The 55,712-nt window shown below is 71.5% G+C and carries 55 protein-coding genes, 1 tRNA gene and 3 pseudogenes (1 of these 59 running past the window's edge); 19 read left to right on the forward strand and 40 right to left on the reverse strand.

What is annotated here, in order from left to right; all coding sequences use genetic code 11:
- The 8 genes and pseudogenes from ABT288_RS24720 to ABT288_RS24755 all read left to right on the forward strand — a co-directional run.
- Positions 1-453 (forward strand): annotated as a pseudogene (locus ABT288_RS24720) (LysR family transcriptional regulator); the annotation flags it as partial.
- Positions 454-1,326: 873 nt separating this feature from the next.
- The gene (locus ABT288_RS24725) at positions 1,327-2,466 is read left to right on the forward strand and encodes a YbfB/YjiJ family MFS transporter (RefSeq protein ID WP_351611734.1); all 1,140 of its coding nucleotides are present in this window, start codon (positions 1,327-1,329) and stop codon (positions 2,464-2,466) included.
- Positions 2,467-2,497: 31 nt separating this feature from the next.
- Positions 2,498-3,109 carry an NAD(P)H:quinone oxidoreductase type IV gene (gene wrbA / locus ABT288_RS24730; RefSeq protein WP_351611603.1) on the forward strand — a complete coding sequence of 204 codons (612 nt, stop codon included), beginning with the start codon at positions 2,498-2,500 and terminating at the stop codon, positions 3,107-3,109.
- A gap of 298 nt (positions 3,110-3,407) precedes the next feature.
- Complete coding sequence (locus tag ABT288_RS24735) at positions 3,408-3,710, forward strand: muconolactone Delta-isomerase family protein (protein ID WP_351611606.1); 303 nt, start codon at positions 3,408-3,410, stop codon at positions 3,708-3,710.
- A gap of 120 nt (positions 3,711-3,830) precedes the next feature.
- Complete coding sequence (locus ABT288_RS24740) at positions 3,831-4,202, forward strand: YybH family protein (RefSeq protein WP_351611608.1); 372 nt, start codon at positions 3,831-3,833, stop codon at positions 4,200-4,202.
- Between the two features lie 330 nt (positions 4,203-4,532).
- The gene (locus tag ABT288_RS24745; protein ID WP_351611611.1) at positions 4,533-5,246 is read left to right on the forward strand and encodes an SDR family NAD(P)-dependent oxidoreductase; all 714 of its coding nucleotides are present in this window, start codon (positions 4,533-4,535) and stop codon (positions 5,244-5,246) included.
- A gap of 81 nt (positions 5,247-5,327) precedes the next feature.
- Positions 5,328-6,188 carry an oxidoreductase gene (locus tag ABT288_RS24750; protein ID WP_351611614.1) on the forward strand — a complete coding sequence of 287 codons (861 nt, stop codon included), beginning with the start codon at positions 5,328-5,330 and terminating at the stop codon, positions 6,186-6,188.
- A complete protein-coding gene (locus ABT288_RS24755; protein ID WP_351611616.1) occupies positions 6,185-6,829 on the forward strand; it encodes a mycothiol-dependent nitroreductase Rv2466c family protein in 645 nt (214 codons plus the stop codon). The genes ABT288_RS24750 and ABT288_RS24755 overlap by 4 nt, the downstream gene beginning before the upstream one ends.
- 124 nt (positions 6,830-6,953) lie before the next feature.
- Here ABT288_RS24755 and ABT288_RS24760 read toward each other — a convergent pair.
- A tRNA-Pro gene (locus ABT288_RS24760) sits at positions 6,954-7,027 on the reverse strand.
- Between the two features lie 125 nt (positions 7,028-7,152).
- Between ABT288_RS24760 and ABT288_RS24765 the strand changes: the two genes are divergently transcribed.
- Both ABT288_RS24765 and ABT288_RS24770 read left to right on the forward strand, forming a co-directional pair.
- Positions 7,153-7,860, forward strand: a complete 708-nt coding sequence (locus ABT288_RS24765; protein ID WP_351611618.1) for a thiamine pyrophosphate-binding protein — start codon at positions 7,153-7,155, stop codon at positions 7,858-7,860.
- Between the two features lie 32 nt (positions 7,861-7,892).
- Positions 7,893-8,807, forward strand: a complete 915-nt coding sequence (locus ABT288_RS24770) for a transketolase family protein (protein WP_351611619.1) — start codon at positions 7,893-7,895, stop codon at positions 8,805-8,807.
- 148 nt (positions 8,808-8,955) lie between these two features.
- Here ABT288_RS24770 and ABT288_RS24775 read toward each other — a convergent pair whose 3' ends face one another.
- The 16 genes and pseudogenes from ABT288_RS24775 to ABT288_RS24850 form a co-directional block, all read right to left on the reverse strand.
- Entirely contained in the window at positions 8,956-10,245 is a 1,290-nt protein-coding gene (locus tag ABT288_RS24775; RefSeq protein ID WP_351611622.1) for an MFS transporter, read from the reverse strand.
- A 93-nt stretch (positions 10,246-10,338) separates the two neighbouring features.
- Positions 10,339-10,698 (reverse strand): MmcQ/YjbR family DNA-binding protein, encoded by a 360-nt coding sequence (locus tag ABT288_RS24780; protein ID WP_351611624.1) that lies wholly within the window; start codon positions 10,696-10,698, stop codon positions 10,339-10,341.
- 30 nt (positions 10,699-10,728) lie between these two features.
- Positions 10,729-11,182: pseudogene (locus ABT288_RS24785) on the reverse strand (GNAT family N-acetyltransferase).
- Positions 11,179-11,637, reverse strand: a pseudogene (locus ABT288_RS24790) (cupin domain-containing protein); the annotation flags it as partial. The pseudogenes ABT288_RS24790 and ABT288_RS24785, both read right to left, overlap by 4 nt.
- A gap of 13 nt (positions 11,638-11,650) precedes the next feature.
- Positions 11,651-12,553 (reverse strand): LysR family transcriptional regulator, encoded by a 903-nt coding sequence (locus ABT288_RS24795; RefSeq protein ID WP_351611627.1) that lies wholly within the window; start codon positions 12,551-12,553, stop codon positions 11,651-11,653.
- A 31-nt stretch (positions 12,554-12,584) separates the two neighbouring features.
- Positions 12,585-13,778 carry a glycine C-acetyltransferase gene (locus ABT288_RS24800; protein WP_351611630.1) on the reverse strand — a complete coding sequence of 398 codons (1,194 nt, stop codon included), beginning with the start codon at positions 13,776-13,778 and terminating at the stop codon, positions 12,585-12,587.
- A gap of 38 nt (positions 13,779-13,816) precedes the next feature.
- A complete protein-coding gene (gene tdh / locus ABT288_RS24805) occupies positions 13,817-14,845 on the reverse strand; it encodes an L-threonine 3-dehydrogenase (RefSeq protein ID WP_351611633.1) in 1,029 nt (342 codons plus the stop codon).
- A 189-nt stretch (positions 14,846-15,034) separates the two neighbouring features.
- Positions 15,035-15,607: a GAF domain-containing protein gene (locus ABT288_RS24810; protein ID WP_351611636.1), complete on the reverse strand. Its 573-nt coding sequence runs from the start codon at positions 15,605-15,607 to the stop codon at positions 15,035-15,037.
- 85 nt (positions 15,608-15,692) lie between these two features.
- Positions 15,693-16,292 carry a GTP-binding protein gene (locus ABT288_RS24815; RefSeq protein ID WP_228619282.1) on the reverse strand — a complete coding sequence of 200 codons (600 nt, stop codon included), beginning with the start codon at positions 16,290-16,292 and terminating at the stop codon, positions 15,693-15,695.
- Positions 16,270-16,641, reverse strand: a complete 372-nt coding sequence (locus ABT288_RS24820) for a DUF742 domain-containing protein (RefSeq protein WP_228619280.1) — start codon at positions 16,639-16,641, stop codon at positions 16,270-16,272. The genes ABT288_RS24815 and ABT288_RS24820 overlap by 23 nt, the downstream gene beginning before the upstream one ends.
- A 2-nt stretch (positions 16,642-16,643) precedes the next feature.
- A complete protein-coding gene (locus ABT288_RS24825; protein WP_351611639.1) occupies positions 16,644-17,078 on the reverse strand; it encodes a roadblock/LC7 domain-containing protein in 435 nt (144 codons plus the stop codon).
- Between the two features lie 93 nt (positions 17,079-17,171).
- Positions 17,172-19,586, reverse strand: a complete 2,415-nt coding sequence (locus tag ABT288_RS24830) for a sensor histidine kinase (protein ID WP_351611641.1) — start codon at positions 19,584-19,586, stop codon at positions 17,172-17,174.
- Positions 19,587-19,968: 382 nt separating this feature from the next.
- Positions 19,969-21,030: a M14 family metallopeptidase gene (locus ABT288_RS24835; protein WP_351611644.1), complete on the reverse strand. Its 1,062-nt coding sequence runs from the start codon at positions 21,028-21,030 to the stop codon at positions 19,969-19,971.
- Between the two features lie 9 nt (positions 21,031-21,039).
- Positions 21,040-21,357 carry a hypothetical protein gene (locus ABT288_RS24840; RefSeq protein WP_351611646.1) on the reverse strand — a complete coding sequence of 106 codons (318 nt, stop codon included), beginning with the start codon at positions 21,355-21,357 and terminating at the stop codon, positions 21,040-21,042.
- Positions 21,358-21,478: 121 nt separating this feature from the next.
- Positions 21,479-22,222, reverse strand: a complete 744-nt coding sequence (locus ABT288_RS24845) for a TetR/AcrR family transcriptional regulator (RefSeq protein WP_351611649.1) — start codon at positions 22,220-22,222, stop codon at positions 21,479-21,481.
- A gap of 106 nt (positions 22,223-22,328) precedes the next feature.
- On the reverse strand, positions 22,329-23,495 hold the full coding sequence (locus tag ABT288_RS24850) for an MBL fold metallo-hydrolase (protein WP_351611651.1): 1,167 nt from the start codon (positions 23,493-23,495) through the stop codon (positions 22,329-22,331).
- A 219-nt stretch (positions 23,496-23,714) separates the two neighbouring features.
- Here ABT288_RS24850 and ABT288_RS24855 point away from each other — a divergent pair, with 219 nt between their 5' ends.
- The 4 genes from ABT288_RS24855 (at position 23,715) to ABT288_RS24870 (ending at position 26,111) form a co-directional block, all read left to right on the forward strand.
- Positions 23,715-24,005, forward strand: coding sequence for a hypothetical protein (locus tag ABT288_RS24855; RefSeq protein WP_351611653.1), 291 nt, complete (start codon positions 23,715-23,717; stop codon positions 24,003-24,005).
- Positions 24,005-24,232 carry a thiamine pyrophosphate-dependent enzyme gene (locus ABT288_RS24860; RefSeq protein WP_351611737.1) on the forward strand — a complete coding sequence of 76 codons (228 nt, stop codon included), beginning with the start codon at positions 24,005-24,007 and terminating at the stop codon, positions 24,230-24,232. The genes ABT288_RS24855 and ABT288_RS24860 overlap by 1 nt, the downstream gene beginning before the upstream one ends.
- Positions 24,229-25,413 (forward strand): glutamate dehydrogenase, encoded by a 1,185-nt coding sequence (locus tag ABT288_RS24865; RefSeq protein WP_351611655.1) that lies wholly within the window; start codon positions 24,229-24,231, stop codon positions 25,411-25,413. Before ABT288_RS24860 ends, ABT288_RS24865 begins: the two co-directional genes overlap by 4 nt.
- Before the next feature lie 83 nt (positions 25,414-25,496).
- Positions 25,497-26,111, forward strand: a complete 615-nt coding sequence (locus ABT288_RS24870) for a TetR family transcriptional regulator C-terminal domain-containing protein (protein ID WP_351611658.1) — start codon at positions 25,497-25,499, stop codon at positions 26,109-26,111.
- 164 nt (positions 26,112-26,275) lie between these two features.
- On the opposite strand, the gene ABT288_RS24875 is transcribed toward ABT288_RS24870, so the two are convergent.
- A complete protein-coding gene (locus tag ABT288_RS24875; protein ID WP_351611740.1) occupies positions 26,276-27,061 on the reverse strand; it encodes an SGNH/GDSL hydrolase family protein in 786 nt (261 codons plus the stop codon).
- Positions 27,062-27,241: 180 nt separating this feature from the next.
- Positions 27,242-29,314 (reverse strand): alpha-galactosidase, encoded by a 2,073-nt coding sequence (locus tag ABT288_RS24880; RefSeq protein WP_351611741.1) that lies wholly within the window; start codon positions 29,312-29,314, stop codon positions 27,242-27,244.
- A gap of 173 nt (positions 29,315-29,487) precedes the next feature.
- Here ABT288_RS24880 and ABT288_RS24885 point away from each other — a divergent pair, with 173 nt between their 5' ends.
- Complete coding sequence (locus tag ABT288_RS24885; RefSeq protein WP_351611660.1) at positions 29,488-30,285, forward strand: tyrosine-protein phosphatase; 798 nt, start codon at positions 29,488-29,490, stop codon at positions 30,283-30,285.
- 175 nt (positions 30,286-30,460) lie between these two features.
- On the opposite strand, the gene ABT288_RS24890 is transcribed toward ABT288_RS24885, so the two are convergent.
- Together ABT288_RS24890 and ABT288_RS24895 are read right to left on the reverse strand one after the other, a co-directional pair.
- Complete coding sequence (locus ABT288_RS24890) at positions 30,461-30,583, reverse strand: DUF6126 family protein (protein WP_351611662.1); 123 nt, start codon at positions 30,581-30,583, stop codon at positions 30,461-30,463.
- Complete coding sequence (locus ABT288_RS24895; RefSeq protein WP_351611664.1) at positions 30,580-31,206, reverse strand: helix-turn-helix domain-containing protein; 627 nt, start codon at positions 31,204-31,206, stop codon at positions 30,580-30,582. Before ABT288_RS24895 ends, ABT288_RS24890 begins: the two co-directional genes overlap by 4 nt.
- A gap of 139 nt (positions 31,207-31,345) precedes the next feature.
- Here ABT288_RS24895 and ABT288_RS24900 point away from each other — a divergent pair, with 139 nt between their 5' ends.
- The gene (locus tag ABT288_RS24900) at positions 31,346-31,633 is read left to right on the forward strand and encodes a hypothetical protein (RefSeq protein ID WP_351611665.1); all 288 of its coding nucleotides are present in this window, start codon (positions 31,346-31,348) and stop codon (positions 31,631-31,633) included.
- Between the two features lie 7 nt (positions 31,634-31,640).
- Here ABT288_RS24900 and ABT288_RS24905 read toward each other — a convergent pair whose 3' ends face one another.
- The 18 genes from ABT288_RS24905 to ABT288_RS24990 all read right to left on the reverse strand — a co-directional run bounded on the left by ABT288_RS24905 (position 31,641) and on the right by ABT288_RS24990 (position 51,897).
- A complete protein-coding gene (locus ABT288_RS24905) occupies positions 31,641-33,026 on the reverse strand; it encodes an aspartate aminotransferase family protein (protein ID WP_351611667.1) in 1,386 nt (461 codons plus the stop codon).
- A complete protein-coding gene (dxs, locus tag ABT288_RS24910; RefSeq protein ID WP_351611669.1) occupies positions 33,023-34,921 on the reverse strand; it encodes a 1-deoxy-D-xylulose-5-phosphate synthase in 1,899 nt (632 codons plus the stop codon). Before dxs ends, ABT288_RS24905 begins: the two co-directional genes overlap by 4 nt.
- 39 nt (positions 34,922-34,960) lie before the next feature.
- A complete protein-coding gene (ispG, locus tag ABT288_RS24915) occupies positions 34,961-36,088 on the reverse strand; it encodes a flavodoxin-dependent (E)-4-hydroxy-3-methylbut-2-enyl-diphosphate synthase (protein ID WP_351611672.1) in 1,128 nt (375 codons plus the stop codon).
- A 4-nt stretch (positions 36,089-36,092) separates the two neighbouring features.
- On the reverse strand, positions 36,093-37,118 hold the full coding sequence (gene hpnH, locus ABT288_RS24920; RefSeq protein ID WP_351611675.1) for an adenosyl-hopene transferase HpnH: 1,026 nt from the start codon (positions 37,116-37,118) through the stop codon (positions 36,093-36,095).
- A gap of 5 nt (positions 37,119-37,123) precedes the next feature.
- On the reverse strand, positions 37,124-37,765 hold the full coding sequence (locus tag ABT288_RS24925) for a phosphorylase family protein (RefSeq protein ID WP_351611677.1): 642 nt from the start codon (positions 37,763-37,765) through the stop codon (positions 37,124-37,126).
- A gap of 2 nt (positions 37,766-37,767) precedes the next feature.
- Positions 37,768-39,792, reverse strand: a complete 2,025-nt coding sequence (gene shc / locus ABT288_RS24930; protein ID WP_351611679.1) for a squalene--hopene cyclase — start codon at positions 39,790-39,792, stop codon at positions 37,768-37,770.
- 122 nt (positions 39,793-39,914) lie between these two features.
- A complete protein-coding gene (locus tag ABT288_RS24935; RefSeq protein WP_351611681.1) occupies positions 39,915-41,051 on the reverse strand; it encodes a polyprenyl synthetase family protein in 1,137 nt (378 codons plus the stop codon).
- A complete protein-coding gene (gene hpnE / locus ABT288_RS24940; RefSeq protein WP_351611684.1) occupies positions 41,051-42,484 on the reverse strand; it encodes a hydroxysqualene dehydroxylase HpnE in 1,434 nt (477 codons plus the stop codon). The genes ABT288_RS24935 and hpnE overlap by 1 nt, the downstream gene beginning before the upstream one ends.
- Positions 42,481-42,609 (reverse strand): DUF6380 family protein, encoded by a 129-nt coding sequence (locus ABT288_RS24945; protein ID WP_351611687.1) that lies wholly within the window; start codon positions 42,607-42,609, stop codon positions 42,481-42,483. The genes hpnE and ABT288_RS24945 overlap by 4 nt, the downstream gene beginning before the upstream one ends.
- Positions 42,609-43,571: a presqualene diphosphate synthase HpnD gene (gene hpnD / locus ABT288_RS24950; protein WP_351611690.1), complete on the reverse strand. Its 963-nt coding sequence runs from the start codon at positions 43,569-43,571 to the stop codon at positions 42,609-42,611. The genes ABT288_RS24945 and hpnD overlap by 1 nt, the downstream gene beginning before the upstream one ends.
- Complete coding sequence (gene hpnC, locus ABT288_RS24955) at positions 43,568-44,464, reverse strand: squalene synthase HpnC (protein WP_351611693.1); 897 nt, start codon at positions 44,462-44,464, stop codon at positions 43,568-43,570. Before hpnC ends, hpnD begins: the two co-directional genes overlap by 4 nt.
- Before the next feature lie 360 nt (positions 44,465-44,824).
- Positions 44,825-45,640 (reverse strand): ABC transporter ATP-binding protein, encoded by an 816-nt coding sequence (locus tag ABT288_RS24960; protein WP_351611695.1) that lies wholly within the window; start codon positions 45,638-45,640, stop codon positions 44,825-44,827.
- A complete protein-coding gene (locus ABT288_RS24965) occupies positions 45,633-46,562 on the reverse strand; it encodes an ABC transporter permease (RefSeq protein ID WP_351611698.1) in 930 nt (309 codons plus the stop codon). The genes ABT288_RS24960 and ABT288_RS24965 overlap by 8 nt, the downstream gene beginning before the upstream one ends.
- A 93-nt stretch (positions 46,563-46,655) precedes the next feature.
- Entirely contained in the window at positions 46,656-47,528 is an 873-nt protein-coding gene (locus ABT288_RS24970) for a glycosyltransferase family 2 protein (RefSeq protein WP_351611744.1), read from the reverse strand.
- Between the two features lie 8 nt (positions 47,529-47,536).
- Positions 47,537-48,316 carry a CDP-alcohol phosphatidyltransferase family protein gene (locus ABT288_RS24975; RefSeq protein WP_351611701.1) on the reverse strand — a complete coding sequence of 260 codons (780 nt, stop codon included), beginning with the start codon at positions 48,314-48,316 and terminating at the stop codon, positions 47,537-47,539.
- On the reverse strand, positions 48,294-49,355 hold the full coding sequence (locus ABT288_RS24980) for an iron-containing alcohol dehydrogenase family protein (protein ID WP_351611703.1): 1,062 nt from the start codon (positions 49,353-49,355) through the stop codon (positions 48,294-48,296). The genes ABT288_RS24975 and ABT288_RS24980 overlap by 23 nt, the downstream gene beginning before the upstream one ends.
- Positions 49,343-50,095, reverse strand: a complete 753-nt coding sequence (locus tag ABT288_RS24985; protein ID WP_351611706.1) for a phosphocholine cytidylyltransferase family protein — start codon at positions 50,093-50,095, stop codon at positions 49,343-49,345. The genes ABT288_RS24980 and ABT288_RS24985 overlap by 13 nt, the downstream gene beginning before the upstream one ends.
- The gene (locus tag ABT288_RS24990) at positions 50,092-51,897 is read right to left on the reverse strand and encodes a DUF5941 domain-containing protein (protein ID WP_351611709.1); all 1,806 of its coding nucleotides are present in this window, start codon (positions 51,895-51,897) and stop codon (positions 50,092-50,094) included. Before ABT288_RS24990 ends, ABT288_RS24985 begins: the two co-directional genes overlap by 4 nt.
- 355 nt (positions 51,898-52,252) lie before the next feature.
- Here ABT288_RS24990 and galE point away from each other — a divergent pair, with 355 nt between their 5' ends.
- The 3 genes from galE (at position 52,253) to idi (ending at position 55,190) form a co-directional block, all read left to right on the forward strand.
- Entirely contained in the window at positions 52,253-53,224 is a 972-nt protein-coding gene (galE, locus tag ABT288_RS24995) for a UDP-glucose 4-epimerase GalE (protein ID WP_351611711.1), read from the forward strand.
- A gap of 251 nt (positions 53,225-53,475) precedes the next feature.
- Positions 53,476-54,417 (forward strand): cation diffusion facilitator family transporter, encoded by a 942-nt coding sequence (locus ABT288_RS25000; protein WP_351611714.1) that lies wholly within the window; start codon positions 53,476-53,478, stop codon positions 54,415-54,417.
- 179 nt (positions 54,418-54,596) lie between these two features.
- Positions 54,597-55,190 carry an isopentenyl-diphosphate Delta-isomerase gene (gene idi / locus ABT288_RS25005; protein WP_351611717.1) on the forward strand — a complete coding sequence of 198 codons (594 nt, stop codon included), beginning with the start codon at positions 54,597-54,599 and terminating at the stop codon, positions 55,188-55,190.
- Positions 55,191-55,577: 387 nt separating this feature from the next.
- Here idi and ABT288_RS25010 read toward each other — a convergent pair whose 3' ends face one another.
- On the reverse strand, positions 55,578-55,712 hold the end of the coding sequence (locus tag ABT288_RS25010; protein ID WP_351611747.1) for an ATP-binding protein. Its footprint extends 360 nt past the window's final position; 135 of the gene's 495 nt are visible here — the last part of the coding sequence; the start codon falls outside the window, past its right edge — the gene reads right to left on this strand; it ends in the stop codon at positions 55,578-55,580.

A 55,712-nucleotide genomic window follows, 5' to 3' on the forward strand; every position in this document is an offset into this window, starting at 1 on the left:
CTACGGGGCGCCCCGGGCCGTCGGGGGGTGGGCGGGGGCCTTGGCGCCTGTTTGGGCCCCGGGGGGGTTGTCTTCTTCGTTATTCGGCCCCACGCGACTGCATGGCTCTCCTGGAACGCCTTCGCCGAGCAGCTCGCCCGCGACACCGGCGCCCGCGCGGCGCACATTTCCGACGGCGGCATCACAGGGCCGGCGTTCTTCGACCACGTGCGCCGATCGCGCCGACCGATCCTCAACTCTCCGAAGGCCCAGACCACTCCGCTCCCGCCCGAACTGGTCGCGCATCCCGTGGTCGAGCCGAAGGTCTACTGGACCTGGTCCCTGGTGTGGCGGCGCAGCGAGGTGCGCGCGGCCGTGCTGAACACCGTCGACGCCCTGACGGACGGGGTCGGCGACCTCGGCATCCACGCCCCTGACGCCTGGCTTCCCGACGAGGATCCGTACAAGCGGTAGCACTGTCCCCGGATGCCCCGGGCCGCGCCATGGGGCCCAGGGCATGACCTGGGCGGGCGTGCTCGGCAGAAACACGGCCCCTGGGAGGCTGAGGCTCCCAGCAGGGAGGAGGCTGGTCGTGGAGTCCGCCCAGGTGGCGGGCGCAGTGTGAACCCATGGGAATCGGGCGGCACGTCATCTCAAGGGCTCCGGGCAGCAGCCCGCGGTCGGTCACCGTACGGCTGGTGGGCGGGCTGACGGCGCTGCTGGAGATCGACGGCCTGCGACTGCTGACCGACCCGACGTCCGACAGGGTCGGATCCGTCGTCGGCGCGGCCCAGCCCCCCGTGGGCTCCGCGTCCCGGCCGATGCACGGCGTGCTGCTCTCGCAGCACCGGCACGCTGATGGACTCGACGGCCCCGGACGTCTCCTCTTCCCGACTGTGCCGATGACGCTCACGACCGCGGCGGCCGCGGACCGCCTGGGGCGGAACGCCACCGCGCTGTCTGCCTGGTACCCCTCACACTGGACCGGCCTGACGGCGGCTCGGTCAAGGTCACCGGCGTGGCGGAGTGGTTCGCCCCGGTCGGTCTCGCCCTGGCTGCAGCCACGCGCTTCGATGCCCGCCCCCCGACGGGCCACGAGCGACCACCTGACCATCCTTCGAACCGGTGAGCACTGCGTCGTCCGAAGCACCGATTGGCCGCCGCAACCCGGCGAATCCGACCCGGCCGGCAGAGCCGCCCCCTGCCGTTCCAGCTGATCCGTCGAACACCCTCGAGGAACATCGCATGACCGCACCACCGTCGCGAGACCGGGCATCCGCCGCGAAAGGGGCGCTCCCCTCACCCTGGGTCCACGTCGCGCAGGCCGCTGCCGCGCTGGCGACCGGCATGGGTGTGGGCCGCTTCGTCTACACCCCGATCCTCCCACTGATGCACGCACAGGCCGGGCTGTCGGTCGGGGCAGGGGCGAACCTGGCCACCGCCAACTACGTGGGATACCTGGTCGGGGCTCTCGCCGGGACCTTCCAGCCGCGGCTGGTGCGTTCCGCGGCCGCGCTGCGCGGCAGCCTGCTGGCGCTGGTCGTCTCTCTGGCCGCGATGCCGCTGACCCACTCCGCCACCCTGTGGTTGCTGCTCAGGCTGGGCGCGGGAGTCTTCAGCGCGCTGATCTTCGTCATCGCCGTCAGTTCACTGCTCAGCCACCTGCGCGAGCACCCGGCGCACCTGCCCGGCTGGGCGTTCGGCGGCGTCGGCGCCGGCATCGCCCTGTCGGGCCTGCTCGTCCTGGTGCTGCGCACGGTCGGCACCTGGCAGGCCGCGTGGTGGGCTTCCGCAGCCCTGGCCGCGGCGCTCACCCTCGCCGCCTGGGGCCTGCGACCCGAGCCTGCCCCCGGGCCGGCCTCCACCGCCGCGGGAACCGACGTACGGACGTCCGGGCCGCGCACCCATCGCTGGTTCGGCGCCCTGTTCGCGTCCTACACCCTGGAGGGCATCGGCTACATCATCGCCGGTACGTTCCTGGTCGCGGCCATCGAGCAGACCTCGCCCGGTTGGATCGGCAGTGGCGCCTGGGTGCTGGTGGGGCTGGCGGCCGTCCCGTCCTCCGCACTGTGGGCCTGGCTGGGACGCCGGTGGTCCCGTCCCGACCTGCTGCTTGCCGCGCTCGGCGTGCAGGCCGTGGGCATCGCCCTGCCCGCGTTGGTCGGCGGGGTCGCGGCCGCGCTGATCTCCGCGGTGCTCTTCGGGGCGACCTTCATAGGCGTGAGCACGCTGGTCCTCGCGGCGGGCGCGCACCTGCGGTTCCCTCGCGCCGTGGCTCTGCTGACCGCCGGATACTCGGTCGGTCAGATCCTCGGCCCGCTGGTCGCCACCCCCCTGCTCCACCACGGCTACCACCAGGCCCTGATCCTGGCCTCCGTCGTCGTCCTGACCGCGGCGCTCGCCGCCCTGGTTCTCCGCATCGGATTCCCGCACCACGTGCTAAAACTAGCCGACCGGTCTACTATTAATCCCTGGTCGACTTCCTGACCGCCAAGTTCCCATGAAGTGGAGAGCCCCTGTGGCCACCCCCGTCAAGCTCGCCGTTGTCTACTACTCGTCCACCGGCACGATCGCCGAGATCGCCAAGGAGCTCCGTGACGCCGGCGTCAAGGCCGGTGCCGAGGTCCGCCTGCTCAAGGTCGCCGAGCTCGCTCCCCGGGCGGCGATCGACTCCAACCCCGCCTGGGCCGCCCACCACGCCGCCACCGCGGACATCCCCGAAGCCACGCCCGAGGACATCGAGTGGGCCGACGCCGTCCTCTTTGGCACCCCCACCCGCTTCGGCAACGTCTCCTCCCAGCTCAAGCAGTTCATCGACACCCTCGGCGGCCTCTGGGTCCAGGGCAAGCTCGCCGACAAGGTCTACAGCGGCTTCGTGTCCAGCGCCACAGCCCACGCGGGCCAGGAGTCCACGCTGCTCGCCCTCTACAACTCCGTCCACCACTTCGGCGGCATCACCGTCAGCCCCGGCTTCACCGATCCCGCGAAGTTCATCGACGGCAACCCGTACGGCACCTCTCACGTCGACGCCCAGGGCAACAACCCCGTCGACGACGCCACCCGCACCGCCGCCCGCATCCAGGCCGAGCGCGCTGTCAAGATCGCCGCAGGGCTCAAGTCCGCTGCCTGATCAGCCCGTTGACGCAAGGCCGGTCGGCGCCGCGCTCCCGCCGACGGCGTTGGCCCAGCGACCACCTCACCGGCCGGTCCTTGCCCCCGCCCGTCGGCGGCATCGGCCGCCACGGGGCCCCGTGCGCTCGCGCGCACCGCTCCCATCGGACGGCGCGGCCCTGCCCCGCCGTCCGATGGTCACCGACCGGCCAGATCCTCCACGGAAGAAGTGCAGGTATCCGGCGCCGTGGTCGCACGATCGCCCTCGCGGACGGTTCCGACCGCCCGAGGCCCTACAGAACCGAGAGGAAAGGACCATGAACGAGTTCCTGGTCGAGCTCACCACGACCGTGCCCGAGGGCACGGACACCACCGAGGTCAGCCGGCGCCGCGCCGACGAGGCCGTCCGGGCGAAGGAGCTCGCCGCCGCGGGACACCTGGTCCGGCTGTGGCGCCCGGTGGGCGAGCTCCGCAGCATAGGAGTGTGGCGCGCCGACGACGAGGCGGATCTGCGCGAGAAGGTCCTAGGCACCCTGCCCCTGTGGCCCTGGATGACCGCGGTGGTCACCGCCGTACAGCCGCACCCCAACGACCCGGGCGCAAACGGCTGGACCTCCTGATCCAGCTCGACCCGCCGCCCGCGCGATGCCGGTGGCCCGGGCGGTGGACATGTTCCACGAGCGAGGCAACGCTCACCATCGGGTGCCCCAGCGCGGCCCCTTCGCGAGACGAGAACCCTGATGAACAACACGGCAGCGCAGGAAGCGATCCTGTGTGGCGTCATGGACCGATGGAAGTCCGCGGTCGATGCACATGAACCGCGGCAGGTCGCCGCGTGTTTCACCGAGGACGCCATCTTCCAGGGACTCCATCCCTACACCGTCGGCCGCCCGGGAGTCGCCGAGTACTACGATTCCCAGCCTCTCGGCTTGGCGGCGGACTACCGGGTACTGGAAACACGGCAGTTGGCCGAGGACATCCTGCTCGGCTACCTGGGCGTCGACTTCTCCTTCACCGACCGGCCAACCCTCAAGGTCACCCTCAGCGTGGTCCTCAGGCGTGTCACCGACCAGTGGCACATCGCTCACTACCAGGTGTCGAAACTGGATTGACGAGCCCTTAGGGAGCGGCAGTCCGGCCTTTGCCGGCGGACTCGGGCCCGCTCCCGCGCCCCGGAGCATGGCGTCGGCCGAGAACTTCACAGGCGCGACGCGCCTGGCGACCCTCACCGTGCGCCGGAACGGCGCACTCGCCCGGGTGACAGCGGCGTGCACCCGGACCCGTTTCCTTCCACCTGGTAGGCGAGAGCTCCCACCGCAGGTGGCAGGCATGCGGCGCCACGACCGGGCAAGTGCCGCCATGGAACATTGTCGACCGGTCGACTAGTTTCACCGAAGCAGGCCTCGAGAAACCGGCCCCCACCCTCACTGGAGAGAACCACCATGAACACTCCTGACCAGAAGGTCGCCGTCATCACCGGCGCGTCGCAGGGCATCGGCGCCGGTCTGGTGGACGCCTACCGCAAGCTCGGCTACGCCGTCGTCGCCACCTCCCGCGGCATCGCCGCCTCGCAGGATCCGAACGTCCTCACCGTTCAGGGCGACATCGCCGACCCTGCCACCGCCGAACGCGTCATCGCCGCCGGGCTCGACCGCTTCGGCCGTATGGACACCCTGGTCAATAACGCGGGCGTCTTCGTCGCCAAGCCGTTCACCGAGTACACGCAGCAGGACTACGACGCGGTCACCGGTGTCAACCTGACCGGGTTCTTCCGCATCACCCAGCTCGCCGTCGAGCAGATGGTCCGCCAGGGAGGCGGGCACGTCGTCCAGATCACCACCAGCCTGGTCGACCACGCCAATTCCGCGGTCCCCTCGGTGCTGGCCTCCCTGACCAAGGGCGGCCTGCAGTCCGCCACCAAGGCGCTGGCCATCGAATACGCCACCCGGGGCGTCCGCAGCAACGCCGTCGCACTCGGCGTCATCAAGACGCCCATGCACTCCGAGGACGACCACGGTGCGCTCGCCGCACTGCATCCGGTCGGCCGGATGGGCGAGATCAGCGACATCGTCGACGCGGTCGTCTACCTCGAGAACGCCCCCTTCGCCACCGGAGAGATCCTCCATGTCGACGGCGGCCAGAGCGCCGGCCACTGACGGCGGACGCCTGCCCCAAGGGGCCTGCCCGGGCGCCGCGCCTGGCACCCGGGGCGCCCGCGTCATCACACAGGAGTTCTCATGAGCAAAACCTTCCTCATCACAGGCGTCAGCACGGGCCTGGGGCGCGCCTTCGCCCGCGAGGCGCTGGCGGCAGGTCACCAGGTCGTCGGCACGGTCCGCATGCCGGACCGGATTCCCGAGTTCGAGGCCCTGGCTCCGGGCCACGCCACGGGGATGCTGCTGGACGTCACGGACGAGCACGCGGTGACCGCCGTGGTCGACCGGATCGAACGAGAGGTTGATCCGATCGATGTGCTGATCAGCAATGCCGGCTACGGAGTCGAAGGGACCGTTGAGGAATCCTCGATGGACGACCTGCGCCGTCAGTTCGACGTCAATGTCCACGGGACGGTGGCGGTCATCAAGGCCGTCCTTCCCTTCATGCGGCGCCGCCGCCGCGGACACATCGTCACCCTGTCGTCCATGGCGGGCCTCACCGCGCTGCCCGGAGTCGCCTTCTACGGCGCCAGCAAGTTCGCCGTCGAGGGCATTTCCGCCTCCCTGGCCCAAGAAGTGGCCCCGTTCGGTATCCACGTCACCTCTCTCGCTCTCGGCTCGTTCCGCACGGACTGGGCAGGACGCTCCATGATCCGCGTCCCGCGGACCATCCCCGACTACGACACCGTCTTCGACCCCATCCGCGCCGCCCGCAAGGCCAAGGACGGCAACCAGGCCGGTGACCCCGCCCGCGCCGCCAAGGCCCTCATGACAGTGCTGGACGCCGAGGATCCTCCCGTGCACCTGGTGCTCGGCAGCGACGCGCTGCGCCTGATCCAGCAAGGTCGGCAACAGCTCCAGAACGACGTCGATGTCTGGGCGCCTCTGTCGGCCACCACCGACTACCGGGCCGACGACACCATCACAGGACCCCGAACATGACCAACGCCCCCGCGCCCCTGCCCGTCGACTTCTGGTTCGATCCCGTCTGCCCGTGGACCTGGCTGACCTCCCGCTGGATGCTGGACGTCCGCGCGAGCCGGCCGATCGGCATCACATGGCACGTCATGAGCCTGGCCGTCCTCAACGAGGCCCGCCTCGACCAACTGCCGGAGCACATCCGAGAACTCATGGACCGGGCCTGGGCGCCTGTCCGCGTTCTGACAGCCGCGCAGACGGCCTTCGGCTCCGAGGCACTGGAGCCCCTTTACACCGCGCTCGGTACGCGCTACCACCTCGAGCAGCAACCGAAAACCCGCGCCACCATCGAGGCCGCCCTCCGCGAGGTCGGGCTGCCCGTCCGCCTCGCCGACGCCGGTGACTCCCCCGCCCACGACGAGGCGCTGCGCCAGTCGCACGGCGCGGGCATCGCCCTCGTGGGTTCCGAGGTCGGCAGTCCCGTCGTCGCCGTACCGGGCCCGCACGCTCCGTCGGGCAAGGTGGCCTTCTTCGGCCCCGTCGTCACACCGGCGCCCAAGGGTGAGGAGGCGGCACGCCTGTGGGACGGCATCCTCGCTGTCGCCGCCACGCCCGGCTTCTACGAGATCAAGCGCGGTCGCACCGTCGGCCCGCTCTTCGACTGAGAAGCCAATCCACTCAGCGGTCAACGGACTTGTTCTCCCGCCGACCCCCGAGAATGATCAGAGGGCCGTTTCGAGTCTCCTCTGAAACGGCCCTCTGACCTGCGACTACGAAGCTGTCTTCGAGTCGGGACGACAGGATTTGAACCTGCGACCCCTTGACCCCCAGTCAAGTGCGCTACCAAGCTGCGCCACGTCCCGTTGCCGTTTGACCTGGGGTTTCCCCGGTCGAAACGCGCAGGGAAACAATACCGCACTCCGCTCGGTGGTCGCGCACCGATTTCCCGGTTGACCTCAAGCTTGCTTGAGGTTGCACGATCGTCGACATGACGATCACAGCGGACGAGAACCGCAGGTACGGCTACGACGACCTGCCCGGCCTGATGAGTCTGATGACCGGCGACGAGAAGCACGGCCCGGCGGCCACTTCCACGCTCGACGTGCTGTGGGTGCTCTACGACCGGGTGCTCCGGGTGACGCCGGAGCGTCGGGACGATGCGCTCCGGGACCGGTTCCTGCTGAGCAAGGGGCACGGGCCCATGGCGTACTACGCCGTGCTGGCCGCGAAGGGGTTCGTGCCCGTGGACTGGCTGCCCGGGTTCGGGTCGTACGACTCCCCGCTCGGGCATCACCCGGACCGGGTGCTGGTGCCGGGCGCCGAGATCGGCAGCGGCTCACTCGGGCACGGGCTGCCGATCGCGGTGGGCAGCGCGCTGGGCCTGCGGGCACAGGCGCTGCACGATCCGGCGGTCTGGGTGCTGATCGGGGACGCCGAGCTGGACGAGGGCAGCAACCACGAGGCGATCGCCTTCGCCGGGCCCGCCGGACTGGAGCGGCTGCACACGATCGTGGTCGACAACTCCTCCGCCAGCCATGCCCTGCCCGGCGGGATCGCCGCCCGGTTCGAGGCGGCGGGCTGGTCGGCGGTGACCGTCGACGGACGCGATCACGAGGCGCTGTACGCCGCGTTCACCGCGCCGCACCCCGGGCGGCCGCACGTGGTCGTGGCCCGCGTCGAGCCGAAGAACGCCTGACCTTCACCGCTCCTTGGAAAGGGCTCAGCTTCATGGACACCATGCGTGACCGTTTCGCCCCCGTCGTCTCCCGGCTGCTGGACGAGGACCCGCGCGTCGCGGTGGTCCTCGCCGAGATCGGCAAGGACGGCTTCCGCGAGGTCATGGCCCGGCATCCCGACCGGGTCATCAACGTCGGCATCCGCGAGCAGCTGCTGGTCGGAACGGCGGCGGGGCTGGCGCTGACCGGACTGCGCCCCGTGGTGCACACCTTCGCCAGCTTCCTCGTGGAGCGGCCGTTCGAGCAGGTCAAGCTGGATCTCGGGCACCAGAACACCGGGGCGGTGCTGGTGAGCGCGGCCGCCTCCTTCGACTGGCCGGCCGGCGGCTACACGCACATGGCACCCGGCGACGTGGCGCTCCTCGACACGCTGGACGGCTGGACCGTGCACGTGCCCGGACACCCGGACGAGGCCGAGACACTGCTGCAGCACGCGGTCGCCGCGGGCGACGACAAGGTGTACGTACGGCTGTCCGTGCAGGCCAACCGGCAGGGACGGCCGATCGACGGCAAGCACGTCGTCACCGTCCGCGAGGGCCGCCGGGGCGTGGTCCTCGCCGTGGGACCGGTGCTGGACTCGGTCCTCGCCGCCACGGAGGGCCTGGATGTGACCGTCCTGTACGCGACGACCGTACGGCCCTTCGACGCGGCCGGTCTGCGCCGGGCCACGGAGGCGGCGGGCACCGACGTCGTCCTGGTCGAGCCGTATCTCGCCGGCACCTCGACGACCGCGGTGAGCGAGGCCCTCGCCGACGTGCCGCACCGGGTCCTGGGCCTCGGCGTCGGCCGCCGCGAGCTGCGCCGCTACGGGACGATCGAGGAGCACACCGCCGCGCACGGGCTGGACCCGGCGAGCCTGCGGGAGCGGATCTGGCGGTTCGTGGCGCCCGCCCGCCGGGCCGGTTGAGCGCCGTGCTCGGCTGCGGGGATGCGTGGGGGCTGATCGCGCCCACGCGGCGGAGGCGCACATTGGTACAGCCCCGCGCCCCTGGCGCCGGCAAGCGACCCCACCCCCGGCCGGCAGCAGCACAGGGCACACCTGCGCACGCCTGTGGTCAGTGCGCGGGCGTGCTGGTGTCGGCGCGGGCCAGATTCCGTATCGCGGGAACCGCGAGCAGGGCCATGGCCACCGCCAGGCCGGCCCCGGCGGAGACCAGCAGGACATGCCCGGCGCCGAGCGCACCGGCCGCCGGGCCCGCCAGCGCCTGGCCGACCGGCATCATGGCGAGCGAGCCGGCGACGTCGTAGGCGTGGACGCGGTTGAGGACGTCCGGCGGGACCTGGGTCTGCACGCTGGTCGCCCACATCACGCCCCAGAACGACATCCCGGCGCCCGCCACGGCCGCTCCCGTCGCCATCGCCGGCACGCCGAGGCCCGCGCCGACGGCCGCGGGGAAGCCGAAGAAGGCGAACAGGGAGAGCGCGCCCGCGCGGAGCATACGGCGGGGCCGCAGCCGGAGGGCGAGCAGCCCGCCGACGACCGTGCCTGCGCCGAGGGCGGAGTTGACCAGGCCGTAGGCGCGCGGGCCGTGCCGCTGGACGACCTCCGTGGCGACGAGGGGGACGGTCGGGCCCCAGACGGCGATCATGTACAGGCACCAGATGGCGATCACGCCCCACAGCCAGGTCCGGGATCTGAACTCCCGCCAGCCCTGGACCAGATCGGCCCGGAAGGCACGCATCCCGCGGCCGGTGGCGGCACGGGCGCCCTCGGGGAGCGGGGGCAGCCGGAGCAGCAGCAGGCACAGGGCGCTCATGGCGTAGGTGGCGGCGTGCGCGGCGAACACCGCGCCGGGCGAGGCGAAGCCGACCAGGAGACCGGCGACGGCCGGGCCGGCGAGCTGGGCGGCGGACTCGGCGACACGGACCGCGCCGTTGGCGCCCTGGATGTCGGCGGCCAGCCGGGGCACCGTACTGGCCACGCCCGGCTGGAACACCGCTCCCGCCACGCCGTTGACGAGACCGATCGCACAGATCTGCCACAGCACGACATGCCCGGCGAAGAACAGGCCCGCGGCGAGGGACTGGGTGACGAGCCGGACGAGGTCGGCGCCGATCATCAGCCTGCGGGTGCTGAACCGGTCGGCGATGACCCCGCCGAAGACGACGAGCCCGGCGAACGCCGCCGCCGTCGAGGCCATGGCGAGGCCGACCGCGCCCGCGCCGTACCCGTGTTCCAGCAGGCCGGCGGCGAGGGCCACGGGCAGCATGGTGTCGCCGAGGCGGGCGACGGCCCGGGCCACGAAGAACAGCGCGAAGTCCCGGGACCAGACGGGCCGCCGGCCGGCCCGGGCTCGCTGTGCCCCCCGCGTGGTCGTGTCGTGCCGTGAGTCCGTTCCCGTCATCGCGGATGCTCCCTCCCCGCCGCCCCCGCGGTACCGTGCCCCGTCCGCACCGCGCGGGATCATGCCACGCCGGGCCGGTCCGCACGGGTGTTTTCACTCCCCGGACGGCAGCCCCAACTCGGGGTGGGCGTCGAGGAGTCGGGGCGGTGCGGCCTGCCGCCAGGAGTCGGCGAGGATGTCGCGCAGCTCCTCCTCGTCCTCCAGCGCGGCGAGTCTCGCTCTGACCCAGGCGAACTGCGCCTCGTGGTCGGCGATCCAGAACTTCTCCGGCTCGGCCAGCACCAGTTCGTCGCGCTCCTCCTTGGGGCAGCGCACGGCGATGGACGTCTCGTCCTCGGGCAGGGTCGCGAACATCTTCCCGGCCACCCGGAACGTGGGCATGCTCCAGGCGACCTTCTCCGTGGTGTCCGGCAGGGACAGGGCGATACGGCGTACGTCTTCGGCATCCGGCATGCAACGCACCGTAGCGCCTGCCACTGACAGTCACCCGGTCGGCGGCTCCAGCCGCTTGTAGTACAAGGTCGTCGGGCGCAGCTCGCCGCCGGGACTCTCCGCGTAGTCGGGGATGACACCGGTCCGGGTCCAGCCGGCCGAGCGGTAGAGGTGCTCGGCGGGGCTGCCGGTCTCGGTGTCGAGACGGAGCAGGGTGACGTCGGCGTTTCACCAGTTCCGCTCGGTGGCGGCTGTTCGGCTTGTCGGGGTGGACCAGGTTCACGGTGCCCGTCGGCCGGCCGGTGCCGTCGAGTGCCGCCCAGACGGCGAGCCGGCCCGCCGCCGTCGCCTCGGCCCGCTCCCGCCACCAGGTGGTGGCCTCCTCGTGCGTGAGCCCCGCAAGGAAGCCGACCGAGGCGCCACCGGCCACGGTGTCGGTCAGCAGTGCCGCCAACTCCCCGGAATGCTGCCGTACGTGCGCGGCGCTCCAGCGCTCCACCCTCACGGCCGCACCACCGCCGGCACATACCGTGCCTGGACGGGGACGGCGCACCGGAACCGGGTGGGGCCGAAGACGCGCATCCGCACGCAGTCTCCGGGGTCCAGGTGGTGGACCTGCTCCCCGTCGGTCACCTCCACGGTGCCGTCGAGCACCCACAGGTGCTGTTCCAGGCCGGTCACGGGCGGGCGGTCGCAGGCGATGTCGGCACCCGGTGCGAGCCGGCCCTCGACCAGTTCGCCGCGGAGACCGGCGTGCGGCGGGGACACGGACCACCGGACGAATCCGGAGCCGCGGTTCTCCCAGACCTGCTGGTCGGCGGCTCGGACCAGCGGCCCGGGTGCCGCCTCGGCCTCGCTGAGCAGCTGGGACATGGTGCGGCCGTGGACATGGCAGAGCCGGTTCAGCGGGGCGGGTGGTCGAGCCCGCCGCGCGCATGACCTCCCGGACCGCGTCGGGCCGATGGCCGGCTCCCTACGCCCGGGCCGCCTCCCGCAGGGCGTCCAGCACCGGGCGGATCAGCGGATGTCCCTCGGCGCCGCGCCGTACGGCGGCGAAGACGCGGCGGGTCGGGGCCACACCGTCGACGGGGCGGACGACGACGCCGGTGAGGTCCATGCCGTTCAGCGCGGAGCGCGGTACGAGGGCCACGCCGGCGTCGGCCGAGGCCAGGGCGACGACCGCGCGGAAGTCGTCGGAGGAGTGCTCCAGGCGGGGCTGGAAGCCGGCGTTCTCGCAGGCGAGGACGACCACGTCGTGACAGGGGTTGCCGGGGTACGGGCCGATCCAGGGGTCCTTGGCCAGCTCGGCGAGGCGGACCTCGGCGGCGTCCGCGAGGCGGTGGCCGACGGGTACGACCGCGTCGAACGGCTCGGCGTAGAGCGAGACATGGGTGAGCCGGGGGTCGTCGGCGGGCGGGGCGCCCCGGTACTCCACGGCCACGGCCACGTCGACCTGCCGGTCCAGCACCATGGGCAGGCTGGCGTCGCCCTCGGCGTCCTGGACACGGATGCGAATGCCGGGCGCGGTGTGCGCGAGCCGGGCCACGGCCGGGGCCACGACCTGGGCGATGCCGGTCGCGAAGGCCGCCACGGTGACCGTGCCCGCCTCGCCCGAGCTGTAGGCGGCCAGCTCCGCCTCGGCCCGCTCCAGCTGGGCGAGGACCGCGTTGGTGTGGCTGAGCAGGATCTCGCCCGCCGGGGTGAGCCGTACGCCCTTGGCGCTGCGCTCGACCAGGCGGTGGCCGGTCTCCTGCTCCAGGGCCGTGAGCTGCTGGGACACGGCGGACGGTGTGAGGTACAGCGCGGCGGCTGCCGCGGTGACCGTGCGGTGGTCGGCCACCGCACGGAGGATGTGGAGCCGCCGTGCCTCGATCATGCCGTCAATTATCGCAAGGCGTCCGCCCTGCTCAGGCCTCCAGTTCGGCGCGGGCGGCCACGAAGGCGTCGACCGCGCGGTTGACGTCGTCCGTGGAGTGCGCGGCGGACAGCTGGACGCGGATGCGGGCCTGGCCCTGCGGGACGACCGGGTAGGAGAAGCCGATCACGTACACACCGCGCTCCAGCAGCAGCTCGGCCATGCGGCCCGCCTTCGACGCGTCGCCGATCATCACGGGGGCGATGGCGTGGTCACCGGGGAGGATGTCGAAGCCCTCCTCGGTCATGCGGCGGCGGAACAGGGCGGTGTTCTCACCCAGCCGGACCCGCAGGTCGTCGGCGGACTCCAGCAGGTCGAGGACCTTCAGGGAGGCGGCGGCGATCACCGGGGCCAGGGTGTTGGAGAACAGGTACGGGCGCGAGCGCTGGCGCAGCAGGGCGACGATCTCGGCACGGGCGGCGACATAACCGCCGGAGGCGCCGCCGAGGGCCTTGCCCAGGGTGCCGGTGATGATGTCGACGCGGTCCATGACGCCGTGCAGTTCGGGGGTGCCGCGGCCGGTGGGGCCGACGAAACCGACGGCGTGCGAGTCGTCGACCATGACCATCGCGTCGTAGCGGTCGGCGAGGTCGCAGATCTCGCGCAGCGGGGCCACATAGCCGTCCATGGAGAACACGCCGTCGGTGACGATCAGCCGGCGCCGCGCCTCGGACGCCTCCTTGAGCTTCGCCTCCAGGTCGGCGAGGTCGCGGTTGGCGTAGCGGTAGCGGCGGGCCTTGGACAGGCGGATGCCGTCGATGATGGAGGCGTGGTTGAGCGCGTCGGAGATCACCGCGTCCTCCTCGCCGAGCAGGGTCTCGAAGACGCCGCCGTTGGCATCGAAGCAGGAGGAGTACAGGATCGTGTCCTCCTGGCCGAGGAACGCGGAGAGACGGGCCTCCAGTTCCTTGTGCACCTCCTGGGTGCCGCAGATGAAGCGGACGGAGGCCATGCCGTAGCCCCAGCGGTCCAGCGCGGCGTGGGCGGCGGCGATCACCTCGGGGTGGTCGGCGAGACCGAGGTAGTTGTTGGCGCAGAAGTTGAGGACCTCGCCGGGGCGGCCGCCGGCGGTGACGTCGACGGTCGCGGACTGCGGGGTGCCGATGACCCGCTCGGGCTTGTGCAGGCCGGCGGCGCGGATCTCGTCGAGGGTGGCACGCAGGTCGTCGCGGACGGAGTCGAACATGGGGAAGCTCTCCTGAAGGTGCTTGCGGATGGCGGGAGTTACGCGGTCCAGTCGAGGATGACCTTGCCGCCCTTGCCGCTCGCGGCGTCGGCGAAGGCCGCCTCGAAGTCCCGGTAGCCGTAGCGGCCGGTGATCACGGGGGCGAGGTCCAGGCCGCCCTCCAGCAGGACGGACATCGCGTACCAGGTCTCGAACATCTCGCGGCCGTAGATGCCCTTGATCGTGATCATCGAGGTGACGATCCGGGCCCAGTCGACCGGGAACTCCTGGGCCGGCAGGCCGAGCATGGCGATACGGCCGCCGTGCGTCATGTTGGCGATCATGTCCCGCATGGCCTCGGGGCGGCCGGACATCTCCAGGCCGATGTCGAAGCCCTCGCGCAGGGCCAGCTCCCGCTGCCCGTCGGCGATGGAGGTCTCCGCGACGTTCAGGGCGAGGCTCACGCCGATCTTGCGGGCCAGCTCCAGGCGCTCCTCGCTGACGTCGGTGATGACGACGTTCCGTGCGCCCGCGTGGCGGGCCACGGCGGCGGCCATCAGGCCGATCGGTCCGGCGCCGGTGATCAGCACATCCTCGCCGACCAGCGGGAAGGACAGCGCGGTGTGCACGGCGTTGCCGAACGGGTCGAAGATCGCGGCGACGTCGAGGTCGACGGGGACGCGGTGAACCCAGACATTGCTCGCGGGCAGGGCGACGTACTCCGCGAAGGCACCGTCCCGGCCGACGCCGAGGCCGACCGTGGCCCGGCACAGGTGACGGCGGCCCGCCAGGCAGTTGCGGCACTTGCCGCACACCAGATGGCCCTCGCCGCTGACGCGGTCGCCGATGCGGATGTCGGTAACGTCCCGGCCGGTCTCGACGACCTGCCCGACGAACTCGTGGCCGAGCACGAGCGGGGTGCGGATCGCCTGCTGCGCCCAGCCGTCCCAGGCCCGGATGTGCAGGTCGGTGCCGCAGATACCGGTCCGCATGACCTTGATCAGTACGTCACCCGGGCCGATCTCGGGCTCCGGGACGTCCGTCAGCCAGAGCCCGGGCTCCGCCTTCTCCTTGACCAGCGCCTTCACGCGTGCGGCTCCTGTGGGTGAGATCCCGGACCTCGGGCATACCGAAGGAGCCCGCACCGGGTCAGAGGGGTGGAATCACCCTGCAATCTGCCGTATGCGCGGGCCGCGGGTCCATCGAGCTTTTCTTAACCGCCGCCTCAGCTTTCCTTCACGCCCCAGGTGCCGGCGGCGAAGGGACGCCCTGGCCCGTCACAGCGGCAACCCGTCCTCGGCGCTCCGTTCGAGGCGTACGACGAGATCGGCGGCCAGCGCCTTGATGGTCTCCAGGCCCGAGCGGCCCCAGGCCCGGGGCGCGGTGTCGGCCGCGCACACCGTGCCGAGCGCCATGCCGGAGCTGTCGATCAGCGGGGCGCCGAGATACGAGCGGATGCCGTACTCGTCCACGACGGGGTTACCGGCGAACCGCGGATAGTCGCGGACGTCCTCGAGCACCAGCGCCTTGCGGCGGACCACCACATGGGGGCAGAAGCCGTGCTCGCGCGGCAGGACCCGGCCGAGCTCCGGCCTGCTGCCGTCCTCCCTCGGCGGCGGGACGGCGGGGACGCACAGGCCGGCGAAGAACTGGTGGCCCTCGCCGACGAAGTTGACCATGGCATACGGCGCGCCGGTGAGCCGGGCGAGATGGTCCGCGAAGGCGTCCAGCGCCGGATCGGGACGGTTCACCAGGCCGAGCAGACGCAGTCGGTGGACGCGGGCGGGGGCCTCCTTGTCCTCGGGGGTGAGGAGCAGACCCCGGACCGGCCGGGGCGGCTCATAGGTCATGACCGGGCTCCTGGCCGTACTGCTGGCCGGCCTGCGGCGCTGTGGGTGTACCTCATATAGGAACTCCGTGGGCGGTAGGGCGTAATCACATGTGGGCGCCATGGCTCGGCGCGGTCGCCGGAGCGTGGGCGAGGAGGTGGCGTACGAGGGTGAGCAGGGTCTGCACGCCGGAGCTGGAGATCCGGGCGTCGCAGCGGACGACGGGGATCCGGGGGTCGAGGTCGATGGCGGCACGCACCTCCTCCGGGTCGTAGCGGTAGCCGCCGTCGAACTCGTTGATGGCGACGATGAATCCGAGCCCGCGTTCCTCGAAGAAGTCCACGGCCGCGAAGCAGTCCTGGAGCCGGCGGGTGTCGGCGAGGATCACCGCGCCGAGCGCGCCCTCGGACAGCTCGTCCCACATGAACCAGAACCGCTCCTGCCCCGGTGTGCCGAACAGGTACAGCACATGGTCCGGATCGAGGGTGATCCGGCCGAAGTCCATGGCGACCGTGGTCTCCATCTTGTTCTCGACGCCGTCGAGACTGTCCGTGCCGACACTGACCGTGGTGAGCAGCTCCTCCGTGCTGAGCGGCGCGATCTCGCTGACCGCGCCCACGAAGGTCGTCTTGCCGACTCCGAACCCGCCCGCCACCAGGATCTTCAGCGCGGTCGGGAACGGGTCAGAGCTGTCGTCGTAGTCCATCGAGCACTGCCTCCAGCAGAGACCGGTCAGTGGGTGTGTGGTGGAAGGCGGGGGGCTTGGTGGTCAGGGCGCCGCAGTCGACGAGGTCCGAGAGCAGCACCTTGGTGACCACCGCGGGCAGTTTCAGGTGCGCGGCGACCTCGGCGACCGAGACGGGGGCCCGGCTCAGGTCGAGCGCCTGGGCGTGCTCGGGGCCGAGGTAGCCGAGCGGGGTGACGCCGGTGGCCATCACCTGGGACATCAGGTCCAGGGCGATGCTGGGCTCGGTACGTCCGTTGCTGACCGTGAACGGGCGCACCAGCCGTCCGGCCGCGTCGTCCAGCCAGGGCCCGTCGCCGGCTGCGGCCACGCTCAAGGCCTCGTCGCCGTGGGTTCGACGGCGTGCTGCCGGGGCGCGGTCACCAGGTAGGGGCGGACGCTCTTGACGAGCATCGCCATCTCGTAGCCGAGCACCGCGGCGTCGGCCTCGCGGCCCGCGAGCACGGCGAGACACGTGCCGGAGCCGGCGGTGGTGACGAACAGCAGGGTCGAGTCGAGCTCGACGACGACCTGGCGGACCTCTCCGCCGTCGCCGAACCGGATGCCCGCGCTGCGGCCGAGGGAGTACAGGCCGGAGGCCAGGGCAGCCATGTGGTCGGCACTGTCGATGTCGAGGCCGTGCACGGACTTCACCAGCCCGTCGCAGGACAGGAGCACCGCGCTGGTGGTGTGCGGTACGCGCTGCACAAGGCCGCTCAGCAGCCAGTCGAGGTCGGATGCGTGGGCGGTCGGCGCATCGCTCGCCATGGTGGATCGACTCCTTGGGGTACGAAGGTCGTGGGAGCGCTGGGGGTTGGGGGTGCGTGGTCGTGGTGATGGGGGGTGGGTACGGTGCGGGCGTCAGCCGGCCGGGGCGCTCCCGTCGGGCCGGCCGGCGCCACGGGCACCGTCGGATGCGGGCGCGTGGGTGCGCCCCTGGGATATGGGGGTGGGGTCCGTGTGGTCGGAGCCCATGTGGTCCGCGCTCGGGTGGTCTGAGCCCATGTGGTCGGGCCGGACGCCCGGTGGGTCGGTGAACTCCCGTACAGCGGGCCAGAAATGATGGTCCGTCATGGGTGAGGCGTGGGCGCTGTCCATGTGAGTGGAGTCCGTGTGGGCGGGCTCCATGTGGGCCGACTCCATGTGGGCTGAATCCAAGTGCGGGGACTCCCTGGGGACGGACTCCATGCGCGCGGCCTCGATGTGGGCCGCGCCCGTGTGAGCGGGCTCCATGGGGGCTGAGCCCATATGCGCGGAGTCCATGGACGCCGAGTCCAGGTGCCCGGTGTCCAGGCTGGTGGGCTCCTGCCCCTCCATGTGCTGCTGGGCCTCGGCTAGTCCGATCCCGCGCTGGAAGGCCGCCATCAGCCCCGGGTCGTGGCCGGGGACGGTGTCGCCGTCCTGGCGGGGCGCGGGGCCGCCGCGCAGTTGGGGGACGATGTGCTCCTGGGCCCGGCGGCGGGGCAGTTGGGGCTTGTTCATGGTGCCGCGCACGGTGTCGGTGCGCGGCGTGGGCAGGACACCCGCGTGCGCCTCGACGGCCGCCCGGTCCCCGGCGCTGATGCCGGGCAGGGCCTCGGCGGGGGTGGGCCGGTCCGGCCGGGCGCCCCGCACGGGAAGCGGCGCGAGGCCATCTCCGTTCCGTCCGCCGTCACCGCTGTCCGCACCACGTCGCACCGGGCCGCTCTCGGCGCCCCGCAGCCCGCCCCCGCGCTGGGCGTGCCGTCGCCGCCCGGTCACCTGAGCCTGCCCGACGCCGGAGCCGTCCTGGCCCCCCGGGACCACGGCACCTCCCCCGGCTACGGCCCCCGAGTCGGCCGGCGCCTCGGCCCCCGCCCCGGCACCGCCCCGCGCGGGGCTCACGCCCGCGCCCCGCACTCCCGGCGCAGGCGCGGGCACGGGCGTGGGCGCGGGCATGGACTCCCGCATCTGCCCCGCCTCGTGCGCCCCGTGCTCCTGCCCGGTTCCCTGGCCCTGGGCCCGGCCCTGGCCATGTCCGCCGACCTGCCCCGGAAGCCGTACCTGCGGCGACGCACCGGTGTCCGCCCCGGCCGCACCGGCCGCCCCGGGTGCCGTACCCAACAGAGCCTGCGGGACGACGAGTACGGCCTGGACACCGCCGTAGATGTTGGTCTGCAGCCGCACATGGATGCCGTGCCGCCGGGCGAGCTGGGAGACGACGTAGAGGCCGATGCGGCCGTCGGCCAGCAGGCTGGCGACGTTGACCTGGTCGGGGTCGGCGAGCAGGGCGTTCATCCGGTTCTGCTCACCGACGGGCATGCCGAGCCCGCGGTCCTCGACCTCCACGGCGAGCCCGGAGGTGACGAGGTTGGCGCGCAGCAGGACCTGGGTCTGCGGGGCGGAGAACACCGAGGCGTTCTCGATGAGTTCGGCGAGCAGATGGATGACGTCGGCGACGGCGTGGCCGCGCAGTTCGCCGTCGATCGGCGGCACCAGCTTGACCCGGGAGTACTGCTCGACCTCGGCGATGGCGGAACGCAGCACCTCGGTCATGCTGACCGGGTTGCTCCACTGGCGCCGGGAGACGGCGCCGCCGAGCACGGCGAGGTTCTCGGCGTGTCGCCGGATGCGGGTGGCCAGGTGGTCCACGTGGAACAGGCCCTTGAGCAGTTCGGGGTCCTCGATCTCGTTCTCCAGGTCGTCGAGGATCGAGATCTCCCGGTGCACGAGGGACTGAAGCCGGCGCGCGAGGTTGACGAAGACCTCCAGCTTCTGCTCGCTGCCCGCCTGGCTCGAGAGCTGGGCGGCGCGCACGACGGCGGTGACGGCGCCGTCGTGCGCGCGGGCCAGGTCGGCGGCGAGCAGTTCGAAGTCGTCTGCGTCCTCGGGCGGCCGGCGGCGCGGCGTGCGCTGCGGCGGGGCCTCCCCCTGGCGCAGCGCGTCGACCAGGGCGTGCAGGTCGGCCTCGCCGCGTGCGGCGGTACGGCGCAGCGCGTCGACGCGGTCGGAGACCGAGCGGGCGGCCCGGTCGGCGGCCACGGCGGCGATGAGGATGCCGGCCACGGTCACGGCGACCGCTCCGGCGAGTACGGCCCAGAGCGTGGGGCCGGTGCGGGCGCCGGTGGAGCGGATGCTGAAGAGGACCGCGGCGGAGGCGCTCAGTGCGACCGCGAGGGGCGGCAGGACGGCGAGCCGCATGAGCTGGGGCCGTATGTGCGTCTCGGGCAGTGCGGGAGCGGGTCGGGCGACCGGTCTCCCGTGCCGTCCGCCCTCTCGGCGGTCGGCACGGGTGACCGGTGCTCGCTGGTCAGACATCTGCGTCCTCGTACTGGTCCGTCGGGCTGCCATCCGGCCACTGACAGTAGTCGCCTCCCCCTCATGTGCGGGGGGCAGTTGACAAAGTCCCGCAGGATTGGTCCCACTCTGGTATGACGCCTCGTACGACAGACCGATTACCCGGTCGTATACGGGATCTGGACGCGAAGGACATCGATACGACTCGCGCAGAACCGGTCACGCCGACGTGATCATCTTCTGGACATTCCGTACGTCCGCCGACCTGACCCGCCATGAGACACCCGGGCAAATTGCTACGGAGAGTATCCGCTTTGGCCTTGGCTGGGACGCGGGGATGTACGTCGGATATACGCCGTACGTGTCCTTTGTACATACGCGTCTTTGCACATATGTGCGGGCCTCAGAGTGCGGTCAGGCAGAACTGCACGAGACCGGCGTCGACGTCCAGGATGATGTTCTCCATCTCCGCCCACGGCGGATGGAAGCGCGTGCCCCACTCCACGGTGAACCCGAGGATCCTGCCGCTCGCCGCGTTGGTGAAGCTCCGGGAGTAGGCGTAGTCGTCGCTGGTCCCGCAGGTCGGATACAGGTGGAAGCCGGTCTTCGGGGTGTAGCTACGGCCACGCACGCCGTGCAGCGCGGCGCAGAACTGCTCGGCGAGCACGATGGAGTCGTCGGCGTCGGACTTCGGGATGTACTCCGCGTATGCGTCGCCGCTCAACCCGCGCCGACCGTCGAAGGCCGGGTTGTCGAAGCGCTGGTCCGTGAACTGGGACTGGTTCTCGTCGTCCCCCCAGTTGGTCAGCATGTCCTCGGAGTAGCTGTGCACGTCGACGAACCAGCGGGTGCGCGGGTAGGTGTCGAGCAGCCACTTGACGTTGCGCGTCTCGGGTTCCGAGAAGGCGTGCGGGCCCTGGTAGACGAGGTCGGCCGGGTCGGCCGAGACCTGCACCGGGGCGTTCGGGTCGAAGGCCTTGGCGAAGTCGAAGAGGAAGTCGTAGTTGCGGTTGATGTCCACGCCGATACGGGCCGGGTCGCCGCCCGAGTGCGCCCGATCGCGGTTCTTGCGCCACATCGGCGCGACGGTCTGGCTGTAGAGCCGGCCGTCCGGATTGACCAGCGGGAAGACGACGAGGTCCAGCCCGTCCAGGATGCCGCGCACCTGGTCCCTGGTGAAACTCGTCCCGCCGTAGCCGAGACCGGTGCCGGTGGCGTGGGCCTCCAGCAGATCGGCCGCGAGGTGGACGAGGATCTCGCAACTGCCCCACTCCCGGGCGTGCACGCCGCCGATCAGTACGACGCAGTCCTTCGATCCGGCGGGGGCGGAGCCGATCCGCAGGGCGTGGCAGCTCCGGCCCTCGACCGAGGTCTCGGGCAGGGCAAGGCGTTCGCTCGTGGACGGGTAGGCGGTGGCCAGGCTTGCCAGGGCGGACTCGACCTCGGTGATGTTCAGATACGTCATGGCGTCCTCCTAGGCGTCCGTCACCTTGACGGCCAGCCCGCGGGGCACGGCGTCGGCGGCGGCGAACCGGTCGCCTTCGCCGACCTCGGCCTGCCGGGCGTGTCCGGCGGCGGTGGCGTCCTCGACGATCGTGACGGAGACACCCTCGCGTTCGAGGGCTTCGGCCTGTTCGGCCGTCACATAGGCGTCGATGGTGACCCGGCCGTCGTCGGACCGGTGGGGACGGCCTCCGACATCGGGGCGGGCGTCGCGCAGCAGGGCGCGCAGGGTGTCGGCGTCCCGGGCGGTGACGCGCACGCGGAGGATGGGCTGAGCAGTGGTGGACATGACGGCTTCTTCCGGCGCCGTCGGGCTGCCTGGGCCGCGCCGGCGGCGCGAGTGGTACGGACGAAGAGCGCGCGCAGTTCGAGAGGTCTGTAAGCATATGCCCGATGTGTACGTCGTATCCTCAGCGTGCGCCGCCGCCGTAGAAGGCGTCAAGCGGAGGCTCGGGCAGGCGGCCGAGGAGGATGTCCAGGCCGGTCATCAGCTCCTGCTCGTCGTCGTAGTCGCCGAAGCGCGGGACGAGGGCGCGCAGCCGCGGATACTCGGCGGCGGACAGCCGGTGCAGACCCAGGCGCAGCATGACGTCCGGCTCGTCGGGATCGTCCACGACCTGACGCTTGTCCACGAGGAGGCAGCCGAGGGTCCAGGCCACGAAGGTGCGGTAGACCGTCAGCGCGGTGGCGTCGTCGAATCCGGCGCGGGCGAGGACGGCGAGCATGTGCTCGGTCAGCTGGAGCCAGGCCCTCGGGCGCCGGGCCACGGGCACGCTGAGCGGGCGGGTGGCGACCACGGGCAGGATCTCGGGATGCGCGTGCACGACGCGGGCGAACGCCCGGGCCACACGGCGCAGTTCGGCCCGCCAGGGCGGTTCGGCCGGTACGGCGCCGGCATCGGCGAGGGACTCCCGCGCCGACGTGCGCAGCCATTGGTTGACCTCTTCGAAGAACGCCTCGACCAACCCGTCGAGCAGGCCTTCCTTTCCGTCGGCGTACCGGTAGATCGCCATCGGCTCCACGCCCAGGTCGGCCGCCAGGCGGCGCATGGTCAGGGCCGCGAGCCCGTCACGGTCGACGAGGGCGACAGCCGCGCCGAGCACCAGCGGGCGACTGAGGCGTCCCCGCCTCTCGGGGTTGTCCCGCTGAGCCATGGCCGCACTCCGGATACGACGTATATTTCGTTTTTAATTGTACGTTTTATCCGTATCCTGAGCACGCTTCAGGGACGGCCACAGGGCGTCGGAAAACTCAGCGGCGTCATCTCCGGGCGGGTGGTTCCGCCACGAACGCGCCGACCGAGCGCCAGGTGCGCCGCAGCTCCCCCGACACCCCGCGCCACCAGGCCTCCGCCGGGAGCTTGCCCGCCGGTTCGAAGGGCTCGCCCGGGCGGGGCAGGGCCACCGCCTGGCCGGCCTCCTCGGCCGCCTCCTTCGTCCACTCGCCCGGCTCGGCCCAGGGATGCGGGGCAAGGTTGAAGGTGCCCCAGTGGATCGGCAGCAGCGCGCCGTGCGGCGCTCCGCCCTGCAGGTCGAGGTGGGCGCGCAGGCCCTCCTCGGGGGTCATGTGGATGTCCGGCCAGAACTCGCTGTACGCGCCGATCTGGATCATCGTGGCGTCGAACGGGCCGTGGTCCGCGCCGATGTCCTTGAAGCCGTCGAAGTAGCCCGTGTCACCGCTGTGGTAGATCCGGTGCTCCTCGCCGGCGACGGCCCAGGACGCCCAGAGGGTGTGCTGGGTGTTGCGCAGGCCGCGGCCGCAGAAGTGGCGGGCGGGCGTCGCGGTGAGGGTGAGGCCGCCGACCGGTGTCGACTCGTGCCAGTCCAGCTCGCGCAGGCGGTCCGCGGAGACGCCCCAGTGCTCGAGGTGGGCGCCGACGCCGAGCGGCACGGCGAACACGGTGTCCGTGCCGGCCAGCGCCTTGATGGTGGGCAGGTCCAGGTGGTCGTAGTGGTCGTGCGAGATGACGACCACGTCGACCTCGCCGAGCGCGGCCAGCGGCAGCGGCACGGGGTGCAGCCGTCTGGGGCCGGCGAAGGGGAACGGAGAGCAGCGCTCGCCCCAGACGGGGTCGAACAGGACCCGGTGGCCGTCGATCTCCGCGAGCACGCTGGAGTGGCCCATCCAGGTCAGCCGCAGTCCGGTGGCGGGCGGCTTGGCCAGGTCGGCGAAGGTGGTGGGATGCACCGGGACGGTGCCCTTCGGGGCACGCAGCGGCCGGGTTTCCTTGTCGAGGAACACCTTCGCGAGGTCCAGCGTGGAGCCGGAGGGCCGGGTGCGCGCGGTGCCGCCCGGGTTCTGGAAGACGCCGTCCTTGAAGTGGGGGGAGCGGCGGATGCGTGCCAGGCGCTCACCGCCCGGTTCCGCGCCGAAGGCTGCGGGCCGCAGCGCGCGGGGCCCCGGGCTCGAGGAACGCAGTCCGGTCACGGTACCTCCCGGTGGAGTGGGTGAGCTCCCCATTATGGGCGGCCCCTACGACAGCCCGGTCCTGGCGGGGGTACCCCTGCGTGCCCGGCGGCACACTACTGAACCTCCGTTCAGCCCGTTGACAGGGCACGCACCGGCTCCGGATACTGACTCACTATTCAGTAGAGCTCTGCTACGGCGCCTTCGCCGACCACCGTCCGCGGCCGCCTTGGAGGCACCGTGTCCGCCCTCCCCACCGGGTTCATGCTGCCGGAGGAGTACGGCACGCTCGTACGCGTCGATCTCGATCGGGACCGGATGTACGCGGGCACGGCGGACGGGCACGCGCGCGTACCCGCGGTTGGCACGCACACGCGCGTGGCCGACCAGGTGGCCGCCCTGCGCGCGGTGCCGGCGGCCGACGCCGTCATCACCTCCGACAGCGCCCAGTGCTGCTGCTACGGCGCCCTCCCCCCGCCTGCCCGCCGCGCCGGGCGCCAAGGTCGCCGAGCCGACGGCCGTTGCCCATAGTGGTCTTCGACAACGGCGGCTACGGCGAGGTCCGCGACGAGATGCGGGCGCGCGGCGACGCGCCGGCCGCGGTGGGCCTCGTGCCGGCCGACCTGCCCGCCCCGGCCCGCGCCTACGGAGGACACGGCACGCGCGCGTACGACCCGGCCGCACTGGCGCGTGCCGTCACCGAGGCCCTCGACCGGCTCTGCTCCACCCTGATCACCGTCCCCGAGGAGACCCCATGACCGCCCCCGCTCCCCTGATGTCGCTCGTCTGGACCGACCACGTCACCGGCCGCCAGGGCTTCCTGGTGGTGGACCGGCTGGTTCGCGGCGTGGCCAGCGGCGGGCTGCGGATGCGCCCCGGCTGCACCCTTCAGGAGGTGACGGGGCTCGCCCGCGGCATGACGATGAAGGAGGCCCTGCACTACGACCCCGAGGCCCGCTATGTGCCGCTCGGCGGCGCCAAGGGCGGCATCGACTGCGATCCCCAGGATCCGGGGGCGTACGGGCTGCTGGTGCGCTATCTGCGCGCCATGCGGCCGTACATCGAGAGTCTCTGGACCACCGGCGAGGACCTCGGCCTCACCCAGGACCTGGTCGACCGCGCGGCGGCCGAGGCGGGTCTGGTCTCCTCCATCCAGGCCGTGTACCCGCTGCTGGACGACGAGGCGGTGGCCCGCGAACGGCTCGCGGACGCCTTCGCGGTCGAGGTGGACGGCATCGGCCTGGACGAGCTGGCGGGCGGCTGCGGGGTCGCCGAGTCGGTGCTCGCGGCGCTGGACCGGGCGGGCGTGCCGTACGCGGGCGCCCGGGTGGCGGTGCAGGGGCTCGGCACGATGGGCGGGGCCACCGCGCGGTTCCTCGCCCGCGCGGGGCTGACGGTGGTGGCGGTCGCCGACATCAAGGGCACGATCGCCAACCCCGCGGGGCTGGATGTCGAGGCCCTGCTGGCCGCGCGGGACGCCTACGGCACCGTCGACCGCCGTGTGCTGCGCCCCGGCGACCGCGAACTGCCCGGGGACGCCTGGCTGTCCGCCGACGTGGAGGTGCTGGTGCCGGCAGCGGTGTCGTACGCCATCGACACCGCCGACCAGGACCGGATCCGCGCCCGCTGGATCGTGGAGGCCGCCAACATGCCCGTGCTGCCGGAGGCGGAGGAGCTGCTGGCCGCGCGCGGGGTCACCGTGCTGCCGGATGTGGTGGTCAACTCCGGTACCAACGCCTGGTGGTGGTGGACCCTGTTCGGCGACATCGGCGCGGACGCCGAGGTGGCCTTCGCGCACATCCGGCGGTCGATGCGCGCTCTGATCGGGCTGATGCTCGCGCGCGCGGAGGCCGACGGCACGACTCCGCGTGCGGCCGCCCACGCGCTGGTGACCGACCGGCTGCCGGTGATCGCGGACCGCTTCGGGTGGTACCGGTGAGCGCGCCGCGGTTCGAGCACGGCTTGGCGGAGGGGAACCAGCCCCCTTCGGCGCCGCCCTTGGCAACGGACTAGGGTGACCGCGTGGCGAGAGTGCGGTTGAGCGTGGCCGAGCGGCGGGAGGAGCTGCTGCGGGCCGCCATCGGGCAGATCGAGGTGCGGGGCGTGGCGGCGGTCAGGATCGCCGACGTGGCCGCGGCGCTCGGGGTGAGCAACGCGCTGGTGCTGTACCACTTCTCGACGAAGGAGAAGCTGGTCGCCGCCGCGTTCGCCTACGCGGCCGAGGACGACCTCGCGCATCTGCGCAAGCTGCTGGGCCGGCGGACGTCCGCGCTGCGCCGGCTGCGGGCCGCGGTGCGCTGGTACGCGCCGACCGGGCAGGCCAAGGGCTGGCGGCTGTGGATCGAGGGCTGGGCCGTGGCCCTGCGCGAGCCGGCCCTGCGGGAGGTCACCCGGGACCTGGACAAGCAGTGGAAGGCGGCGATCGCCGAGGTCATCGCCGAGGGCGTGGCGGGGGGCGAGTTCGCCTGCGCCGACCCGGCCGGCGCCGCGCTGCGGCTGACCGCGCTGCTGGACGGGCTCGCGGTCCAGCTGACGTCGTACCCGGGAGCGGTACCGCGGGCACGTGCACAGGAATGGGTCGACGACGCGCTCGCACGCGAACTGGGCCTGGAGCGAGCCACACTGACGGAACGTTAGATCTCTGGTGGGCAGGCGGGTGCCCGTGTGGTTCGGGATCCGCCCAGGCCCCCGCCCGGACGACGGACACCCCACGCCGCGCGAGTCCGGTAACGCGGAACCACGCCCGTGCACAACCGTGCCCCGCGCCGCAGGCTGTGCGGGGCGGGGCACGTCGGTGCTGGTCACGCCACCGAGGCGATGCGCATCTTGATGTCGTCGGGCGACAGGGTGCCCTTCGCGGTCACATGGTCGCCGGAGGACTCCCCGCGCAGTCGGCGGCCGATCCACGGCACCAGGTACTCGCGGGCCCAGTGGACGTCGTCACGGCGGATCTCCAGGGTGCCCCGGGGCGCCTGCGGCGGCCACGGCTGCTCCGGGTCGGCCGGGATCTCCAGACCGAGGGCCTGACCGGCGCGCAGCGCCACGCGCGTGTGCCCCTCGGGCGAGAGGTGCAGGCGGTCGCTGTCCCAGGCCCTGCGGTCCTGCACGGACTTCAGGGACCACAGGTCGAGCACGGGGCATCCGTACCGGTCGGCGATGGCGCGGACGTGCCCGTTGTACGTGGCGATCTTGCCGCGCAGATGCTTGAGCAGGGGGACGCCACGGGTGTCGAAGCCGGTGGTCACCATCACCGTGCCGGCCGCCTCGGCCAGCTGGGCCACCGCCCGTTCGAAGCGTTCGGCCACCTCGTCCGGGTCGGTGCCGGGGCGGATGATGTCGTTGCCACCCGCGCAGAAGGAGACGAGGTCCGGGGCCAGTTCGACGGCCTTCGGGAGCTGGTCCTCCATGATCTGGTCGAGCAGCTTCCCGCGTACCGCGAGATTGGTGTACTCGAAATCGCCCTCGGGCTGCCGATCTGCGAGCAGGACCGCGAACCGGTCGGCCCATCCCACGAACGCCCCGTCGGGCCCCGGGTCGCCGACGCCCTCGGTGAAGCTGTCCCCCACCGCCACGTACGACCCGATCACTGATCTGTTGTCATTCTTCGAATCGTCTGCCACGTCGGACCATGATTCACCTTCACATGTGACCTACGCGACCGTAGGGAGGGGTTGACGAACGGTGAGATGTGACACTCTTAAATGATTTGCCAATCCAGGAATGCGGCTGATCCGGGACGCGTTGACCACGTGACGACCCGGTGGCCGTCAGATGCGGCGCAGCCGGAGAATCGTCGCGTCCAGGTCGCCCTTGAGCCCGGTGCGCAGCCCGTGGTGCAGCAGGACGGCCCCCCGGTGTACTTCGCCCGTTTCGTGGCATGCGTACGACGCCGTCGGGTCGAGTCCGCGCAGGCGCAGCGCGGGTACGGGCTCGCCGTAGCTCTGCGCCTGCAGCCAGGCGAGGACCACCGTCTCCTCCCCCAGGACGTACTGGACGGCGCTCAGACCGCCGGCCGGGGGCCGCAGCCGGTACAGCTCGCCGTGCTGGACGACCGGGCGGATCCGTTTGTAGAGCTGGACCCACTGCCGGGCCTCGGCCAGCTCCTGGTCGGTCCACTCGGTGAGGTCGCCGCCGACTCCGAGGACGCCCGCCATGGCGCTGACGAACCGGAACCGCAGGGAGCTGACGCGGCCGTTGAGCTGGGTGTTCGGGCTGTCGGTGACCCAGGCGGCCATGACCCGGGCGGGGTGGATCTGGCTGAAGCCGTGCTGGATGGCGAGCCGGTCCAGCGGGTCGGTGTTGTCGGAGGTCCACACCTGGTCGGTACGGCTCAGCACTCCCAGGTCGATCCGGCCGCCACCGCCCGAGCAGGATTCGAAGGCGACCCGCGGGTGGGCGGCGCGCAGCCGGTCCAGCAGGGCGTACAGGGCGCGGACGTGGTCCACCCAGAGGCGCTGCGGATAGGGCTCGCCGGGCCAGCCGGCGTCGGTGAAGCAGCGGTTGAAGTCCCACTTCACATAGTCGATCGGCGCGCTGGAGAGGAGGGTGTCCAGCTGCTCCCAGAGGTACTCCTGGACGTCCTCGCGGGCGAGGTTGAGGACGAGCTGGTTGCGCAGTTCCGTCCGCTTGCGCCCCGTTTGGTACTGCACCCAGTCGGGGTGAGCGCGGTACAGGTCGCTGTCCGGGTTGACCATCTCCGGCTCGACCCAGATGCCGAACTGCATGCCGAGGCCGTGCACCTGGTCGGCGAGGGGCTTCAGGCCGTGCGGGAAGCGGTCGGGGTTGGGCGTCCAGTCGCCGAGTCCCGCGCGGTCGCTGGTGCGGGCGCCGAACCAGCCGTCGTCCACGACGAACAGCTCCACACCGATCGCGGCGGCCCGGCGGGCGAGCGCGAGCTGCTGCTCCTCGGAGATGTCGAAGTTCGTCGCCTCCCAGGAGTTGAACAGCACCGGCCGGTCCCGTCCGGCGTCCGGGATGACGTACGCGCGCTGGTAGGCGTGCCAGGTGCGGCTCGCGCCGCCGAAGCCGCCGTCGCTCCACAGTCCGGCGAAGACGGGAGTGGTGTACGACTCCCCCGGTTCGAGGAGGAGCAGGCCCGAGTCGTCGTAGCCGGCGCCGCCGGTGATCTGCACGCGCGCGTCCGGGAGTTGGGCGACCGCGATACGCCAGGAGCCGGACCAGCCGAGCGCGCAGCCGTAGACCTCGCCGTGCTCCTCGGTGGCGTCGGTGTCGAGCGCGACCCAGGGCAGGTGCTGGTGGCCCGTGTGGCCGCGGCGGCTGCCGATGACCTTCTCGCCGTAGGTGAGCGGGGCGGTGGTGAGCAGGGACTCGGCGGCCCAGCGGCCGTGCAGCTGGGACAGCCGCCAGCCGTCGCGGTCGGGCAGGGTCCAGGTGGCCGCGTCGGCGCGCAGCAGCTCCACGCGCGCGTGTGTGTCGTTCGCCACGGTGACCCAGCGCTCGACGACATCGCCGCGCATCCGGTAGTGCAGGGTGACGGCGAGGCCGTCGTCGTCGAAGCGCAGCCGCAGCGCGTCGCCCTCCGTGTCGTACGACACGAAACGCCACTCGGTGCCGCGGCGCTCGTCGGTGCGCACGGACAGGGCGGGGCGGACGAAGCGGGGGCCGCCTTCGACGGGGTACTCCTCGCGGCCGTCGAGCGGGGACTCGAAGGGCCAGTAGCCGGGCAGCGGGTCCTCGGCCAGGGCCTCCGCGTCCGGGAGCGCGATGCGTGGCCCCCAGTGCAGGTGCAGCAGCTCCTGGGCGTCGGTGAGACGCAGGGCATAGCTGCTGGTGGGCCCCGACAGGAGCCAGGTACGACCGTCTTCGGCGATGTCCACCACGTAAGACCTCACAGGTGCCAACAGATCCGCTCAAGTGCCAACATCATCAGGCGGCGGAGCCCCTGGTGACAATGGCTGTGGACAACTCCTTGCCCGAGGAAACCGATGTCGTATCGTCGACGGAGTGCCCGCCGACGAGTCGCGACGGCGGGGCCCGACCGGGAGGAGCCCCCGTGACGCAGCAGGTCCCGTCGACCGAGCCGGAGCTGGCCGGCGTGCGCAATTTCCGTGACGTGGGCGGGCTGCCGACCACGGACGGACGGCGGGTGCGGCACGGCGTGCTGTACCGCAGCGGGCATCTGGCGCACGCGACCGAGGACGACACCGCCTTCCTCGCCTCCCTGGGCCTGCACACGATCTTCGACTTCCGCAACACGGCCGACCAGAAGCTGGAGGGCCCGGATGTCGAGCTGCCCGGCGTGCGGAACGTGAACCTGCCGCTGAGCGACCCGGCGGACGGCGCCGAGTTCTGGAAGATGGTCCGCGACGGCGACCTCGACCAGCTGCGCGGCATCCTGGCCGACGGCAAGGGCGCGGCCCGGATGATCGCCTCGTACCGGTCGATCGTCGCGGAGCGCACCACCGAGCACTCCCGGGTGCTGCGCGCCCTCGCCGAGGACAGCGTGCCCGCCCTGATGCACTGCGCCGCGGGCAAGGACCGCGCGGGCATCTCCATAGCCGTGACGCTGCTCGCGCTCGGCGTGGAGCGCGAGGCGATCGTCGCCGACTACCTGGAGTCCAACGCCAAGCACCGGCGCTACAAGGTCCGCCGCAACGGCAGCCTGGACACCGCGTACACCCCGGAGATCATGGAGCTGCTCAGCCCGCTCTTCGACGCCCGCGCCGAGTACCTCGAGGCGGCGTTCGAGACCATCGAGGTGACCTGGGGCGGGGTGGACACCTACCTGAACCAGGGCCTCGGCCTCACCCCGGCGTCCCTCGAGGTGCTGCGCGAGCGCCTGCTGGACTGAACGACGTGCGGCACGCGCGTGTGCCGGACCGACCCGAGGCGGCCGCGCCGCGTCCGTCCACCCTGCACCTGGTGGACCTGCTCGCTGGGACCGACGGCATCCCTCCGGGGCGGGTGGGCGGTCAGCTGGGAGCCTGCCGTGCGTCCCCGCACGACTCCACGCGGCCCGGCCGGGTTCAGTTCTTCGCCCCCAACGCGAACAGCAGGAAGAGGAACGCGGCCAGGAGATGGCCGACGGCGATGTAGATGATCAGGCGGATCCACAGCGAGCGGGGGAACTTCGTCTCGAGGTCTCTCATGGCAGCTCTCCGGTCAGCGGGCCCAGGCACAGCGTGGCCGTGGGGCTCTGCAGCAGGGTGTGGACGAACAGCAGCTCGACGCCGTCGTGATCCACGGCGGCGAGGCGGTGCGGGGTGAGGGAGTCGAAGTGCGCGCTGTCGCCGGGGGCGAGCAGGTGCGCGGTGTCCCCGAGGCGCAGCCGCAGCCGGCCCCTGAGGACGTAGAGCCACTCCTCGCCGGGGTGGACGCGCACGATGTCGCCCTGCGAGCCGTACGGCACCCGTACGCGCAGGGCCTGCATGCCGCGGCCCGGCGCCCCGGCCTGGAAGTAGGTCCAGCCGCCCGCCCGGGTCGGCTCCATGTCCCCGGCCCGCACGATCGCGTCCCGGTCGGCGACCGTCTCGCCGAGGAGTTCGGAAACGGTCGTACCGTAGATACGGGCGAGGGCCAGCAGCATCGGCAGCGACGGCTGCCGCCGGCCGGTCTCCAGCCGGGACAGATGGGCCGGTGAGAGCCCGGCGGCACGGGCCGCGGACTCCAGGGTGAGGCCGACGCGCCGGCGCAGTGCCCGCAATTGCGGCGCGACGGCGGACAGGTCGTCGTCGCCCGGGCCCGCCGGTGGGCCGGCGTCTGAGGCGTTCATGTCTCCATTCAGCCCCAGCCTTGCCTGATGGGCAAAATTTCTTGCCTCTGAGGCAAAGAGCGACGCCTCACCCGCCCGCGGCCTGCCCCTGCTACGCTCCCCTCAGGACTTGAACGCGTTCAAAAATGGGGGTCGCATCATGGCCGCATCCAGCTCGTCCCACCCGACCGACTCGCCCGCCGGCGCGCTCGCTCCGCTCGCCCTCTTCTGCGGGATCATCGCCGCCGCGAGCGCCTGGCCCACCCTCACGTTCGTCCTGTTCCCCTGGTCGCTCCTCGCGGGTGGCTTCGCCGTGACCTTCGGTGCCATGGCCGTCCACTACGCCGCGTGCGGCATCGGCCGACGGTGGACCGCCGTCACGGCGACGGTCCTGGGCGCCGTCGGACTCGCGGACCTCTTCCTCCTCTTCGTCGTGCTGCCGGGCTAGGCGCAGGTCAGCGGCCCGCCACCGCCTGCTTGACGAGTGTCTTGCCGAAGTCCCACATCAGGCCGCCGCCGCTGTGGGCGTCGTCCATCACCGCGCTGAAGGCGTCCACGAACCGCTCGACGTCCGCCTCGTCGATGATCAGCGGCGGGATCAGCTTGATCACCTCCAGGTGGTCGCCGGAGACCTGGGTGAGGATCCGGTGCCGCTGCAGCAGCGGTACGACGACCATCTGGGCGAACAGGCCCTTGCGGGCGGCCTGGAGCATGGTCCAGCGGCTGCGCAGCTTCAGCGAGGAGGGCCTGCCGAACTCGATGCCGATCATCAGGCCCCGGCCGCGGACATCGGCGAGCAGCTCGTACGTGTCGACCATCGCGGTCAGCCGGGACTTCAGCAGCTCGCCCGTCTTGCGCACGCCCGCGACGATCTGCTCGTTCTCCATGACCGACAGCACGGCGAGTCCGCAGGCCATCGCCTGGGCGTTGGATCCGAAGCTCGCCGAGTGGACCAGCACGCGGTCCATGGACGAGTAGACCTTCTTGAAGATCCAGTCCCGGCCCAGCGTGGCACCGACCGGGACGTATCCGCCCGACAGGGCCTTGGCCACGCAGACCAGGTCGGGTTCGACGCCGTCCTCGTGCTGGTAGGCGTAGAAGTCGCCGGTGCGGCCGAGGCCGGTCTGCACCTCGTCGGCGATGAGCAGCGCCTTGTGCCGGTGCAGCAGCTCCTGGGCGGCGCGCAGGTAGCCGGGCGGGGCCTCGTGCACCCCCTTGCCCTGGATCGGCTCCACGATCAGGGCGGCCACGTCGCCCTTCATCAGCTCCCGTGCCAGGGTGTCCAGGTCGCCGAGCGGTACGGCGGTGTCGGGCAGCAGCGGGGCGAAGCCGTCGCGGAAGCCGCTCTCGCCGTTGACCGACAGGGAGCCGGTGGTCAGTCCGTGGAAGGCGTGGTCGCAGTAGAGGACGCGCGGTTTGCCGGTGGCGTACCGGGCGAACTTCAGGGCCGTCTCGACGGCCTCCGTGCCGCTGTTGCCGAAGAACACCCGGTCCAGGTGCGGGCTGTGGGCGAGGAGACGTTCGGCGAGCAGACCGGGCAGCGGCTGGCAGTCGAACCGGGTGAGGTCGGCCAGGTCCAGGTCGAGCACGTCGTGCAGCGCCTTGCGGACGACCGGGTGGTGGCGGCCGAGGCCCATCACCCCGAACCCGGCGAGCATGTCGAGGTGGTCGTTGCCCTCGGCGTCGAAGAAGTGGGCGCCCTCGGCCCGCTCGTAGACCTTGTCGAAGCCGATGGTGTGCAGCATGCGCGGGAGCTGCGGGTTGAGGTGCTTCGTGTGCAGCTCGTAGCGTTCGGCTCCGCGCTCGGCGAGCAGGGCGCCGAGGTCGAACTCCGTGCTCATTCACTCTCCTTGGCTGTGCCGCCCGCGTCCTTGACGGCCAGGCTCCCACTGATCCGCCCGGCGATCTCGACGGGCGTGAGACCGATGTCGGCCAGTACCTCGCCGCGCTTGGCGTGCGCGAGGAACTGCTCCGGGATGCCGAACCGCCGTACCGGCACGTCCACGTCGGCGTCGCCGAGCGCCAGCGCCACGGCCGAACCGACGCCCGCGGCACGGCTGTTGTCCTCCACCACGGCCACCAGCCGGTGCTCGGCGGCGAGGCCCGGCAGCGAGGGGTCGACGGGCTTGACCCAACGGGGGTCCACCACCGTGCAGTTGACGCCGCGCGCCTGCAACAGGTCGGCGGCCTGCAGGCACACCGAGGCCATCACGCCGACGGCCACCAGCAGCACCTCGGGGCGTTCGGCGCGGTGCAGGACGTCCATGCCGCCCACCCGGTCGACCGCCGGGATGTCCGGGCCGACCGACTCCTTCGGGAAGCGCACCAGCGTGGGCGCGTCGTCCACGGCGACGGCCTCGCGCAGCTGGGCGCGCAGCTGGCCCGCGTCGCGCGGGGCGGCGATCCTCAGGCCGGGGACGACCTGGAGGACCGACATGTCCCACATGCCGTTGTGGGAGGCCCCGTCGACGCCGGTGACGCCGGCGCGGTCCAGGACGAAGGTGACCCCGCAGCGGTGCAGGGCGACGTCCATGAGCAGCTGGTCGAAGGCACGGTTGAGGAAGGTGGCGTAGACGGCGACGACCGGGTGCAGTCCGCCGGTGGCGAGCCCGGCCGCGGAGACGGCCGCGTGCTGCTCGGCGATGCCCACGTCCCACACGCGGTCGGGGAAGCGCTCGGCGAACCGGCCGAGGCCGACCGGGTGCAGCATGGCCGCGGTGATCGCGACGACGTCGTCCCGTTCCTCGCCGATCTTCACGATCTCGTCGCCGAACACCGAGGTCCAGGAGGGGCCGTTGGACGGTGCGAGGGGCTCGCAGGTCAGCGGGTCCATCACGCCGACGGTGTGGAAGTGGTCCTCCTCGTGGTTGAGGGCGGGCTCGTAGCCGCGGCCCTTCTCGGTGAGGCAGTGGACCAGGACCGGGCCGTGGAAGCGTTTCGCCCGGCGCAGCGCCGACTCGACGGCCTTGATGTCGTGGCCGTCGATCGGGCCGACGTACTTCAGGCCCAGGTCCTCGAACATGCCCTGCGGGGCGAAGGCGTCCTTGAAGCCCTTCTTAGCGCCGTGCAGGGACTCGTAGAGGGTGGTGCCGACGATCGGGGTGCGCAGCAGTACGTCCTTGCCCCAGGCGAGGACCCTCTCGTAGCTGTCCGTGGTGCGCAGGGTGGCCAGGTGGTTGGCGAGGCCGCCGATGGTCGGGGCGTAGGAGCGTTCGTTGTCGTTGACGACGATGATCAGCGGGCGGTCCTTGGCGGCCGCGATGTTGTTCAGTGCCTCCCAGGCCATGCCGCCGGTCAGCGCGCCGTCGCCGACGACCGCGACCACATGGCCCTTCTCCCCCTGCACCTGGTTGGCCTTGGCGAGGCCGTCGGCCCAGCCGAGCGCGGTGGAGGCGTGACTGTTCTCGATGACGTCGTGCTCGGACTCCTCGCGCGACGGGTAGCCGGACAGTCCCCCTTTGCCGCGCAGCTTCGAAAAATCCTGACGTCCCGTCAGCAGCTTGTGTACGTAGGACTGGTGGCCGGTGTCCCACAGGATGCGGTCGACCGGCGACTCGAAGACTCGGTGGAGCGCGACGGTCAGTTCCACCACCCCCAGATTGGGCCCGAGGTGACCGCCGGTCCTCGATACCGCTTGCACCAGGAACTCGCGTATTTCTCGGGACAGTTCACCGAGTTCCACCTCGGACAGCGCCTTCAGGTCGCGTGGTGTCCGGATGGTCTCCAGAATGGTCACGCTGGGCCCCCTCTCGGTCCGTGCCGTGCCGTGCTCAACTCATTCGTCTGCGGGGCTCGTCCGCTCGGCGAGCTTCATGGCCTCCTCGATGAGGGTCTCCACGATCTTCGATTCGGGTACGGTCTTGATGACCTCGCCCTTCACGAAGATCTGCCCCTTTCCGTTGCCTGAGGCAACTCCGAGGTCGGCCTCACGGGCTTCGCCCGGACCGTTCACCACACACCCCATCACCGCGACCCTGAGCGGCACCTCCATGCCGTCCAGCCCCGCCGTGACCTCCTCCGCGAGCTTGTAGACATCGACCTGCGCCCGGCCGCAGGACGGACAGGAGACGATCTCCAGGCGCCGTTGCCTGAGCCCCAGCGACTGGAGGATCTGGATGCCGACCTTGACCTCCTCGGCGGGCGGGGCGCTCAACGACACCCGGATCGTGTCGCCGACACCCCGGCTGAGCAGCGCCCCGAAGGCCACCGCCGACTTGATCGTGCCCTGGAACGCCGGGCCGGCCTCGGTGACCCCCAGGTGCAGCGGGTAGTCGCAACTCTCGGCGAGCTGCCGGTAGGCCTCGATCATCACGACCGGGTCGTTGTGCTTGACCGAGATCTTGATGTCCCGGAAGTCGTGCTCCTCGAAGAGCGACGCCTCCCACAGCGCCGACTCGACCAGGGCCTCCGGCGTCGCCTTGCCGTACTTCTGGAGCAGCCGCCTGTCCAGGGAGCCGGCGTTGACGCCGATCCGGACCGGCGTGCCGTGGTCCCTGGCGGCGCGCGCGATCTCCTTCACCTGGTCGTCGAACTTCTTGATGTTGCCCGGGTTCACCCGGACCGCAGCGCAGCCCGCCTCGATCGCCGCGAAGACGTACTTCGGCTGGAAGTGGATGTCCGCGATCACCGGGATCTGCGACTTGCGGGCGATGGTGGCGAGGGCGTCCGCGTCGTCCTGGGTGGGGCAGGCGACGCGGACGATCTGGCAGCCGGACGCGGTGAGTTCCGCGATCTGCTGCAGGGTGGCGCCGATGTCCGACGTACGGGTCGTCGTCATCGACTGCACCGACACCGGGGCTCCGCCCCCGACCGCCACCGGCCCGACGTGGATCTGCCGCGACTGCCGCCGCGGCGCGACCGGCCGGGCCGGTACCTCGGGGACGTCCAAGGGGACGGCGGTCATCGCGTCAGCCCTGCTTTCCGCTCGTCATCGTCTCGCGCGCGGCCCGCAGGGACTCCTTCAGGGAGCCCATGGTGGCGAGTACGGCGGTCGGCTCGTAGCCGCAGTGCGCCATGCAGTTGGCGCAGCGCGGGTCCTTGCCGCGGCCGTACTTGTCCCAGTCGGTCTCCTCGACGAGTTCGCGGTACGTGGAGACGTATCCGTCGCTCATCAGGTAGCAGGGTCGCTGCCAGCCGAAGAGCGAGTAGCTCGGGATCGCCCAGGCCGTGCAGGGGAAGTCGACCTTGCCCTCCAGGAAGTCCAGGAAGAGCGGGCTCTGGTTGAGCCGCCACTTCTTGCGGTTGCCGCCCGCGAAGGCCTTCTTGAACAGCTCGCGGGTCTGCTGCACACCGAGGAAGTGCTCCTGGTCGGGGGCCTTCTCGTAGGCGTAGGCGGGCGAGAGCATCATCTCGTCCACCTTCAGGTCGTCGTTGAGGTAGTTCAGCACCTCGATGACGGTCTGCGGGGTGTCGGTGTTGAAGAAGGTGGAGTTGGTGGTCACCCGGAAGCCGCGCCGCTTGGCCTCCTTGATGGCCTCGACCGCCTCGTCGAAGGTGCCCTCCTTGGCCACCGAGGCGTCGTGCCGCTCGCGCAGCCCGTCGATGTGCACGGCCCAGGCGAAGTACGGCGAGGGCTTGAACTTGTCCATCTTCTTGCGCATGAGAAGGGCGTTCGTGCACAGGAACACGAACTTCTTCCTGGCGACCAACTGCCGTACGATCTCATCGATCTGAGGGTGCATCAGCGGTTCGCCGCCGGCGATGGACACCATCGGCGCACCGGATTCCAGCACCGCGCCCACGGCCTGGGCGACGGGCATGCGCTGCTTGAGGACGCCGGCCGGATGCTGGATCTTGCCGCAGCCCTCGCACTTGAGGTTGCACGCGAACAGTGGCTCCAGCTCGACCAGCAGGGCGAACTTGTCCCTCTTCCTGAGCTTCTGTTCGAACAGGTAGGTAGCGACCTTGATTGTCTGGCGCAACGGCATGGCCATCTGGCTCACCTCCGGGGGAGCAGCAAAGAACGGTGCCATTCAAAAAATGCGGGAAGAACGGAACGAAGAACGCGGAAAGCCGATATTCCGCCGCGTACCGTGCCGATCCGGACGAGTTCATGTTCGGGAGCGTCCACCACCACCCTGACGGCCGCAACCGGGCGCTCACCGCCCCGGACGGCCGTGAGGAGCGTGGCCGCCGACTCCATGTCGACGGCGATCGCGCCGGTCGCGAGCAGGTCGGACCGCTCATGGCCGCGGACGACGTGGTCGGAGCCGGTGAGCGGGCCGGTGTGGACCGTGCGTCCGGGCAGGATGCGCACGAGTTCCTTGACGAGCAGTTCGGTTCCCGCGCAGGCGACGGCGCCGCGCGGGTCCCGGGTCTCCTCGGCGACCACCAGGTCGCCCGGGTGCATGCCGGGGGCGAGCCCGGCGCAGAAGCCGGTGGCCATGACGGCCGCATCGGCCAGCGCCGGGACCGCGAGCTGCCGGGTGACGGAGCGTTCCGCCGCGCGGGGACCCATGCCCGTACGGAGGAAGCTGACCGGCCCGTCCGCCCCGCTCCTGTCCCCGGTGCGCAGGGCGAGGTGCTCGATGCCGAGCGCGCAGGCGATCAGCAGCGGGGGCGGTGCGGGCTGGGTGCTCAAGGTCAGCTCCCCTTCGCCTCGGGCAGCGGTTTCCTGGCGAGGAGGCCGCGCTCGAAGGGGTCGCCGTGCAGGTACCGGCCGAGCGCGGTGAGCGGGAACACCTGCCGGTACAGGTGGTAGTTGATGGAGAAGTCCCAGGGGAAACCGGTGCCGGTGAAGTACGGCTCGTCCCAGGTGCCGTCCTCCCGCTGGGTGTCCGCCAGCCACCGGATACCGCGCTCGACGGCCTTGGAGTCCCGCTCCCCCGCCGCGAGCAGCGCCATCAGCGCCCACGCGGTCTGCGAGGCCGTGGAGGCGCCGCGGCCGCTCCACTCCTTGACGTACTTGTAGGAGCGCAGGTCCTCGCCCCAGCCGCCGTCGTCGTTCTGCACCTTCTCCAGCCAGGCCACGGCCCGCCGGATCGCCGGGTGCGAGGCGGGCAGACCGGCCGCGGTCAGCGCGGGCACCACCGAGCCCGTGCCGTAGATGTAGTTGACGCCCCAGCGGCCGAACCACGAGCCGTCCGGCTCCTGTTCGGCCAGCAGCCAGTCGATGCCGCGCCGGGTGCGGGGGTCGTGGGCGAGTCCTTCGGCGGCGAGCATCTCCACGACGTGCGCCGTGACATCGGCCGACGGCGGGTCGATGACCTCGCCGAAGTCGCAGAACGGCAGCCGGTTCGGGAACGGGCTGGTGTTGTCGACGTCGAAGGCGCCCCACGCGCCGTTCTTCGACTGCATCCCGAGGTTCCAGCGCACCGCGCGCCCGATCGCCCGGTCCATGCGTTCGGGGTCGTGGTGGCGGACCCGGCGCAGCGCGAGGGAGACCTCGGCGGTGTCGTCGATGTCCGGGTAGTTGTCGTTGTGGAACTCGAACGCCCAGCCGCCCGGCGGCAGTTGGGGACGCCGTACGGCCCAGTCGCCGGGCCGGACGATCTCCTCGCCGAGCATCCAGTCCGCCGCCTTGACCAGCTGCGGATGGTCGGCGGGCAGACCCGCGTCGACGAGCGCGATGGTGGCGAGGCAGGTGTCCCACACCGGGGACTGGCAGGCCTCGATCATCCGGGCGCCGTCCTCGCGCCAGACGGCGAAACGATCCAGCGAGGCCAGTCCCTCACGCATCACGGGATGTTCGAGGTCGTAGCCGAGCAGGTGCAGGGCGATGACCGAGTACACGGCCGGGGGCTGGATGCCGCCCCAGCAGCCGTCGTTCTCCTGCCGCTCGATGATCCACCGGGCCGCCGAGTTCATCGCGGCCCTGCGGAGTCTGCGCACGGCGACCTTGCGATAGCCGCGGACCACCTTGTCGAGCCGCTGGAACAGGCCGTCCCAGCTCACCACCGGGGCGAGCGGCTGCGGCGGGTTGGGGTTCGCCGGGTCGGTGTGCAGCTCGTCCAGCGGGAACGGCGCCGGGCGCACCGGGCGCTTGGCGGAGACGACGGTGAGCGGCACGATCGTCTGCCGGGCCCAGCAGCCGAAGTCGTAGATGTTGAGCGGGAACCAGGTGGGGAAGTAGATCAGCTCCGGCGGCAGCTCGGGCAGGTCCTCCCACTTCCACCAGCCGAACAGGGCGAGCCAGATCCGGGTGAAGACACGGGAGGCGGCGATGCCGCCGCGCTCACGGATCCAGGCCGACGCCTTCGCCATGTGCGCCTCGTCGGGCGCGTCGCCGGCCAGGCGCAGGGCGACGTAGGCCTCGACGGTGGTGGACAGTTCGCCGGGTCCGCCGTAGAAGGTGGCCCAGGTGCCGTCCTCGCGCTGCTCGCCGCGGATGAACCTCGCGGCGGCCTGCGTGGTCCCCTCGTCACGGATGCCCAGGAACTGGCGGAGCAGGAGGTCCTCGGCGTCCATGGTGACGTTCGTCTCGAGGTCGCCCTTCCACCAGCCCTGGGCGTCCTGCCGCGCGAGCAGGAAGTCGGTGGCGCGCCGGGCGGCGCCTGCGGCGGCTTCTTGTACCCCGGCCGCCTCGGGAGTGGTGATGGTGGTGTCGCTGGCCGCGGCAGCTCGGGACGGCACAGTCGCCCCGGTGCTTCCGTCGGTCGTCGCTGTCATGGCTTCCCCTTCGTGCAGTCGTGCGAAATCGTGCTGCTGTGGGTCCGCCGTCGGCCGGTGTCCTGATGTCGATCCTCGGACACCGGCCGGCGACTACGCGAGGCGTGTTGGGCCGATAGTGATCATCTCTTTCGTACGACGACGAAGTCGGCGAGCGCCGTGAAGGAGTCGCGCACCCGGCCGGGCATGTCGACGGCGTCGAGGGCTTCGATGGCGATGGTGTGCTGACGGCGCGCTTCCTCCGCTGTCCAGTCGCGGCCGCCGGCCTGCTCGATGAGAGCAGCGCGGGCCGCGAACTCCTCCTCGGAGAAGTTCTCGAAGTCGCTGCTCTTGGCGTCCGCGGCGAGGATCTCGCCGAGCTGCTCGGAGGCGGAGCCGCCGGCCGCGAGGGCGGCGACGACCGGCAGGGACTTCTTGCGCTGGCGCAGGTCGCTCCAGGTCTGCTTGCCGGTGGCCTCCGGGTCGCCCCAGATGCCGAGCAGGTCGTCGATGGCCTGGAAGGCGAGGCCGAGGTGGTAGCCGTACCGTTCCAGCGCGTCGGCGGTGGCGTCGTCCGCGCCGCCGAGGACCGCGCCGATGGAGCTGGAGGCGGCGAGCAGCGCGCCGGTCTTGTTGCCCTCCATCTCCAGGCACTCCTCGACGCTGACCCGGTCGCGGTGCTCGTAGGAGATGTCCTGCGCCTGGCCGTCGATCAGGGCGCGGGTGGCGGTGGTGAGCCGGCGGGTGGCGCGGCCGGCCTCGACGGTGCCGAGCTCCAGCAGGATCTCGTTGGCCAGGGCGAACAGGGCGTCGCCGACCAGGATGGCCTGGGCGGGACCGTGCACCTTCCAGACGGTGTCGCGGTGCCGGCGCTGCTCGTCGCCGTCCATCAGGTCGTCGTGGAGCAGCGAGAAGTTATGGACGAGTTCGACGGCGACGGCGCCGGGGATGCCCACCTCGGGCCCGGCGCCGGTGACCTCTGCGGAGAGCACGGCGAGCGCGGGACGCACGGCCTTGCCGCCGTCGCCGGCGGCCGGGTTGCCGGCGGCGTCGATCCAGCCGAAGTGGTAGGCGGCGACGGTGTCCATGGGTGACGCCAGCCGGTCCACGGCCGCACGCAGGACCGGAGTGGCCAGGGTGCGGCCGCGCTCCAGCAGCGCGGTCACGTCCACCGCGGCCCGTGGGGCGGGCGTCGAGGCCGGGGGCACAGTGGGCACAGTCTCTCCTCTTGTTGCGGTACCGGGGGTGCGGGGACCTGCCGCGAGCTCCTGATCGGGCATCACGCCGCCTCCTCGAACTCGAAGAGGTGGCGGGGACGGGGCCGGCCCAGGGCACTGAGGGCGGCGTCCGCCGCGCTCACTCCACTGCGGACCGCACTCTCCATGGTCGCGGGCCACCCGGTGGCGGTCCACGCTCCGGCCAGGTACAGGCCGGGGGCCTTGGTGCGGGCGCCGGGCCGCAGCCGCCCGACGCCGGGGGTGGGGGCGAACGTGGCCGCGCGCTCCCGGGTTACGAAGAAGTCCTTCACCACGGCGCCCCGGGTACCCGGAATCAGCCGCTCCAGCTCCGGCAGATAGCGCTCGCGGAGTTCGGCGACCGGCAGATCGATCTCTCCGTGCGCGGCCGACTGGGAAAGCGCCAGGTACTGACCCTCGGTCAGCCCGGAGGCGTCGGTGCGGTCGAAGACCCACTGCACGGGCGTGCCGAGGGCCGCGAAGAAGGGGCGCGCGAGCACCTTGCGGTCGTAGACGACATGGACGTTGAGGATCGGCGCGGTGCCGATGTCCAGCAGTTGCCCGGGCGCGTCGAGGGCACCCGGCGGCAGCAGGTCGTGGGCCTCGCGCTGGGGTACGGCGAGGACGAGCGCGTCGGTTTCCAGGTTCTCGCCGGGAACCTGAACGCTCCACGTGCCGCTTTCGTTGGTAGAGACGGAGGTGACGCGTGTACGGACCTCGGTACGGACGCCCGCGGAGTCGAGCGCCTTGCGGGCCAGCCGGTCGTGCAGTTCGCCCAGCGGGACACGGGCCCAGCCGATGTCGGCCGCGCCCGGGTCGGACAGCAGACCGGTCTTGAACACCATCGCGGCGAGCCCCAGCGAGGCGTCGCCCGCGACCGCGTTGAGGGTGGCGACCCCGACCAGGTCCCACAGGGCCTCGACGGCGCGCGCCGACTGGCCGTGCGCGGCCAGCCAGCTGCCGAAGTCCTGGGTGTCCAGGGTCGGATCGGCGAGGTCGAGCCCCTTCAGCGCGAGCGCGGCCCGCCCGACCGCGGCGCGCTCGGCGAGCGAGAGGTGCGGATAGACGGCCAGGCTGCGCCCCAGATGGAGGGGGACGGGCAGCGGGTCGCGCCGCAGCCGGCCGAGCCGCCTGCCCTCGGGCTTGGCGACGTCGACGACGGGCACGTCCAGGCGGTCCTGCAGCGGTGCCAGCGCCGCGCCCTCGATCCGGTCGAGGAACCAGCGGTAGGCGGTGCAGCAGCGCAGGTACACGTGCTGGCCGTTGTCGACGGTCAGTTCGCCGCGCTGGAAGGAGAAGGCGAGGCCGCCCAGCCTGGGCCTGCCTTCGAGCAGGGTGACGCGGACGCCGGCGTCGGCGAGCGCGAGCGCCGCGGTGATCCCGGCGAGCCCGCCACCGACCACGACGGCACTGCGGCCTGCCGCACCCTCTTCTCCCGCGGTGGCGTGCTGCTGTGCGGGGCGTGAGCCGTCGCTCATCGTGCGTCCTTCCATGCGTGGCGAGCGTGCAGGTTGAACGGTGCACGGTCGGCCGTCGCAGTCAGGGACGCCACGCCGCAGCGGAGGGTTGCCTGCCGCATGTCTCCTGGTTCGGTGAGGTCCATCAGGGGCGCCTCCTGACGGAACGCGGGGAGACGTGGCGGGTCACATGCCGGGTGTCCAGACCGGACAGTCCGCGTACGGCGACATAGGCCTTCTCGCGTCCGGGCAGCGAGACCCGGCCGCGCAGCACGGCCTCCGGGTCGCGCTCGATGCGGTCCAGCAGCCGGCGGTAGATGCCGGCCATGGCGGCCACGCAGGCGCCGCTGCGCCGGTCGAGCATGGGGAGCAGCCGGTAGCCCTCGGCGAAAAGGGCGCGGGCCCGACGCACTTCGAAGTGCACGAGGCCCGCGAAGTCGGAGCCCTCCGGTGGCGTCGGCCCGTGGAACCCGGCCGAGCAGCCGAACTTGGCGAGGTCGTCGGCGGGCAGATAGGTACGGCCGCCGGCCGCGTCCTCGCGGACGTCTCTGAGGATGTTGGTGAGCTGCAGGGCGAGGCCGAGGGTGTCCGCGTACTCGGGTGCGCGCTCGGCGCCGCGCGCTCCCGGTTCGGTGCCGAACACGCCGAGCGAGAGCCGGCCGATGGCACCGGCGACACACCGGCAGTAGACCTTCAGGTCGTCCCAGGTCTCGTAGGTCTCGCCGCGTACGTCCATCTGGACGCCGTCGATGAGCTCGTCGAGGCCGCCGAGCGGGACCGGGAAGACGCGCGCGGCATGGGCGAGCGCGACGGCGACCGGATCGGTGTCGTCCTCCTCGACCTGGTCTTCCCGGACCCGGGCGAGCAGCGCCCTGGTGTCCTCGAGCCGCTTCAGCTTCACCTCGTCGGCCAGGTCGCCGTCGCCGATGTCGTCCACGCGCCGGGAGAACGCGTACAGCGCCGACATGGCGCGGCGCTTGGGCGTGGGCAGCAAGCGGATGCCATAGGCGAAGTTGCGTGCCTGCTGCCCGGTGACGGTCTCGCAGTAGCTGTAGGCGGCGAGTACCGGTGCGGACACATGCGACGGAGAATCCACGGTCCGGATCACCCCTCTCCTCGCAGGATCACGCCCGCCTCACGCAGCAACTGGAGCTTGCGGGGTCGGGGCGGGCCGGGAAGGACGTCGTATTCGGCGGCGGCGATCGCCCGGATCGCCGCCCTTCCCCCCGCCACGAACCCCGCGAGCAGCAGCTTCAACCTGCCGTGGACGCTACCCACCAGGGGGGCGCCTTCATTCAGCAGATCGCGGGCGCGTTGTGCTTCGTATGCAACCAGGGCGCGCACCGATGCGCTCGCGGTTTTTGCGCCAAGATCCGTTTCCTGGACGTGAAAGCGCTTCATGTCCGCGGCCGGGAGGTAGATCCGGTCACGGCCGAGGTCCTCGGCGACGTCCTGGAGGTGTTCCACGATCTGCAACGCGGTGCAGATCGCGTCGGAGAGCCGGATCCGCTCGGGGGTCGAGGTGCCGGTGACGGCGAGGACGAGGCGGCCGACGGGGTTGGCGGACAGTTCGCAGTAGGCGCGGAGGTCGTCGTAGGTCTCGTAACGGGTGACGAGCTGGTCCTGGCGGTTGGCGGCGATCAGGCCGAGGAAGGGCTCGGGGGTGAGGGAGCGGCGGCGGACGGTGGGCTGGAGGCGGCGCAGCAGGGGGTGGCGCGGGGTGCCGTCGAAGACGCGGCGCAGGTCGGTCTCGAAGGCGTCGAGAAGGAGCAGGCGGTCCTCGGCCTCGGCCGGCGACACGCCGAGCAGCCGGGCGTCGGTGCCGCCGGGGGCGAGGTCGCCGTCACCGATGTCGTCGACGAGGCGGGCGAAGCCGTAGACGGCCATGAGGTCGGCGCGCCAGGCCCTGGGCAGGAAGAAGGGGGCCACGGGAAAGTTCTCGCTCGTGGCCTTGTCGAGGGTGGCGCGTTCCGGGTCCTGCGCCGTCTCGGTGGCCGTCATCGGACGCTGCCCGGCGCGGGGACGGCACATGCTGCGTTGAGCTGGGGAGTTTCCGTAGCCATTGCCGTCACATCTCCCGTTCTACACTGCCGATCCAATACACACTATTTCGGACACGCCGCCCGGCAATTCGCGGGGTCGCCCTGGTGTGGGGTGTCGCGCATTATCACCCCACTTGCCGCTTTCCGGCACCGGTACAGCTTACGTTGTACAACGCAGCGAGGTTCGTCGGGGTGTCCCGCACATCACAACAACACACCGATTGGCGCCAAGATTCCCCACGCCAACCGGAGTTGACGGTTCCTTTGCGGACGCGGGGCCCCGCCGGACGGCTTCCGGCGGGGCCCTGGCCGAAACGGGCTACTTGCCCGTGAACTTCTCGTACTCCTTCAAAACCTCGTCGGTCGGTCCGTCCATGCGCAGCTCCCCCCGCTCCAGCCACAGGACGCGGTTGCAGGTGTCGCGGATGGACTTGTTGTTGTGACTGACCAGAAACACCGTGCCGGCCTCCTTGCGCAGTTCCCGGATGCGTTCCTCTGAGCGCATCTGGAATTTGCGGTCACCCGTCGCCAGCGCTTCGTCGATCATCAGGACGTCGTGATCCTTGGCGGCGGCGATGGAGAACCGGAGCCGGGCGGCCATACCGGAGGAGTACGTGCGCATCGGAAGGGTGATGAAGTCGCCCTTCTCGTTGATCCCCGAGAAGTCGACGATCTCCTGGTAGCGCTCCTTGATCTGCTCCCGGGACATCCCCATGGCGAGACCGCCCAGGATGACGTTCCGCTCACCGGTCAGGTCGTTCATCAGCGCCGCGTTGACGCCGAGCAGCGAGGGCTGGCCGTCGGTGTAGACCTTGCCCTTCTCTGCGGGCAGCAGGCCGGCGATGGCGCGCAGCAGCGTGGACTTGCCCGAGCCGTTGGAGCCGATCAGGCCGATGGCCTCGCCGCGGTAGGCCACGAAGGACACGCCGCGCACCGCGTGCACCTTGCGCACCCCGCGTGCCGCGTCACCGGAACCTCGCTTCAGGATGCGGCTCAGAGCGGCCGTCGCGCTGCCCTTGCCGGACCCGGCGCCGTTGACGCGGTAGACGATGTGCAGGTCGTCCGCGATGACCGTGGGCCGACGCTCCCCGGTGTGCGCCTCGGCGTGCCGCTCGGCGGCGGTCTGCTCAGCCACGGCCGTACCTCTCCTCCGCCTTCCAGAAGTACACGAAGCCGCCGGCGAAGACGACCACGGCCCAGAACAGCGCGATGGCCCACACGTGCGGCGGCAGGTTGGAGGCGCCGTAGCCGTCGATCAGCGCGTAGCGCATCAGGTCCATGTAGATCGCGGCCGGGTTGACCTGGAGCAGCCGGACCGCGATCTCGGAGCGGCCCTCCATGATCTTGCTGATGGAGAACATCACGCCGGAGGTGTACATCCAGGTGCGCAGGATGAACGGCATGAGCTGGGCGAGGTCCGGCGTCCTGGCGCCCATGCGGGCCACGATCAGCGCGAGCCCGGTGTTGAACAGGAACTGCAGCACCAGCACCGGCACGATCAGCAGCCAGGCGAGGCTCGGGTAGCTGCCGAAGCCGATCGCCACGACGAACATCACGATCATCGAGAACAGCAGCTGCTGGAGCTGCTGCAGCGAGAAGGAGATGGGCAGCGAGGCCCGCGGGAAGTGCAGGGCGCGTACCAGGCCCAGGTTGCCGGAGATCGCACGGACACCCGACATGACCGAGCTCTGCGTGAAGGTGAACACGAACACGCCCGTGACCAGGAACGGGATGTACACGTCCTGGGACAGGCCACGGCTCGCGTGCAGGATCACGCCGAAGATGAAGTAGTACACGCCCGCGTTCAGCAGCGGCGTCGCCACCTGCCACAGCTGGCCGAGCTTGGCCTGGCTGTACTGCGCCGTCAGCTTCGCCTGGGAGAAGGCGAGGACGAAGTGGCGCCGCCCCCACAACTGGCGGACGTACTCGGGCAGCGAGGGACGGGCGCCGCTCACGGCGAGCCCGTACTTGGCGGCGAGCTGCGCCGCCGTCAGTCCCTCGTCGGGCGACGGTATCGCGCTCGCCGCGACACCGCCGTCATGGGTTGTGTGACTCACGAGTGGAAATCCGGACTCTCTCGGGTAAGAAGCTTGCTCTCTTCGGGTAAGAGAAGCTTCTCAGATCACCCGGGGACGGCCCAGCCGGGTCGGTCAGATCACCGGAGGCCGGCCGAGCCGGGTCAGCCGCCACACCGTGCGCCAGCGCATCGGGCGGCGCGGACCGCACGGAGCGGTCCAGCCCTCCTTGAACCCGCCGAACCACGCCTTCAGGGCGGGTCCGGAGGGGCGGCGCAGCAGGGTGAGCAGCAGCCAGACCCCGAGGTAGACGGGAACCAGCAGAACGGGGAGGTTGCGCCGGGCCAGCCAGACGCGGTTGCGGGCGACCATGCGGTGGTAGACCGCGTGCCGCGAGGGCGCGGTCGTCGGGTGGTACAGCACCATGTCCGACCGGTAGTCGATCATCCAGCCGGCATCGAGGGCCCGCCAGGCCAGGTCGGTCTCCTCATGGGCGTAGAAGAACTCGTCCGGCAGGCCGCCGACCTCGGCGAAGACCCGGGTGCGGACGGCGTTGGCGCCGCCGAGGAAGGTGGTGACCCGGGAGGAGCGCATCGGGTCGGAGGCGCGCAGCCGGGGCACATGGCGGCGCTGGGTCCGACCGGTCTCCGGGTCGGCGATGCGGAAGCTGATGATGCCGAGCTCGGGGTCGGCCTCGAAGGCCTCGCGGCACAGCTGGGCGGTGTCGTGGCGGGCGAGCAGACCGTCGTCGTCGAGGAAGAGCAATATGTCGACATCCCGGCCGCCGGGCCCGAAGGCCTCTATGCCGACGTTGCGGCCGCCGGGGATGCCCAGGTTCTCCGGCAGCTCGATCGTCCGTACGCCCTCGGGCACGTCCGGGACCGGCGAGCCGTTGCCGACGACGACCACCTCGACGGGGTCGCCGTCCTGCTTGGCGACCGAGTCGAGCAGGGCCCGCAGTTCCTCGGGCCGGTTGCCCATGGTGATGATGACGGCGCCGACCCGCATGGCCGCGCTCACTTCAGCCTGCTGGAGGCGAGGATGGACACCAGGTGCAGCAGGGTCTGCAGCAGCGCGATGCCGGCCAGCACCGCGACACCCAGCCGGGAGAAGTACAGGTCGCCGCGCACCTGGTCGACGATCGCCAGGACCAGGATCAGCAGGGACGCCTCGATGCCCAGGATCAGCCGGTGGAACTTCAGGGCGGCGGCGGCACGGCGGGCCAGCGCCATGCCGGAGGAGCGCATCTCGGCGGCGGCCTCCTTGACCGGCGGCTTGCCGGCCTGGTGGCGGGCGACGCCGACCAGGTCGGTCTCGGCCTTGATGAGAATGGCGCCGAGGGCGGCCAGCGTGCCGAGGAAGGCCCACAGCCAGTCGATACGGCCGCCGCCCCACAGGTCGGCGGCGCGCAGGCCGAAGCCGGTGAGCACCGCGGCGTCGGTCAGGTAGGCGCCGACCCGGTCCAGGTAGACGCCGTTCAGCGAGTACTGCTTCTTCCAGCGCGCGATCTCGCCGTCGACGCAGTCCAGCAGCAGGTACATCTGGACGCACACCACGCCGAGCACGGCGCCCGGGATCCCCGGCACCAGGAGTGCCGGGGCCGCGAGCACGCCGAAGACGGTCATCAGGTACGTGAGCTGGTTGGGCGTGACCCTGGTGTTGACCAGGTAGCGGTCGACCCGCAGGGACACCTCGCGCATGTAGAGGCGTCCCATCCAGTGCTCACCGCTGCGCCGGTCCTTCACCCCCGCGGGGTGGACGACCGGACGGAGTTCAGCTACCGATGGCCTTGACATAGTCGGCGTAGGTGTCCTTGATCTGGTTCGTCTTGAGGTCGAGGTGTTCGAGGATCGTGTAGCGGCCGGGGCGGGTCTCCGGGGCGAACTCCACCGCGCGCACGAACTCGTCCACGGTGAAGCCAATCTCCTCCGGCAGCACGGGCAGCCCGTGCCGGCGCAGCACCTCGGCCGTGTGGACCGCCTCCTCGTGCGCCCCGCGCAGGTACATCGCGAAGGCCGCGCCCAGTCCGCACTGCTCGCCGTGGGCGGCCGCCCGCTTGGGGAACAGCAGGTCGAAGGCGTGGTTGATCTCGTGGCAGGAGCCGGAGGACGGCCGGGAGTCGCCGGAGATGGACATCGAGATACCGCTGAGGACCAGCGCCTCGGCGAGCACCTGGAGGAAGTCGTTGTCGCCGATGCCACCGGGGTGCCGCAGCACCGCCTCGCCCGCCTGGCGGGCCATGGCCGCGGCGAGACCGTCGATCTTCTCGCCGTTGACCCGGTTCGACAGCTCCCAGTCCGCGACCGCGTTGATGTTGGAGATCGCGTCGCCGATGCCGGCCCGGACGAAGCGGGCCGGTGCCTCGCGGATCACGTCCAGGTCGATGACGACCGCGATCGGGTTCGGCACACCGTAGGAGCCGCGCCCGGCGTCGTTGTCCAGCGTCGCCACCGGCGAGCACAGGCCGTCGTGCGCGAGGTTCGTCGGCACGGCGACCAGGGGCAGGCCGACTCGGGCCGAGGCGAACTTGGCGCAGTCGATGATCTTGCCGCCGCCGAGCCCGACCACCGCGTCGTAGTGGCCGGACTTCATCTCGCCGGCCAGCCGGATCGCGTCGTCGAGGGTGCCGCCGCCGACCTCGTACCAGGAGGCACCCGGCAGCGAGGGGGCGATGCGCTCGCGCAGCTTGGCGCCGGAACCGCCGCTGACGGCGATGGCGAGCCGGCCGGACTGCGCGATGCGCTCGTCGGCGAGGACGCCGGCCAGGTCGTCCAGGGCACCCGGGCGGATGTCCACGACGACCGGTGAGGGAATCAGCCGGGTCAGTAGCGGCACGAGATCTCCCGTCCCTTGGCGAGGTCGTCGTGGTTGTCGATCTCGACCCACTGGACGTCACCGATCGGCGCCACGTCGATCCGGAAGCCGCGGTTGACCAGCTCCTGGTACCCGTGCTCGTAGAACTGCTGCGGGTCGGCCTCCCAGACCGTCTTCAGCGCGTCGGCCAGCTCGGGGGCGGCGTCGCCCTCGATGAGCGTGACGCCGATGTACTCGCCGGTGGCCTCGGCCGGATCCATCAGCTTGGTGATCTTCGTCATGCCCTTCTCGGGGTCGACGACGACCTTCATCTCCTCGTCCGCGAGGGACTTCACGGTGTCCAGCGCGAGGATGATCTTCTTGCCTTCGCCACGGGCGGCGAGCAGGGTCTTCTCGACGGAGACCGGGTGCACGGTGTCGCCGTTGGCGAGGATCACGCCGTCCTTGAGGGCGTCCCGGCCGCACCACAGGGAGTAGGCGTTGTTCCACTCCTCGGCCTTGTCGTTGTCGATGAGGGTGAGCTTCAGGCCGTACTTCTGCTCCAGGGCCGCCTTGCGCTCGTACACGGCCTCCTTGCGGTAGCCGACGATGATCGCGACCTCGGTCAGGCCGACCTCGGCGAAGTTGGCGAGGGTGAGGTCCAGCACGGTCGGCTCGCCCTCCACGCCCGCGGGCCCCACCGGCACCAACGCCTTGGGCAGGGTGTCGGTGTAGGGGCGCAGACGCCGTCCGGCGCCGGCTGCCAGCACGAGGCCGATCATGCGGGTTCTCCTTCATCGTGTACGGCTGGGGCCCCTGCGGAGACCCAGAAACGGATGCTCTCGACGAGCACCACGAGGGCAACGGCCACGGCGAGGACCGTGAGCGCGACCGTGAACTGCGAGGCGGTGAGGAGCGCGGCAAGGACGGTGACGAACAGCGTCCGCCCTTCGTGCCCCCCGATGGCACGCACCAGCCAGGCCGGGGGCGCGCCGGCGTTGCCGCGGATGCGGTACACCGTGTCGTAGTGATGGTAGGCGACGGCGGCCACCAGGCCGAAAGCCGCAGGAAGGGCACCGTTTACCGCTGCTTTACCGGCCAGGGCGAGCACGGTGCCGTACTCGGCGGCCCGGAAGAAGGGCGGGACCAGCCAGTCGAGGGCGCCCTTGAGCGGGCGGGAGAGGGCGAGGGCCGAGGCGAGGACGTAGAGCAGGGCGCCGAGCACCGGCAGGAGCGAGCCGGGGCCGGTGAGGGCGGAGCAGGCGACGACCGCGGCGCCGCCCAGGAACGCGACCGCAGGCACGGCGAGACCGCGCAGACCCCGCCTCACCACCCGCCGTACGGCATCGCCGAGCGGACCGGAGTCGGTGAGGTCCGCCAGCGCCCGGGCGGCCCGGTCGGTGCGCCGGGCCTTGCGGGTCAGCGAGCGCAGTACGCGTCCGGCCGTGGTGTAGGTCGCCGCGCAGGCGCAGCCGACGAGCAGCGCGTAGAAGGTGATGCGCGGGGTGGTGGCCGCGGTGAGGACCGCGATCAGCGCCCAGCGTTCGCCGATGGGCAGCACGATCATCCGCCGTAGCCACACCGTCCAGCCGACGCTGTCGAGCCTGCCGGAGAGGGCGGCGGTGGGGCTGGTGTTGGCGGTGGCGTCGTGGTTGGCCTCGTTGAAGGAGAAGTCGACCACATGCCGGCAGGTCTGCAGGACCATCGCGCCGAGGGCGAGGGCCCACACGTCGTCATGGCCGCCGCCCCGGGCCGCTCCCAGCGCCAGGCCGGCGTAGTAGGCGTACTCCTTGGCCCGGTCGAAGGTGGCGTCGAGCCAGGCACCGAGCGTGGAGTACTTCAGGGCGTAGCGGGCGAGCTGGCCGTCGGTGCAGTCCAGCACGAAGGAGGCGATCAGCAGCACGCCGGCCGCGACGAAGCCGACGCGGGTGCCGGTGGCCGCGCAGCCCGCGGCTATCAGGGCGGTGAGCAGGGAGGCCGTGGTGACCTGGTTCGGGGTCAGGCCGCGACGGGCGCACCAGCGGGCGAGGTGGCGCGAGTAGGGGCTGATGAAGAACGTGGTGACGAAGCCGTCGCGGGACTTCACCGCCGACTTCAGGCGTACGGCCTCCTCGTCGACGGCGGCGACGGCCTGCCGTGCCTCGTTGCGGGCCTGCGGGTCGGCGGGGACCGCGGCGACCAGAGTGCCCAGCTCCGGCCGGTGCACCTCGCAGCCGTCGACGTCGAGGGCGGTGACGACGCACTCGGCGAGGCTGTCCACGGCGAGCGCGATGCCGCCGCCGACGGAGTTCTCGCGGGCCACGGCCCGGGTCAGCGCCTGCCGGGCCTCCGGCTGTGCGGTGACGGCGCCGGGGATCGCGGAGAGCGGGAAGCGCGGGTCGCCCAGACCGAGGCGCAGGGCGTGCCGGTGGCCGACGAAGCGGGCGTCGACCAGGGCCACCCGGTCCTCGGCGGGTGCGGCGGCGAGCAGGGTCTCCGCCTCGGCGGCGTCCGCTGCCATCCGGACGTCGAAGCCGAGCGACCGCAGATCGTTCTCGAGCGACGATCCGGGGACCGGCTGACCGGTGACGATGGCGGTCGGCAACCGAACTCACTCCCTGGGCGCCGGCGCGGTGGCACCGGTCTCGTGCGTGATGGGGCGCCCTGCCAGCGGCACCCGGGCGGCATGTCGGCAGAGGCTATCGGATGGGCGGGAGCCCCTGTTCACCGGCCGTTCACGGCCCGGCCCACGGAGCCAGCCCCGGCCTTTGCCGCGATCATCATCGGGGATCGGGGGCCCGGCCACAAACCCGGCGGCCCAGAACCGGGCGAAGCGCCCGGAAGGCGCACGGGGCCGAAACCATGCGGCTACCGCCGCGTGGGCGCGACCGGCCACACACGACCCGCACCCCGCACACGGCATCGCCTCCCGAGCGCTGCCCCGCATAGGCTGAACAACCATGACGTGGCTGATCACCGGCGGAGCCGGATACATCGGGGCGCATGTGGCACGGGCCATGACCGGCGCCGGAGAGAAGGTCGTGGCCCTGGACGACCTGTCGGCGGCGGTGCCCGCGCGGCTGCCCTCGGACGTCCCGCTGGTCGAGGGCTCGACGCTGGACGGGGACCGGCTGAAGCGGGTCTTCCAGGAGTACGGCGTGACCGGCGTCGTGCACCTCGCGGCACGCAAGCAGGTCGCCGAGTCGGTGGCGCAGCCCACCCGCTACTACCGGGAGAACGTCGGCGGACTGGCCACGCTGCTGGACGCGGTCGCCGGGGCGGGCATCCGCCGGCTGGTGTTCTCCTCTTCGGCGGCGGTGTACGGCAACCCGGACGTGGACCTGATCACCGAGGACACCCCGTGCGCGCCGGTGAACCCCTACGGCGAGACCAAGCTGGCCGGTGAGTGGCTGGTACGGGCGGCCGGGAAGGCACACGGAATCTCCACGGTGTGCCTGCGCTATTTCAACGTGGCGGGTGCGGCGGCGCCGGAACTCGCGGACACCGGCGTGTTCAACATCGTGCCGATGGTCTTCGACCGGCTCACCCGCGACGAGGCCCCGCGGATCTTCGGTGACGACTATCCGACGCCGGACGGCACCTGCATCCGCGACTACATCCATGTGTCCGACCTCGCCGAGGCCCACCTCGCCGCGGCGCACCGGCTCGCCGACGGCTCCCTGTCCGGCGACCTGACGCTGAACATCGGGCGGGGCGAGGGCGTCTCGGTGCGCGAGCTGATCACGGTCATCGGGGAGGTCAGCGGCGACCGCCGGGAGCCGCTGGTGGAACCGCGCCGGCCGGGGGACGCGCCGCGCGCGGTCGCCTCGGCCGAGCGGGCCGCCGAGGAGCTGGGCTGGCGGGCCGGGCGCGGGGTGCGCGAGATGGTGGAGTCGGCCTGGCAGGGCTGGCAGCTGCACCACGGGCACTGAGCCGCCGGGCCGGTACGCCTGAGCCGCCTGGCCGATACACCTGGGCCGCCTGGCCGATACACCTGATCCAGGGGGCCGAGCCTGCGGGCCGCGCCGGGGGCCGCGCCGGGGGCCGCGCCGCACCCACCCTGACCTGCGTAACGTTTCCGCAGGTCAGGGCACATGACAACGGTGTTCAATGCCGCGTTGCCCTATACCCCCCACCCGTAGTTCACTGGGGCCTGCCGAACGGATACGGAAGGGCGGATGTCATGGGGGCAGGGCACGACCACGGGCACGCGCACAGCCACGCGCCACCCACGGGTACGGCCGCGGCAGCGTACCGGGGGCGGCTGCGGATCGCGTTGGGCATCACGCTCACGATCATGGTGGTGGAGGTCGTCGGCGGCCTGACCGCGGACTCCCTGGCGCTGATCGCGGACGCGGCGCACATGGCGACCGACGCGGTGGGCCTCGTCATGGCGCTGCTCGCGATCCACTTCGCCAACCGCCCGCCGAGCACCAACCGCACCTTCGGTTACGCCCGCGCCGAGATCCTCGCCGCCCTGGCCAACTGTGTGCTGCTGCTCGGGGTCGGCGGCTACGTCCTGTACGAGGCCATCGAGCGGTTCATGACGCCCGCGGAGACCCGCGGCGGCCTGATGATCGTGTTCGGTCTGATCGGCCTGGTGGCGAACTCGGTCTCACTGACCCTGCTGATGCGCGGGCAGAAGGAGAGCCTGAACGTGCGCGGCGCCTTCCTGGAGGTCGCCGCCGACGCGCTGGGCTCGTTCGCGGTACTGGTCTCGGCGGCGGTGATCCTGACCACCGGCTGGCAGGGCGCCGACCCGGTCGCCTCGCTGGTCATCGCCGTGATGATCGTGCCGAGGACCCTGAAGCTGCTGCGCGAGACGCTGGACGTGCTGCTGGAGGCGGCTCCGAAGGGCGTCGACATGGCCGAGGTGCGGGCGCACATCCTGGCGCTGGACGGCGTGGAGGACGTACACGACCTGCACGCGTGGACGATCACCTCGGGCATGCCGGTGCTGTCGGCGCATGTGGTGGTCAGCTCGGACGTGCTCAGCGCCATCGGCCACGAGAAGCTGCTGCACGAGCTGCAGGGCTGCCTCGGCGACCACTTCGACGTGGCGCACTGCACCTTCCAGCTGGAGCCGGGCGGGCACGCGGAGCACGAGGCACGGCTGTGCCACTGACGGGGTCGCACAACCGTTCGACACCCGGCCCGGACGGTTCCGTGATCTCCTGACCGGGCACGATGATCTACCGGGTCCACCTTCCGGTGCCGCGCCGCGCGCGGACGTGTGGGGAAGTGCCGGGAGTGCCGGATTCGTACGGCAGACTTGGGGTGCGAAGACCGAGGCGAAGGATGGGTATGCCGATCACACCTGCCACCGCGACGCACAGCTCGTCGAATGGCACCGCAGAGGCGATTTTGCTGGAACTGGTCGACGAGAAGGGTGTGACGATCGGCACGGCGGAGAAGCTCGCCGCCCACCAGCCCCCGGGACAGCTCCATCGCGCGTTCTCGGTGTTCCTCTTCGACGAACAGGGTCGGCTGCTGCTCCAGCAGCGGGCGCTCGGCAAGTACCACTCCCCCGGTGTGTGGTCCAACACCTGCTGCGGCCACCCCTACCCGGGCGAGGCGCCGTTCGCGGCCGCGGCCCGGCGCACGTACGAGGAGCTCGGCGTGTCCCCGTCGCTGCTGGCGGAGGCGGGTACGGTCCGCTACAACCACCCGGACCCGTCCTCGGGCCTGGTCGAGCAGGAGTACAACCACCTGTTCGTCGGCCTGGTTCAGGCACCGCTCGCGCCGCATCCGGAGGAGGTCGCCCAGACGGTCTTCGTGACGGCCGCCGAGCTGGCCGAGCGGCACGCCCGCGACCCCTTCTCGGCCTGGTTCATGACCGTCCTGGACGCCGCCCGCCCCGCGATCAGGGAGCTGACGGGCCCGTCCACAGGCTGGTGACCGGCGCCCCCGGCAGCACCGCGGGCCTGCGGCGCCAGGCGGTGTCGGCGGGCCTGCGGCACTACTCCATCTCGTCGGTGGGTCTGCGGCGCTACGACGGTTTCGGCGGGTCAGCGGCGGCACGACGGTGTCAGTGGGTCAGCGGCGCCACGACATCTGGTCGGCGGGCCTGCCGTTCAGTAGTCCCGCCGGCCGACGGGGCCACGGCAGTCTCGCGGATCTGCAGCGGGACGCAGGTTCGCGGCCCGGCAGTGCCGCGGCAGTCTCGCGACCCCGTGGGGCAACGGCACTCTCACCGGGCTCGGGGCCACGCAGTGTCACGGGAATGGGGTTCGGCAGCCTCGTCGGCCTCGGGGCCGCGGCACTCGCGGCCGTCTCGCGGGCGTGCTAGGGCAGCGTCGTGGGCTTGAGCGGGAGGGCGGCCCAGATGACCTTGCCGCCGCTCGCGGTGTGCTCGACGTCGACCGTCCCGCCCGCCTCCCGCGCCACCTCCCGGACCAGCAGCAGGCCCCGCCCACCGGT

It is taken from the genome of Streptomyces sp. NPDC001093 (assembly GCF_040298985.1).
Taxonomy (GTDB): domain Bacteria; phylum Actinomycetota; class Actinomycetes; order Streptomycetales; family Streptomycetaceae; genus Streptomyces.

Bases quoted from the DNA above. Each gene is read 5' to 3' on its own strand.
- ABT288_RS24775 (WP_351611622.1), bottom strand. From the start codon at position 10,245: ATGACGGGAACGGACTCACGGCACGACACGACCACGCGGGGGGCACAG.
- ABT288_RS24750 (WP_351611614.1), top strand. From the start codon at position 5,328: ATGAGCAAAACCTTCCTCATCACAGGCGTCAGCACGGGCCTGGGGCGC.
- ABT288_RS24905 (WP_351611667.1), bottom strand. From the start codon at position 33,026: ATGAGCACGGAGTTCGACCTCGGCGCCCTGCTCGCCGAGCGCGGAGCC.
- ABT288_RS24795 (WP_351611627.1), bottom strand. From the start codon at position 12,553: ATGATCGAGGCACGGCGGCTCCACATCCTCCGTGCGGTGGCCGACCAC.
- ABT288_RS24745 (WP_351611611.1), top strand. From the start codon at position 4,533: ATGAACACTCCTGACCAGAAGGTCGCCGTCATCACCGGCGCGTCGCAG.
- hpnH (WP_351611675.1), bottom strand. From the start codon at position 37,118: ATGGCCATGCCGTTGCGCCAGACAATCAAGGTCGCTACCTACCTGTTC.
- ABT288_RS24835 (WP_351611644.1), bottom strand. From the start codon at position 21,030: ATGACGTATCTGAACATCACCGAGGTCGAGTCCGCCCTGGCAAGCCTG.
- shc (WP_351611679.1), bottom strand. From the start codon at position 39,792: ATGACAGCGACGACCGACGGAAGCACCGGGGCGACTGTGCCGTCCCGA.
- hpnE (WP_351611684.1), bottom strand. From the start codon at position 42,484: ATGAGCGACGGCTCACGCCCCGCACAGCAGCACGCCACCGCGGGAGAA.
- idi (WP_351611717.1), top strand. From the start codon at position 54,597: ATGCCGATCACACCTGCCACCGCGACGCACAGCTCGTCGAATGGCACC.
- galE (WP_351611711.1), top strand. From the start codon at position 52,253: ATGACGTGGCTGATCACCGGCGGAGCCGGATACATCGGGGCGCATGTG.
- ABT288_RS24755 (WP_351611616.1), top strand. From the start codon at position 6,185: ATGACCAACGCCCCCGCGCCCCTGCCCGTCGACTTCTGGTTCGATCCC.
- ABT288_RS24830 (WP_351611641.1), bottom strand. From the start codon at position 19,586: ATGTCTGACCAGCGAGCACCGGTCACCCGTGCCGACCGCCGAGAGGGC.
- ABT288_RS24935 (WP_351611681.1), bottom strand. From the start codon at position 41,051: ATGCCCGATCAGGAGCTCGCGGCAGGTCCCCGCACCCCCGGTACCGCA.
- ABT288_RS24735 (WP_351611606.1), top strand. From the start codon at position 3,408: ATGAACGAGTTCCTGGTCGAGCTCACCACGACCGTGCCCGAGGGCACG.
- ispG (WP_351611672.1), bottom strand. From the start codon at position 36,088: ATGACCGCCGTCCCCTTGGACGTCCCCGAGGTACCGGCCCGGCCGGTC.
- ABT288_RS24985 (WP_351611706.1), bottom strand. From the start codon at position 50,095: ATGATCGGCCTCGTGCTGGCAGCCGGCGCCGGACGGCGTCTGCGCCCC.
- ABT288_RS24770 (WP_351611619.1), top strand. From the start codon at position 7,893: ATGGACACCATGCGTGACCGTTTCGCCCCCGTCGTCTCCCGGCTGCTG.
- ABT288_RS24840 (WP_351611646.1), bottom strand. From the start codon at position 21,357: ATGTCCACCACTGCTCAGCCCATCCTCCGCGTGCGCGTCACCGCCCGG.
- ABT288_RS24810 (WP_351611636.1), bottom strand. From the start codon at position 15,607: ATGACCTATGAGCCGCCCCGGCCGGTCCGGGGTCTGCTCCTCACCCCC.
- ABT288_RS24725 (WP_351611734.1), top strand. From the start codon at position 1,327: ATGGGTGTGGGCCGCTTCGTCTACACCCCGATCCTCCCACTGATGCAC.
- ABT288_RS24825 (WP_351611639.1), bottom strand. From the start codon at position 17,078: ATGGCGAGCGATGCGCCGACCGCCCACGCATCCGACCTCGACTGGCTG.
- ABT288_RS24970 (WP_351611744.1), bottom strand. From the start codon at position 47,528: ATGCGGGTCGGCGCCGTCATCATCACCATGGGCAACCGGCCCGAGGAA.
- ABT288_RS24890 (WP_351611662.1), bottom strand. From the start codon at position 30,583: ATGAGAGACCTCGAGACGAAGTTCCCCCGCTCGCTGTGGATCCGCCTG.
- ABT288_RS24800 (WP_351611630.1), bottom strand. From the start codon at position 13,778: ATGTTCGACTCCGTCCGCGACGACCTGCGTGCCACCCTCGACGAGATC.
- ABT288_RS24845 (WP_351611649.1), bottom strand. From the start codon at position 22,222: ATGGCTCAGCGGGACAACCCCGAGAGGCGGGGACGCCTCAGTCGCCCG.
- ABT288_RS24895 (WP_351611664.1), bottom strand. From the start codon at position 31,206: ATGAACGCCTCAGACGCCGGCCCACCGGCGGGCCCGGGCGACGACGAC.
- ABT288_RS24865 (WP_351611655.1), top strand. From the start codon at position 24,229: ATGACCGCCCCCGCTCCCCTGATGTCGCTCGTCTGGACCGACCACGTC.
- ABT288_RS25000 (WP_351611714.1), top strand. From the start codon at position 53,476: ATGGGGGCAGGGCACGACCACGGGCACGCGCACAGCCACGCGCCACCC.
- ABT288_RS24975 (WP_351611701.1), bottom strand. From the start codon at position 48,316: ATGTCAAGGCCATCGGTAGCTGAACTCCGTCCGGTCGTCCACCCCGCG.
- ABT288_RS24765 (WP_351611618.1), top strand. From the start codon at position 7,153: ATGACGATCACAGCGGACGAGAACCGCAGGTACGGCTACGACGACCTG.
- ABT288_RS24900 (WP_351611665.1), top strand. From the start codon at position 31,346: ATGGCCGCATCCAGCTCGTCCCACCCGACCGACTCGCCCGCCGGCGCG.
- ABT288_RS24815 (WP_228619282.1), bottom strand. From the start codon at position 16,292: ATGGACTACGACGACAGCTCTGACCCGTTCCCGACCGCGCTGAAGATC.
- ABT288_RS24945 (WP_351611687.1), bottom strand. From the start codon at position 42,609: ATGGACCTCACCGAACCAGGAGACATGCGGCAGGCAACCCTCCGCTGC.
- hpnC (WP_351611693.1), bottom strand. From the start codon at position 44,464: ATGACGGCCACCGAGACGGCGCAGGACCCGGAACGCGCCACCCTCGAC.
- ABT288_RS24780 (WP_351611624.1), bottom strand. From the start codon at position 10,698: ATGCCGGATGCCGAAGACGTACGCCGTATCGCCCTGTCCCTGCCGGAC.
- ABT288_RS24740 (WP_351611608.1), top strand. From the start codon at position 3,831: ATGAACAACACGGCAGCGCAGGAAGCGATCCTGTGTGGCGTCATGGAC.